At 45.0% G+C, this 57,671-nt stretch carries 58 protein-coding genes, 10 pseudogenes and 1 riboswitch (1 of these 69 running past the window's edge); of the genes and pseudogenes, 13 read left to right on the forward strand and 55 right to left on the reverse strand.

Translation table 11 applies throughout. From position 1 onward, the window contains the following. Positions 1–131 precede the first annotated feature (131 nt). Entirely contained in the window at positions 132–380 is a 249-nt protein-coding gene (locus tag MMY81_RS25940) for an MFS transporter (RefSeq protein ID WP_252315073.1), read from the forward strand. Between the two features lie 136 nt (positions 381–516). Here the strand turns inward: MMY81_RS25940 and MMY81_RS25945 are convergent, their stop codons facing one another. Beyond that, the gene (locus MMY81_RS25945) at positions 517–1,122 is read right to left on the reverse strand and encodes a DNA-3-methyladenine glycosylase (protein ID WP_252315074.1); all 606 of its coding nucleotides are present in this window, start codon (positions 1,120–1,122) and stop codon (positions 517–519) included. Positions 1,123–1,270: 148 nt separating this feature from the next. On the opposite strand from MMY81_RS25945, the gene MMY81_RS25950 reads away from it, so the two are divergent. After that, positions 1,271–1,516, forward strand: a complete 246-nt coding sequence (locus MMY81_RS25950; RefSeq protein WP_252315075.1) for a helix-turn-helix domain-containing protein — start codon at positions 1,271–1,273, stop codon at positions 1,514–1,516. Between the two features lie 250 nt (positions 1,517–1,766). Here the strand turns inward: MMY81_RS25950 and sinI are convergent, their stop codons facing one another. From sinI to MMY81_RS25980, 5 genes and pseudogenes are all read right to left on the reverse strand, one after another. Next, the gene (gene sinI / locus MMY81_RS25955) at positions 1,767–1,871 is read right to left on the reverse strand and encodes a DNA-binding anti-repressor SinI (RefSeq protein ID WP_252315076.1); all 105 of its coding nucleotides are present in this window, start codon (positions 1,869–1,871) and stop codon (positions 1,767–1,769) included. A 36-nt stretch (positions 1,872–1,907) separates the two neighbouring features. Then, a riboswitch (cyclic di-GMP riboswitch) is annotated at positions 1,908–1,993 on the reverse strand. A gap of 184 nt (positions 1,994–2,177) precedes the next feature. Further along, the gene (locus MMY81_RS25960) at positions 2,178–3,374 is read right to left on the reverse strand and encodes a class I SAM-dependent rRNA methyltransferase (protein WP_252315077.1); all 1,197 of its coding nucleotides are present in this window, start codon (positions 3,372–3,374) and stop codon (positions 2,178–2,180) included. Positions 3,375–3,379: 5 nt separating this feature from the next. Beyond that, positions 3,380–4,443, reverse strand: a pseudogene (locus MMY81_RS25965) (AbrB family transcriptional regulator). A 24-nt stretch (positions 4,444–4,467) separates the two neighbouring features. Next, complete coding sequence (locus MMY81_RS25975; protein WP_252315079.1) at positions 4,468–5,463, reverse strand: MFS transporter; 996 nt, start codon at positions 5,461–5,463, stop codon at positions 4,468–4,470. A 15-nt stretch (positions 5,464–5,478) separates the two neighbouring features. Then, positions 5,479–5,883, reverse strand: coding sequence for a hypothetical protein (locus MMY81_RS25980; protein WP_252315080.1), 405 nt, complete (start codon positions 5,881–5,883; stop codon positions 5,479–5,481). 145 nt (positions 5,884–6,028) lie between these two features. Between MMY81_RS25980 and MMY81_RS25985 the strand changes: the two are divergent. Continuing rightward, positions 6,029–6,489 (forward strand): annotated as a pseudogene (locus MMY81_RS25985) (hypothetical protein). Positions 6,490–6,597: 108 nt separating this feature from the next. Here MMY81_RS25985 and MMY81_RS25990 read toward each other — a convergent pair. From MMY81_RS25990 to nei, 19 genes and pseudogenes are all read right to left on the reverse strand, one after another. Further along, positions 6,598–7,110 (reverse strand): excalibur calcium-binding domain-containing protein, encoded by a 513-nt coding sequence (locus MMY81_RS25990; protein WP_252315081.1) that lies wholly within the window; start codon positions 7,108–7,110, stop codon positions 6,598–6,600. Between the two features lie 136 nt (positions 7,111–7,246). Continuing rightward, positions 7,247–7,771, reverse strand: coding sequence for a DsbA family oxidoreductase (locus MMY81_RS25995; RefSeq protein WP_308215492.1), 525 nt, complete (start codon positions 7,769–7,771; stop codon positions 7,247–7,249). 70 nt (positions 7,772–7,841) lie between these two features. After that, positions 7,842–8,315 carry a zinc-binding dehydrogenase gene (locus MMY81_RS34565; protein ID WP_308215486.1) on the reverse strand — a complete coding sequence of 158 codons (474 nt, stop codon included), beginning with the start codon at positions 8,313–8,315 and terminating at the stop codon, positions 7,842–7,844. 44 nt (positions 8,316–8,359) lie between these two features. Beyond that, positions 8,360–8,782, reverse strand: coding sequence for an NADP-dependent oxidoreductase (locus MMY81_RS34570; RefSeq protein WP_308215487.1), 423 nt, complete (start codon positions 8,780–8,782; stop codon positions 8,360–8,362). A 131-nt stretch (positions 8,783–8,913) separates the two neighbouring features. Beyond that, a complete protein-coding gene (locus tag MMY81_RS35885) occupies positions 8,914–9,066 on the reverse strand; it encodes a PfkB family carbohydrate kinase (protein WP_374562851.1) in 153 nt (50 codons plus the stop codon). 352 nt (positions 9,067–9,418) lie between these two features. After that, positions 9,419–9,553, reverse strand: coding sequence for a hypothetical protein (locus tag MMY81_RS33500; protein ID WP_256498005.1), 135 nt, complete (start codon positions 9,551–9,553; stop codon positions 9,419–9,421). After that, on the reverse strand, positions 9,550–9,723 hold the full coding sequence (locus tag MMY81_RS26005) for a PfkB family carbohydrate kinase (RefSeq protein ID WP_252315083.1): 174 nt from the start codon (positions 9,721–9,723) through the stop codon (positions 9,550–9,552). The genes MMY81_RS33500 and MMY81_RS26005 overlap by 4 nt, the downstream gene beginning before the upstream one ends. A gap of 370 nt (positions 9,724–10,093) precedes the next feature. Continuing rightward, on the reverse strand, positions 10,094–10,645 hold the full coding sequence (locus tag MMY81_RS26010) for an ATP-binding cassette domain-containing protein (RefSeq protein WP_308215488.1): 552 nt from the start codon (positions 10,643–10,645) through the stop codon (positions 10,094–10,096). A 17-nt stretch (positions 10,646–10,662) separates the two neighbouring features. Continuing rightward, a pseudogene (locus tag MMY81_RS26015) lies at positions 10,663–11,465 on the reverse strand (ABC transporter permease). A gap of 52 nt (positions 11,466–11,517) precedes the next feature. After that, positions 11,518–12,749 (reverse strand): annotated as a pseudogene (locus MMY81_RS35890) (CDP-glycerol glycerophosphotransferase family protein). A gap of 491 nt (positions 12,750–13,240) precedes the next feature. Further along, positions 13,241–13,639 (reverse strand): annotated as a pseudogene (tagD, locus tag MMY81_RS26050) (glycerol-3-phosphate cytidylyltransferase). Between the two features lie 262 nt (positions 13,640–13,901). Beyond that, complete coding sequence (locus tag MMY81_RS26055) at positions 13,902–14,363, reverse strand: CDP-glycerol glycerophosphotransferase family protein (protein ID WP_252315087.1); 462 nt, start codon at positions 14,361–14,363, stop codon at positions 13,902–13,904. Further along, positions 14,342–14,644, reverse strand: coding sequence for a hypothetical protein (locus MMY81_RS26060; protein WP_252315088.1), 303 nt, complete (start codon positions 14,642–14,644; stop codon positions 14,342–14,344). The genes MMY81_RS26055 and MMY81_RS26060 overlap by 22 nt, the downstream gene beginning before the upstream one ends. 4 nt (positions 14,645–14,648) lie before the next feature. Next, the gene (locus tag MMY81_RS26065) at positions 14,649–15,092 is read right to left on the reverse strand and encodes a hypothetical protein (RefSeq protein WP_252315089.1); all 444 of its coding nucleotides are present in this window, start codon (positions 15,090–15,092) and stop codon (positions 14,649–14,651) included. Between the two features lie 117 nt (positions 15,093–15,209). Beyond that, positions 15,210–15,956: a hypothetical protein gene (locus MMY81_RS26070; protein WP_252315090.1), complete on the reverse strand. Its 747-nt coding sequence runs from the start codon at positions 15,954–15,956 to the stop codon at positions 15,210–15,212. A gap of 38 nt (positions 15,957–15,994) precedes the next feature. Continuing rightward, positions 15,995–16,777 carry a hypothetical protein gene (locus tag MMY81_RS26075; RefSeq protein ID WP_252315091.1) on the reverse strand — a complete coding sequence of 261 codons (783 nt, stop codon included), beginning with the start codon at positions 16,775–16,777 and terminating at the stop codon, positions 15,995–15,997. Positions 16,778–16,818: 41 nt separating this feature from the next. Continuing rightward, a complete protein-coding gene (locus tag MMY81_RS26080; RefSeq protein ID WP_252315092.1) occupies positions 16,819–17,388 on the reverse strand; it encodes a GNAT family N-acetyltransferase in 570 nt (189 codons plus the stop codon). Between the two features lie 17 nt (positions 17,389–17,405). Continuing rightward, a pseudogene (locus MMY81_RS35895) lies at positions 17,406–18,013 on the reverse strand (histidine phosphatase family protein). 15 nt (positions 18,014–18,028) lie between these two features. Further along, entirely contained in the window at positions 18,029–18,850 is an 822-nt protein-coding gene (gene nei / locus MMY81_RS26095; RefSeq protein ID WP_252315095.1) for an endonuclease VIII, read from the reverse strand. Between the two features lie 118 nt (positions 18,851–18,968). On the opposite strand from nei, the gene MMY81_RS26100 reads away from it, so the two are divergent. Next, the gene (locus MMY81_RS26100) at positions 18,969–20,057 is read left to right on the forward strand and encodes an exonuclease domain-containing protein (RefSeq protein WP_252315096.1); all 1,089 of its coding nucleotides are present in this window, start codon (positions 18,969–18,971) and stop codon (positions 20,055–20,057) included. A 274-nt stretch (positions 20,058–20,331) separates the two neighbouring features. On the opposite strand, the gene MMY81_RS26105 is transcribed toward MMY81_RS26100, so the two are convergent. The 14 genes and pseudogenes from MMY81_RS26105 to MMY81_RS26170 all read right to left on the reverse strand — a co-directional run bounded on the left by MMY81_RS26105 (position 20,332) and on the right by MMY81_RS26170 (position 32,548). Next, positions 20,332–20,985 (reverse strand): 3'-5' exonuclease, encoded by a 654-nt coding sequence (locus tag MMY81_RS26105; RefSeq protein WP_252315097.1) that lies wholly within the window; start codon positions 20,983–20,985, stop codon positions 20,332–20,334. Between the two features lie 32 nt (positions 20,986–21,017). Continuing rightward, positions 21,018–22,964, reverse strand: coding sequence for a DUF294 nucleotidyltransferase-like domain-containing protein (locus MMY81_RS26110; RefSeq protein WP_252315098.1), 1,947 nt, complete (start codon positions 22,962–22,964; stop codon positions 21,018–21,020). Further along, complete coding sequence (locus MMY81_RS26115; protein ID WP_252315099.1) at positions 22,939–24,606, reverse strand: sodium:solute symporter family protein; 1,668 nt, start codon at positions 24,604–24,606, stop codon at positions 22,939–22,941. Before MMY81_RS26115 ends, MMY81_RS26110 begins: the two co-directional genes overlap by 26 nt. 65 nt (positions 24,607–24,671) lie before the next feature. Further along, on the reverse strand, positions 24,672–24,974 hold the full coding sequence (locus tag MMY81_RS26120) for a DUF4212 domain-containing protein (RefSeq protein ID WP_252315100.1): 303 nt from the start codon (positions 24,972–24,974) through the stop codon (positions 24,672–24,674). A 103-nt stretch (positions 24,975–25,077) separates the two neighbouring features. Continuing rightward, positions 25,078–25,344 carry a hypothetical protein gene (locus tag MMY81_RS26125; protein WP_252315101.1) on the reverse strand — a complete coding sequence of 89 codons (267 nt, stop codon included), beginning with the start codon at positions 25,342–25,344 and terminating at the stop codon, positions 25,078–25,080. A 25-nt stretch (positions 25,345–25,369) separates the two neighbouring features. Next, positions 25,370–25,552 (reverse strand): hypothetical protein, encoded by a 183-nt coding sequence (locus MMY81_RS26130; RefSeq protein ID WP_120193735.1) that lies wholly within the window; start codon positions 25,550–25,552, stop codon positions 25,370–25,372. Positions 25,553–25,782: 230 nt separating this feature from the next. Further along, the gene (gene motB, locus MMY81_RS26135) at positions 25,783–26,571 is read right to left on the reverse strand and encodes a flagellar motor protein MotB (protein WP_252315102.1); all 789 of its coding nucleotides are present in this window, start codon (positions 26,569–26,571) and stop codon (positions 25,783–25,785) included. 1 nt (position 26,572) lies between these two features. Continuing rightward, positions 26,573–27,382: a flagellar motor stator protein MotA gene (gene motA / locus MMY81_RS26140; protein ID WP_252315103.1), complete on the reverse strand. Its 810-nt coding sequence runs from the start codon at positions 27,380–27,382 to the stop codon at positions 26,573–26,575. A gap of 84 nt (positions 27,383–27,466) precedes the next feature. Continuing rightward, positions 27,467–27,664 (reverse strand): helix-turn-helix transcriptional regulator, encoded by a 198-nt coding sequence (locus tag MMY81_RS26145; protein WP_252315104.1) that lies wholly within the window; start codon positions 27,662–27,664, stop codon positions 27,467–27,469. Positions 27,665–27,685: 21 nt separating this feature from the next. Then, complete coding sequence (locus tag MMY81_RS26150) at positions 27,686–28,165, reverse strand: DUF6773 family protein (protein ID WP_252315105.1); 480 nt, start codon at positions 28,163–28,165, stop codon at positions 27,686–27,688. Between the two features lie 114 nt (positions 28,166–28,279). Next, positions 28,280–29,020 (reverse strand): SDR family oxidoreductase, encoded by a 741-nt coding sequence (locus MMY81_RS26155; RefSeq protein WP_308215489.1) that lies wholly within the window; start codon positions 29,018–29,020, stop codon positions 28,280–28,282. 120 nt (positions 29,021–29,140) lie between these two features. Further along, positions 29,141–30,625: an NAD(P)H-binding protein gene (locus MMY81_RS26160; protein WP_252315106.1), complete on the reverse strand. Its 1,485-nt coding sequence runs from the start codon at positions 30,623–30,625 to the stop codon at positions 29,141–29,143. Positions 30,626–30,708: 83 nt separating this feature from the next. Beyond that, positions 30,709–32,153: pseudogene (locus MMY81_RS26165) on the reverse strand (DEAD/DEAH box helicase). 146 nt (positions 32,154–32,299) lie between these two features. Beyond that, the gene (locus MMY81_RS26170) at positions 32,300–32,548 is read right to left on the reverse strand and encodes a hypothetical protein (protein ID WP_252315107.1); all 249 of its coding nucleotides are present in this window, start codon (positions 32,546–32,548) and stop codon (positions 32,300–32,302) included. A 210-nt stretch (positions 32,549–32,758) separates the two neighbouring features. Here MMY81_RS26170 and MMY81_RS26175 point away from each other — a divergent pair, with 210 nt between their 5' ends. From MMY81_RS26175 to MMY81_RS26185, 3 genes are all read left to right on the forward strand, one after another. After that, positions 32,759–34,321, forward strand: coding sequence for a BCCT family transporter (locus MMY81_RS26175; RefSeq protein WP_252315108.1), 1,563 nt, complete (start codon positions 32,759–32,761; stop codon positions 34,319–34,321). Positions 34,322–34,519: 198 nt separating this feature from the next. Continuing rightward, positions 34,520–35,221, forward strand: coding sequence for a C40 family peptidase (locus MMY81_RS26180; protein WP_252315109.1), 702 nt, complete (start codon positions 34,520–34,522; stop codon positions 35,219–35,221). A 169-nt stretch (positions 35,222–35,390) separates the two neighbouring features. Beyond that, entirely contained in the window at positions 35,391–36,566 is a 1,176-nt protein-coding gene (locus MMY81_RS26185) for a DUF4317 family protein (RefSeq protein WP_252315110.1), read from the forward strand. 162 nt (positions 36,567–36,728) lie between these two features. On the opposite strand, the gene MMY81_RS26190 is transcribed toward MMY81_RS26185, so the two are convergent. The 3 genes and pseudogenes from MMY81_RS26190 to rlmD all read right to left on the reverse strand — a co-directional run bounded on the left by MMY81_RS26190 (position 36,729) and on the right by rlmD (position 39,332). Then, entirely contained in the window at positions 36,729–37,205 is a 477-nt protein-coding gene (locus tag MMY81_RS26190) for a DUF4268 domain-containing protein (protein WP_308215494.1), read from the reverse strand. A gap of 22 nt (positions 37,206–37,227) precedes the next feature. Further along, positions 37,228–37,848: a hypothetical protein gene (locus MMY81_RS26195; RefSeq protein ID WP_252315112.1), complete on the reverse strand. Its 621-nt coding sequence runs from the start codon at positions 37,846–37,848 to the stop codon at positions 37,228–37,230. 99 nt (positions 37,849–37,947) lie between these two features. Beyond that, positions 37,948–39,332 (reverse strand): annotated as a pseudogene (rlmD, locus tag MMY81_RS26200) (23S rRNA (uracil(1939)-C(5))-methyltransferase RlmD). 175 nt (positions 39,333–39,507) lie between these two features. Between rlmD and MMY81_RS26205 the strand changes: the two are divergent. Beyond that, positions 39,508–40,050: pseudogene (locus MMY81_RS26205) on the forward strand (sugar O-acetyltransferase). Between the two features lie 18 nt (positions 40,051–40,068). On the opposite strand, the gene MMY81_RS26210 reads toward MMY81_RS26205, so the two are convergent. From MMY81_RS26210 to MMY81_RS34580, 3 genes are read right to left on the reverse strand one after another with little or no spacing between them, the layout of a single operon-like run. After that, positions 40,069–40,506: a hypothetical protein gene (locus tag MMY81_RS26210; protein ID WP_252315113.1), complete on the reverse strand. Its 438-nt coding sequence runs from the start codon at positions 40,504–40,506 to the stop codon at positions 40,069–40,071. A gap of 13 nt (positions 40,507–40,519) precedes the next feature. Then, positions 40,520–40,843, reverse strand: coding sequence for a GNAT family N-acetyltransferase (locus tag MMY81_RS34575; RefSeq protein WP_308215490.1), 324 nt, complete (start codon positions 40,841–40,843; stop codon positions 40,520–40,522). Between the two features lie 23 nt (positions 40,844–40,866). Continuing rightward, entirely contained in the window at positions 40,867–41,025 is a 159-nt protein-coding gene (locus MMY81_RS34580; RefSeq protein ID WP_308215491.1) for a hypothetical protein, read from the reverse strand. Between the two features lie 269 nt (positions 41,026–41,294). Here MMY81_RS34580 and exaC point away from each other — a divergent pair, with 269 nt between their 5' ends. Beyond that, on the forward strand, positions 41,295–42,818 hold the full coding sequence (gene exaC / locus MMY81_RS26220; protein ID WP_252315114.1) for an acetaldehyde dehydrogenase ExaC: 1,524 nt from the start codon (positions 41,295–41,297) through the stop codon (positions 42,816–42,818). Positions 42,819–43,040: 222 nt separating this feature from the next. Next, positions 43,041–43,225 (forward strand): annotated as a pseudogene (locus MMY81_RS35900) (DUF779 domain-containing protein); the annotation flags it as partial. 289 nt (positions 43,226–43,514) lie between these two features. Here the strand turns inward: MMY81_RS35900 and putP are convergent. Together putP and MMY81_RS33505 are read right to left on the reverse strand one after the other, a co-directional pair. Further along, positions 43,515–44,987: a sodium/proline symporter PutP gene (gene putP / locus MMY81_RS26230; RefSeq protein WP_252315115.1), complete on the reverse strand. Its 1,473-nt coding sequence runs from the start codon at positions 44,985–44,987 to the stop codon at positions 43,515–43,517. Then, positions 44,984–45,106 carry a hypothetical protein gene (locus MMY81_RS33505; protein ID WP_256498007.1) on the reverse strand — a complete coding sequence of 41 codons (123 nt, stop codon included), beginning with the start codon at positions 45,104–45,106 and terminating at the stop codon, positions 44,984–44,986. Before MMY81_RS33505 ends, putP begins: the two co-directional genes overlap by 4 nt. Before the next feature lie 245 nt (positions 45,107–45,351). Between MMY81_RS33505 and MMY81_RS26235 the strand changes: the two genes are divergently transcribed. Both MMY81_RS26235 and MMY81_RS26240 read left to right on the forward strand, forming a co-directional pair. Next, positions 45,352–45,873 (forward strand): hypothetical protein, encoded by a 522-nt coding sequence (locus MMY81_RS26235; RefSeq protein WP_252315116.1) that lies wholly within the window; start codon positions 45,352–45,354, stop codon positions 45,871–45,873. Between the two features lie 11 nt (positions 45,874–45,884). Beyond that, the gene (locus MMY81_RS26240; protein WP_252315117.1) at positions 45,885–46,469 is read left to right on the forward strand and encodes a GNAT family N-acetyltransferase; all 585 of its coding nucleotides are present in this window, start codon (positions 45,885–45,887) and stop codon (positions 46,467–46,469) included. 33 nt (positions 46,470–46,502) lie between these two features. Here the strand turns inward: MMY81_RS26240 and MMY81_RS26245 are convergent, their stop codons facing one another. Both MMY81_RS26245 and MMY81_RS26250 read right to left on the reverse strand, forming a co-directional pair. Beyond that, positions 46,503–47,396 carry a diacylglycerol kinase gene (locus MMY81_RS26245; protein ID WP_120193758.1) on the reverse strand — a complete coding sequence of 298 codons (894 nt, stop codon included), beginning with the start codon at positions 47,394–47,396 and terminating at the stop codon, positions 46,503–46,505. A 69-nt stretch (positions 47,397–47,465) separates the two neighbouring features. Next, positions 47,466–48,362, reverse strand: coding sequence for a helix-turn-helix domain-containing protein (locus tag MMY81_RS26250; RefSeq protein WP_170146928.1), 897 nt, complete (start codon positions 48,360–48,362; stop codon positions 47,466–47,468). Positions 48,363–48,756: 394 nt separating this feature from the next. Here MMY81_RS26250 and MMY81_RS26255 point away from each other — a divergent pair, with 394 nt between their 5' ends. Continuing rightward, complete coding sequence (locus tag MMY81_RS26255) at positions 48,757–49,053, forward strand: hypothetical protein (RefSeq protein ID WP_252315118.1); 297 nt, start codon at positions 48,757–48,759, stop codon at positions 49,051–49,053. 49 nt (positions 49,054–49,102) lie between these two features. On the opposite strand, the gene gatB is transcribed toward MMY81_RS26255, so the two are convergent. The 6 genes from gatB to pcrA form a co-directional block, all read right to left on the reverse strand. Further along, on the reverse strand, positions 49,103–50,536 hold the full coding sequence (gene gatB / locus MMY81_RS26260) for an Asp-tRNA(Asn)/Glu-tRNA(Gln) amidotransferase subunit GatB (protein WP_252315119.1): 1,434 nt from the start codon (positions 50,534–50,536) through the stop codon (positions 49,103–49,105). A 13-nt stretch (positions 50,537–50,549) separates the two neighbouring features. After that, entirely contained in the window at positions 50,550–52,007 is a 1,458-nt protein-coding gene (gene gatA, locus MMY81_RS26265) for an Asp-tRNA(Asn)/Glu-tRNA(Gln) amidotransferase subunit GatA (protein WP_252315120.1), read from the reverse strand. A 13-nt stretch (positions 52,008–52,020) separates the two neighbouring features. Beyond that, positions 52,021–52,311 (reverse strand): Asp-tRNA(Asn)/Glu-tRNA(Gln) amidotransferase subunit GatC, encoded by a 291-nt coding sequence (gene gatC, locus MMY81_RS26270; RefSeq protein WP_120193763.1) that lies wholly within the window; start codon positions 52,309–52,311, stop codon positions 52,021–52,023. A 186-nt stretch (positions 52,312–52,497) separates the two neighbouring features. Continuing rightward, positions 52,498–53,598, reverse strand: coding sequence for a CamS family sex pheromone protein (locus tag MMY81_RS26275; RefSeq protein ID WP_252315121.1), 1,101 nt, complete (start codon positions 53,596–53,598; stop codon positions 52,498–52,500). A 36-nt stretch (positions 53,599–53,634) separates the two neighbouring features. Further along, positions 53,635–55,641, reverse strand: a complete 2,007-nt coding sequence (ligA, locus tag MMY81_RS26280; RefSeq protein WP_252315122.1) for an NAD-dependent DNA ligase LigA — start codon at positions 55,639–55,641, stop codon at positions 53,635–53,637. A gap of 20 nt (positions 55,642–55,661) precedes the next feature. Beyond that, positions 55,662–57,671: the 3' portion of a DNA helicase PcrA gene (gene pcrA, locus MMY81_RS26285; protein ID WP_120193766.1), read on the reverse strand. The gene runs 216 nt beyond the window's last position; 2,010 of the gene's 2,226 nt are visible here — the last part of the coding sequence; its start codon lies off the right edge, out of view — the gene reads right to left on this strand; its stop codon occupies positions 55,662–55,664.

Consider the following 57,671-nt stretch of genomic DNA (forward strand, 5'->3'; position numbering starts at 1 on the left):
CTGGCTCGGCCTTATCGGCATGGCTTCGCTTGTAGGAGGAACTATTCCTTTCGTCTATTTTGACGGCATGACTTCGCTTACTGCGATTGCCACGCTGCATGCGTTTCGTATGCTAGGTATGGCCATGCGTAATGATGCCGATGACCACAGCTGGTCTTAATCGACTGTCAGAGGATTTAATTCCACACGGAACAGCCATGACGAATACAATGAGACAGGTGGCGGGATCAATCGGTACGGCGGTTCTCATCACTATTATGAGCAGTGTTGCTGCAGGTTCGGCAGCTGCACCATCTGATGCATTGATAGAAGGAGTTAACACGGCCTTTCTTGTTACAGCGGGAATTTCCCTTCTTGGACTGATTTTATCCTTCTTATAAAGGGTAAGAAAAAGCCAAGAGAATCATTCCAGCCCGCTTCCGAGAAAGGAAGCTAGTCTTCCCCCGGAATTAAAAAAAGCCTGCAGAAAATGCACGCCCGGCGGTGTAATAAAATAAATGTAAAGCCCGATACTCTTTACGGAGTACCGGGCTTTTTCCTGCTTTTCGATACATAGGGACTGGCCGGATCCCAAAACCGCCATGGGTAATCCACCGCTTCCCCGCTGTTATCAATGCCGACCCGCGGCCCCGATGCGATATCTTCCGGGGCGCTGCCTTCCAGCAGATAGATTGAGGCATCTTCGTAGCAGCATTTGGCGTAATCTCCCATAGTAATGCCCATTGCTTTCGTCAGTTTGCCGGGTCCGTTCGTCCATTCCAGCTCCTTCCGGCCGTTTCTGCGGATTTCCATTAAATCCCGGCCGGATACAGGTTCTACAGCTCTAATAAGTACAGCCTCCGGATTGTCTTCTGGAGCAGATACAATATTAAACAGGCAGTGGGTATGCATCGTATAGGTGTATACATGGCCCGGCGATGCAAACATGATCTCCGTTCGTTTCGTACGTCTGGCACCATAGCTGTGAGCCGCCCGGTCTTCAGGTCCTATGTAGGCTTCTGTTTCAACTATTCTGCCGGCCGTCCTCCCTTCGGAGGTTTCTTTTACGAGCGTTCTGCCAAGCAGTGCCCTGGATAATTCCAGAGTCGGCAGATGAAAAAATTCTTTTTTAAGACGTTTCATTGTATTTTCTCCTCTATATTCGGGATAAAATAGCCGAAAATAGTTACTTCGACTCATGATTGGAACAATATAAAGAACTATAATGTTCTATATAACGTATATTAATTTATTTATTCATTCATTTTCTTTTAGGGAGGGTAATCCGTACATGATTGGTGAAAACATACGAAGGTACCGAAAACAAAAAAGAATGACATTGTCAGATCTTGCTTCAACTACCGGTATCTCCAAATCGTATTTGAGCTACATTGAACGAGGAATTAAGCATAATCCCTCTATTGATGTTCTTGAAAAAATCACAGAAGCACTCGAAATTAATATTTCCAGTATTATTACTGATACACCAGCTCCTTCGTCAGAACATGGAGTCATCGACGAAGAGGGCAGGCCTTAATTCAGGAAGCAATTCAGGCCGGTATCAGCAAAAAGCAGTTCCGTGATTTTCAGAAATTTATACGCTATGAGAAGTGGACTTCATTTGAAAAAGATAAGAATGCCAATTAGTCTTTTCAGGACATACAAAGAGCATGTTAAAACAATACACTTGTTTTAACATGCTCTTTACGTGTAATAGATGGTAAAAAAGATAATAACACCCTTTTTCATCGTTGTATACTACCCTTCAATTCTAATGCTTTTACTTCTTAACTTTTTGAAAAAAAGGCAAGAACCTCGTCTTTAGACATCCCTGCTTCTTTAGCTTCTTGTATCAGCACGAGCCATTCATAATCCAATTCTTTTGTTTCCAATCTTTCCAACCTCCCAAGCCTTTATAGGATCTCTCCCCAGGCAGCCCAGCCATCTTAGCATATAGTGCCTTAGACCTGTAACTTTGCGTACACATTTTTCAATGAACTTGCCTTTATCTGGAGGTTGATTTTTATATCTTACCACCACCCTGGCAGCAAGTAAAATAATCAGATTTGAAAATCCTATTATCCCCTTCTAAAAAACCTCGTAAGCCTTGAAAAAGGAATACGAGGTTTTTCATGTATTTTCTTTTTATAAAAACGAAAAGCGGCCGCCAGCGTATTTTTCACCTGGCAGTCATTAGATTATTTGGTTATTTCTATAAATACTACTTTTAAATAATCTCCTTCTTTGTAAGAAGCCGTATATGGATGATCATCAGGCAGACGGACACGTTCGGTTACATTTTGATTTACTTCCGCTTTGATGCAGGCTTTATCAATCTGCTTCTGAAATGCCTTCATTCCAAAGCCGCCGAAATTTGTTGAGGCAATGATTGTTCCGCCGTCCTTTATGATGGAAATAGCGTCTACGAGCAGGGAAGTGTAATCTTTTGCTGCAGAAAATGTCCGTTTCTTTGTTCGTGCAAAGCTTGGGGGATCGAGGACGATCACATCATATGTGATATTTTTCTTTTTGGCATAATCAAAGTAGGCAAACACATCCATGATCCTTATTTCCTGATCTTCACTTATAACTCCGTTCAGCTCAAAGTTTTCCTGAACGCGTGACTTGCTTCTGTTCGCTACGTCAACATCCACTGTTTTTGCAGCTCCGCCGTGATGGGCGGCTACCGAAAAAGCACCGGTATAGGAAAAAGTGTTCAGAACGGTCTTACCTGCGGAATACTCATCGCGCAGGCGTTTTCTTGCTTCCCTCTGATCCAGAAATATTCCAACCATCGCTCCATCATTCAAATATACCGCAAACGTCATTCCATTTTCTTTAACGTGCAGCGGAGCAGGTGCCTCTTTTCCTTTTACAAAGTCATCGCCTTCGATATACTGTCCCTGCTGCTGAAAGCGCCGTTTCTCATACAGGCCTTCGTAGGCGGTCACTGCCTCCAGCGCGCGGATGATCAGGGAGCGAAACGCATAGATTCCCGCACTGTACCACTGCAGCATATAGTAGCCGTTAAAATAATCAATGGTCAATCCACCGATGCCGTCTCCTTCACCGTTAAATATGCGAAATGCAGTCGTTGATTCATCCTCGAAAAATGCCTTTCTTCTCTGCAGGGCAGCACTGAGTTTTCCAACAAAAAACTGCTGGTCAATGGCCTCCTCTTTTTTGTTTGTAAGAATCCAGCCGATGCCTTTATTCTGCAGCCCGTAATAGGCTTTCGCGATAAATTGGCCCTGCGGGGTCATTAAATCAAAAACAGTCCCTTCTTCTGAAAGCTTTTCCCTTTTATTGACCATATCTTCATGGATTAGAGGATACCCCTTTTGAAACGTTTCAACAGCTTGTTTGGAAGCGGAAATTTTCATTGTTTCAGTCATTTATCTCATCCTTCATTTTTTAATATCATGCGGTCGATCCATTTAACAAGAAAAGGAAGCAGTAAAAACAATACAATTACACGAATAATATGAAGAGCAGATACAAGCGTCGGTTCAAGCTGGAGGGCAAAAGCTGTAGAAGACATTTCCGCTGCACCGGCAGGAACTGTGCTGAGCAGACTTGTTATGTAAGGAAGCGGGGTCATTAACGTAAACAACCCTGCCAATAAGAGGCTGAGCAGCAGAAAACACTGTAGAATGCCCAGACTCGGCAGGCCGATACTTTTTACACGTACCAGCGTTTCCCTGTCAAAACGGATGCCTACCATAGCTCCAATAAGCGCCTGTCCAGCTCCCGCCGCATATCCAGGCGGGGCAAAGCCGGGCACGACCCAATTTCCAATTATAAATCCAAAAATAAGTGCATAAAGAAGAGCTCCACCCGGAATCTTAACATATTTATTTAAAATAATAACCAGTACGACAATAAATAACAGCATTGGAAAACCAATAAAAGGATTCCATACCCCCGTGTCTGCGGGAGTTCCTCCAGAAGCAGCCTCCGGATAAAATACCGCAGCAGACAATGGGATAAGAAACACAAAAAAAGTAATGCGGGCTGTGTGGAAAGCGGCAACAATCCGGTCATCAGCCCATAATCCCGGCTCACGCTGATTACTTCCGAAGCTCCTCCCGGTACGCAGCAGAAAAAAGCGGTCTTTACGTCCAGACTGGTCCATCTATACATCAGCATTCCAAATACGAGCCCCATCATTAACGTAATGGAGAGCGTAACGATCAGAGGCATAATATAAGCCGGCAGAACAGCAAAAAGCTCTGTATCCATTAAAAAACCAATATTTACTCCTACCAGAGCCAGGGCAGCCTGAAACGGCCACCCTTCAAAGGTAAAGCGTTTTATAAAAAGTCCTGTAAAAATGCCGGCCAGCAAGGCTCCAAAAAGCCAGCCGGCCGGTACGCCGGCTGCAGAAAATAGACCGCCGACTGCAATAGCTGCTGTGATGAATAAGCCTTTCTGCCACATAATGACGGCTCCTTCACTAAACATTTTAAATCAACTTTTTTTAGTATATCATGATTTTCCAGGCTGCTCTGTTTGTTCAGGAGAAGAAGTTGCCGCTTTGCGGAAGGATCGGGAAGAAAAATAAAATACAGCAGCGTTGATTACGGCCATAATAGCCATTCCCATAAAAATGTTGCTGTAAATGCCTGCATGCCCGGGAGAAAAATGAAGCGGATTATAAGCTTCTGCCCCTGTATATTGATTTAATAAGGCGCCTACTACCGCCCCTCCAAACGCACCGGCCATAAAATTAAATAAATTGTATACGCCCATTCCAACACCCGTTTCCTCTGCCGGAAGAACAGAAGAAATCAAGTTAGCCGTAGCTGTCTGCAGAAAAGGAAAAGCAACATAGCTTGCTACAAGAGCCAGGCTCACAAGTATGGGAGAAGCTCCGGCCGCGATAGATAGAGAAGTAAAACCAACCATCGTTAAGCCAAGAGCAAGAAATACCATCGGCCAGCTCCCAAACCGGTCCGTCCATAACCCCGCAATTCTTCCCATAAAAGCTGCAGCTATCGCTCCGGGAAATAACACGAGACCTATCGCTGTTGTACTGAGGTTATTTACATCATCCAAAAGTAGCGGCATCATAAACATCATGCTGAACATCGTAAGAATACCGAAAAAACTTGTTATCAATGTCGTCCGGTACGCATGGTTTAAAAAGAGGCCGGGCTTTACAAACGGCGTTTCTACATGGAAAATCCACCAGATGAATATCGATAAAAAGACAATGCTGATACCAAGGTATAACCAGCCGAATGTCGTAATAAATAAAATAAAGAAGCCAACTCCCACTGCCATAAAAAAAGCACCCGGCAGATCGACTTTCCCGGATTTTGCTTCTTCTTCCGGAAGCCATTTATGAAAAACGGAATAGTGATGACAACGAATATCGATACTAAAAACAAGTAGTTCCAGGCAAAAGCACCGGCGATCAAACCTCCTGCAATCGGGCCTACCCGAGGCAAAAGCCATCGTCGAAGACACAATGCCCAGCACCTTGCCCTGTTCTTCTTAAAAACCGGGAAGGAGCAATAAATACAAGAGCCGGCACCGTTGCAGCTCCGGCGGCCTGAACCATTCTTGCCGCTTACGACCATAATAAATGAGTAGAGAAAAAGCGATAATGGAACCAACTGCAAATAAAATCAGTCCTACCGTCAGCAGCCGCTTAAATGGATACAGGTCAGCAAGCTTTCCATATACAAGCGCTCCTACTGCATAAATAATAATATATCCGTCACTACCCAGCTTACCTCGGAAGGAGACAGGGAAAAAGCGTCGGCAATATCCGGCACGGCTATCATAAACATAGTGGAGTTCATAACGGAAAACATCAAAACCGCACACAATAAACGATAATTCTTCTTTAACAGATCTGCTGAGCGTTACAGCACTGTCTATATTTGAATCCGGCACGGGCAGCGCCCTCCTTTTTTCCTTTTTAACAACTAGCAGTGTACCATATATTTTCCCGTTTCGAAATAATTTCAGCTCTGGTATTTTTAATAGTTACGGTGAATATATGATATACTGTAACGATGAAAAAAAGATCGGAGGATTAATGCTTACTTTTGAAGAAAAAATAAAAATCGCAGAAGAATTTGTTGAGCTTGAGAAAAAAGAAGTGTCCATGGGACGCGTTAACTTTCACTTTGAAGAAAGTGACTACGATAAGAAAAATGTCGTTTATCATCTTCATCCGAACGGCAATGGATTTGTCTATGCTGACTGGTATCCGGCGTTAAGACAGACGACCGGGGCATGGTGAATATTCGTGAATACTCAGCTGAAGACTTCAGGAACCTGATTAAAGAAGCACTGGCTTCTCTTCAGACGGATGAGTCTACAGAAGAAGAATTTGAAATAGAGGAATGGGAAAATATAGAGGATCAGCTGCTCGTGTTGATGCCGGAAGAAGACGGCTGGAATGTCTATGCCGGTCTGCAGCTGGATGGAACATTCAATACGTATGGGGAAGCTATCGACTATTTGGAAAAAGAAGGATTCAAAAGGGTTTTATAATAAAATAAAACAGCAGCCTTTGACGAGGCTGCTGTTTTTTTATTAAGTGAGGGGAAAATAGTCCACGTTATTTTTATATTCGTTTTATTTTAGACAAAAAGCCCTGCATCATTTCGCAATGGGATTATTTGGGAATGGTCCATGCGGAAAAATTAATGACTGGGTTACTTTTCTACGGATAAACAGTACAGCTCCAGCTCCTGCAGTTAGGGCACCAAACAGCATCATCATTGGGTTCGCCGTGGCCGTTTCCGGAAGGGCTCCGCCTTCTTCTGTGACTTCCTCCTCAGCCGGTGCTTCAGAAGTAACGGCCTCTTCTTCAGGCATTTCCTCGTCTTCTGTTACTTCAGATATATTATCATCTGATTCTGACTGTTCTCCATCAGTTGAATCATAACCAGGCAGACTTTCACATGGAATGCCGTCGTTATCATTTCCATCCAGGCGCTCCGGATCGTTATCGACTGTATACCCATGCTCGTCCCAGTGTGCCAACGCTTCCTCATGTGTAGCAAAATCATCGCAATCGTAATCTTCCCCATGGCCGGCTTCCGCTGCTCCCGCACTTCCAAGACTGATAACAGCTACACTGCTCAGTCCTATTATCCATTTTTTCAACATGTGTTTGGTTCTCCTTTTTAGTTGCTATGTACCATTCCCTGTCTTTAATATGCCATAAAAAGAAAATATATACAATGAATATTTAGAAAATTCAGCAAATAAAAACCTCCCCCAGTGAATGGGAGAGGCTGTCTGCTTATTCCTTATTTAATAAATTCTGAAGCGATTCATAGGTCTGGGCACCCATAACTCCCTGCTGGTTCACAATAAAGCAGGGCACTCCTGTAATACCTATCTGTTCGGCAATCTGCCTGTCTTCCATAATTTCCTGTTCAAATTCTCTATTTTCCACGGATTGTCGGAATGCCTCTCCGTCAAGTCCTGCCTGTTCAGCAATTGCTGTCAGAGTGGAAATATCGTTAATGTTTCTGTCTTCCTGAAACTGGGCTTTGAACACCGCATCATGATAGGCATCTGCTTTTCCATGCTGTTCCGCAAATTTAGCTCCTTCATGAGCGTAATGGGAATGGCTGCTCTTGTCGTTCCATTTCATATCGAGCCCATACTGCTCGGACATCCGTTTTACGTTAGCTCTCGCCTGCTCCATGTAACCTTCCGGTTTAGGAGGAAGTTCTACGCCTTCCGGCTTTAATTCAAATGACCGCCATTCGATTTCTACTTTCTTTTCCTCAACCAACTGGTTAAGCGGGGCACTCCCGATAAAACAGAATGGTCATAAAAAGTCGCTGAATACTATCATTTTCTGTTTCTCTTCCATATCCGTTACCCTCCTATGATTTTACCTGAATGACAATCTTACCACGGGCTCTGCCTTTTTCGCTTGCTGCATGCGCTTCCTGTACGCCTTCTTCACTAAGTGGAAACGTGCTGTCAATGAGTACCTTCAGCTTGCCCTGCGCGTAAAGATCCGCCAGCTTCTGCAGGCGTTCCCCGCTTTCTTCGAGCCAGATGGATCCAGCCTTCACTCCGTATTTATCGGCTTTTTCCTGATCGGGCTGTCCGGCTATTGATGGAAGCTTTCCTCCTTTTTTCAGAACGGAATAGCTTTTTTCGAGTACATCACCGCCGATTGTATCCAGTACAATATCCGCATCCGTAACTATTTTCTCGAAATCCTCTGTTTTATAGTCAATTACTTCATCGACTCCCAGATCTTTTAACGTTTCAGCTTTTTCTGCACTTGCCGTAGCAATAACGTGGGCGCCGAAGCTTTTTTGCAATCTGCACAGCAAAGTGGCCGACACCGCCTCCCGCCTCCATGAATAAGCACTTTATCTCCTGCTTTCATTCAGCAAAATTCCACCAGGCACTGCCATGCTGTCTGTCCAGCAAGCGGCACCGCTGCTGCTTCATCAAAGCTCATATCTTCCGGCATAAAGGCTGTGCGATTTTCCGTTGTTTTTACATATTCAGCGTAAGTGCCGCGGTTGTTGTTTGCTGAGCGGGTAAATACTCTGTCGCCTTTTTTAAACTTATGGACATCGTCCCCTGTTTCCCGTACTATTCCTGCTGCATCCCAGCCTAAAATAATAGGAAAGTCATAAGGAAGCATATCTTTCAAATAACCTTCTCTTAATTTCCAATCAATTGGATTAACGGAGGTTGAATATATTTCAATAACGATTTCATCATTTTCCGGCTCCGGCCGGTCTATTTGTTCTTCGGTAAGCTGTTCTTTACCACCGTATTCATTTATTACAATTGCTTTCATTATTTTTTCCACATCCTTTTTTTATTCTCTCCTTTATCCCTTACTTTTAGTAATACAAACCTATCTGACATTCATCATTTTTTTCTGGACTTCTTCATAAGCAGGCATTCCTGTCTGCGCCCCCGTTTTTTCTACGGATATAGAGGCAGCCGCATTGGCAACGCTACGGCTTCTTCTATCGATTTTCCTTTCGCTGTCATTACGGCAAATGCTCCGTTAAATGTATCACCTGCTCCCGTTGTATCCTGTACCCGGCTGTTGAAACCCGGATGGGACTTTAGCAGATCCCCTTCCCGCCACTGGTGCTCCTTTGGCTCCGAGGGTTGTAATAAGTTTCTGCTGGAGTTTTCTCTTCCGCTGCGGTAAACAACTGGGCAGCCTCTTTTTCATTAGGCGTTATATAATCCGCCAATGTCCACAGCTCTTCCGGCATATCCAGTGCGGGAGCAGGATTAATTACGAGAGGCAGATCATATTCCCTGCATTTTGTGCTGTATGTATAATCGTTTCAGGGGTATTTCAAATGCCATCAGGACTACGTCGCTCCTTTTCAAAATGTCCAGATGGTGATCTATATAGTCAGGCGTCACATAAGCATTGGCTCCCGCCGCAACATAATACGGTTATCGTCATTTGTTAAAAGAATAGAAGCCGTTCCGTTGAGACGCCGGGCACAGTTTTTACATACAGGCCGGCTATACGGCTTTCTTCAAGATAAGCGAACAGCTCTCTGCCAATATAGTCTTCTCCTGTACAGCCTATAAAATTCACATCCGCCCGAGTCTCGCGGCAGCTATAGCTTGATTGGCCCCTTTTCCTCCAGGTGCTGTTTCAAACCGTTCCCCTATAATGGTCTCTCCCGTTCCGGAATTCTGCTGCAGGTTGTGATTAAGTCCATATTGATGCGTTCCTATAATGGTAACGACAGGTGTTTTTTTCATAATCGGCTCCTTTTGCGGCTGTTTTTCCGTATTCTTTTTTTATACGACTATTTAAAGCATCCGTCAATGCCAACAAAAAAAGCGGCCGCTGCCGGCCGCTCTGTTCTATCCTAGGAAGAAGCCGGTTCTGACGTTTTCCGGCTTTGGTTTTCTAAATCCTTCTTCCCTGAATTCTTTTTTCTTCTGTTGCTGAGAAGGTGTATTCTTCAAGAAATGCTTCATAATCTTTCAATACTTCTTCGAGGGGCCGTAATCTTTCTTTTCCCCGAATTCAAGCCATAGGGCTTTTGTGCAGAATTCTTTCATTTGGCTGATCGAATGGCTCACAAAAAACATCGTCTTTCCCTGTTCTTTGAATTCCCTCATTTTATCAAGGCTTTTTCTTGGCGAAGGCGCGGTCCCCGACGGAAAGAGCCTCATCAATAATAAGAATATCAGGATCGATACTTACATTGACGGCAAAACCGAGCCTGGCCTTCATTCCGCTAGAATACGATTTGACCGGCTGATCAATAAACGCCTCCAGCTCGGAAAATTCGATAATGTCGCTTTCCATTTCCTTGATCTGCTTTTTGGAAAAGCCGAGCATTAAGCATTTCAGCTCAATATTCTCCCGGCGGATAGTTTTCAGGTCAAGGCCTGAGGGACGGCAAAATGATGGCTGAGTCCCCGTTTTTATCAATTCTCCGTCAGAAGGCGGCACTACTCCTGCCAGAATACTGGACAATGTCGATTTACCTGAGCCGTTGACTCCGAGAAGACCGATAATGTCTCCCTTTTCTGCTTCAAAAGAAACGTTGCGGAGTGCGTAAAATTCTTCACCGTAGCCTTTAGGCAGGAGCATATCTTTCAGCCGCTCTGATTGGGATTCATAAATTTTATATTTTTTTGTTACGTTTTTAGCAATAACTGCTTTTTCCATAGATTGCCCCTTCTTCCTTAAAGGAAATCAACAAAATGGCGGCGGAAACGGACGTGAAGAGCCGCTCCAATAATAAAAAATACCGCAACCGTTCCCCAGAAATACAAGGTGTATTCCCACTGGTCAATAAAATACCAGCCGTCTCCGAAATAGGCAGCCCGGTATCCTTCCACGAGATAATACAGTGGATTCAGCTGCATGGCGGACTGAATGGCCGAGGCAGGGAATCGGTCGTCCACAAAAACGGCGTCAAGTAAAGCATGACGCGGATAGAGGACTGGATAAACATGAATATCGCGTATTAATACCGTAAGCGTAGATGAAATTAATACAAACGATACTACCAGTGCGATGGTGGCAAACAAAAAATAAGGAAACTGCACGTAATACATATTTACGGGATACCCCGTAAACTGCATATAAATTCCTACTATCACCATTAAAGCCAGATGGGGATAGAGCTTGGAAAAGATCACATACGTCGGTATAGCACTTGTTGGAAAATTCATCCTGGCTACCATTTTTATCTTCGTAAATATGGATTTAGACCCCTGGGTAACCGCCGGCTGCACAAAAAACCAGATCGTAATACCGGCCATCATCCAGTTCAGAAAGGGAACGCCTTCCACGCCTGTATTGCCGCGGATGCCGTATCCAAACACAAACCAGTAGATCGCTATAAAGATCAATGGATTTATTATTCCCAGGCGATGCCTAAATAGTTGTTTTTATTTTTGCTTTTAATTTCATACACGGACAGCCTTCGTATTAGATAAAAGCTTTGGTACAGTTCTTTACAAATGAGTACTGCAGATTTCATAAAGGTTCCCTCTTTTGCCGCTGCATTAGGAAAAAATAAATTCAGGCTGCTTTTATATTCCGGCAGCTTTTGGAATCATTCCGGCAGTGCAGGCACTATTTCTTTTATTCAAAAACACCCGCTCTACTACGCGCTTGGATGCATTGCCATCTTCAAGGACATTGTAGTTATTTTCGAATATCTCAAATTCTTTTCTGTAGCGTTCCATAATGGTATCCGCCTGCTTGATTTCTTTAATAATTTCGTCTGTAGTCCGGACAAGCGGTCCAGGTGGCCTCTTTTTCAAAATCAAAAATAGAAAACCTCTCAGCTGGTCACGGTAGCTTTCGATATCATAAACAAAGAAAATCATCGGGCGTTTTAACACGCCGTAATCGAACAGAAACAGACGGAATAGTCCGTCATGAGAATGTCGCTGATAATATACAAGTCACGGATATCTTCATAGTTGGACGCATCATAGGCAAATCCCTCATGCTCGGTTACGTCCACCTGGTCTGATACAAGATAATGCAGACGGAGAAGCACAACGTATTCACTCCGAGTTCTTTTTGCATCTGGTCGAGATCCATTTTCAAGCTGAATTTGTACCGTCCGATAAAGTGGTATTCATTGTCTCTCCACGTCGGGGCATACAGGACTACTTTTTATCGGCAGGAATACCAAGCCTGCGCTTAACTCTCTGCACATCTTCTTCTTTATGATGTACCAGGTAATCATTTCTCGGATAACCTGTTTCCAGCAGATTTTTATCATAGCTGAAAGCACGGCGGAAGATGTCTGTGGAATAACGGTTTGGGGATATTAGATAATCCCACCGGCTCGCTTCATTGACAAAATTCTTTTATACGTTTCTGTCGTAGTGCCGGGCATTAGCACCTCTTCCATATCCAATGCCAGCTTTTTCAAAGGCGTACCATGCCATGTCTGCAGATAGACCGTTTTTTCCGGCTTTGGGATCCATTTGGGAAGACGGCTGTTAAATACCCAGTATTTCGCTCTCATCATAACCATAAACCATTTAAGAGTAAACCGTGGAAGCATATTCACATTATGCTCTTCAAATTTTGCTTTTATAGCGGTGATCCACGCTCCAGTAATACGTACGCTTTGGATCCTGTTCTTTTAAGTACTCGTACACGGCGCGCGGATTACAGCTGTACTGCTTGCCGAAAAAGCTCTCAAATACGACATATCTTTTTTACCGGGAAGCCTGCCGATTAATGAAAGCAGCGAACGCTGCAGGCTTTTGCTTTTCTTGAATTTTTTAACGTTTGGATGTATTTTTTTTAATCTTTCTTACTTTTTTAAGGTAAGATTTTTATTTTATTTGAAGATTTTTTTATCTTCTTAACGGAAAGTTTTTTCATATCGCTGAATCCTCCACTGGCTCTATCTATTAGAAAGCAATGCCGGCTGTTTCTGTAACAGCAGCGGCGGTATATTCCTCATCAGGTATGTCTCAGGCGTGCTGCATTTTCCTGTTATTAAAGCCGTTCTTTCTCCGGCAGCTAAAAGGCCGACCTTATATAATATAGCAGGAATTCTTCTGATTTTGAACTGCTTAAATTGCTGTAGGGTATATGACCACCCGGCAGAGGAGGTTTTTTTCTTTTATATTTTTTTTGTAAAAACGTAAAGAAAAACCTGACACAAAGCCAGGTTTATTGGCACCGTCCTTCTATGCAGGCATAGAAATTCTTGTGACTTTTATGCAAAAAAAGAGAGAGCACTACGTTCCCCTCTCTTTATCGCGTTATATTCAGCTTTAATTTTTAGTAGTTGTTGACAAGAAGAAGTTCTTTTTTAATTTTAGTCGTTGAGATGTTTGCAGTTCTAGGCAGGTTAAACGACATCACAGTAAGGTTTAAGAAAGTCGAATTCGCCTTTCCAGTCATCTCCCATGACAAAGGTGTCAATCGAGCGGTCTACTACATCTTCAAGCTTCTGCTCCCATTCGTTTTCAGGAATAACTTCATCTACATAACGGACAGCTTCCAGGATCATTTTGCGCTGTTCGTACTGATAATAGGCTTTTTTGTTTTTCAGGGCGTTAAACTCGTCTGTTGAGATCGCAACAATTAAATGGCCCCAAGGTCTTTAGCGCGCTTGAGCAGGTTGATATGGCCCCAATGCAGCAAGTCAAATGTGCCGTACGTAATAACTTTTTTCATAACTAATGCCCTCCTTGTTAAGCTTTATGTGTTTTATTTGTATTTATTCTCAGATAAACATGTTAAGTTTTTTTAATTAAAATTAATATAAATTTACTTTCTACTGGTTGACTTTTATACTATAACACACATACATAGCCGCAATCATCGAGTAATCATGGAAATATTGCCCAATGATTTATAAAAATATGTAACAAATTCAACAAAAATTACATACTTTTACTTAATTCAAAAAAGAGCACCCGATTGAGCGCTCTTTTATTTAATTGGAATTATTCAACATATCGAGAGCTTCCTGATAAATGCGTTCTGCGTTATTCTGGTCAATATGGGTGAAAATGGATGATTTCTTTTCAGAAACAGACTTCTTTTCCTGAAAAGACTGTTCAATATGACCGCGGATGCTGTTAATCAGATTGTGCTCCGATTTAACAGTATCGCCGAGAAATGTTTCGGCGCGCGGCCGCAGGCTCCCTGTTTTAAAGAAGCTTTTTGCATCAAAATGATAAAAGATGACGGGTTTCCCCATATAGCTGAAATCAAATGATACGCTCGAATAATCGGTAATCATCAGGCTGCCTTCCTTCAAAAGTTCCTGAACCGATACTTCACCGAGCTTCACTACACGGATGTGAGATGAATTATCCACAGTAAAGTGTTCTACATAAGGCTGCATTCGGTAGTGGGGATAAAAATCAAGATCTACGTCATAATCGTCCAGCATTTGATGAAGCTCTTCGTTGTGGATAAGTGACCTGTATTTTTTATAATACGTAGACTCCAGAAATGTTTCTTCATTATGAAGCCATTCCTCCAGGTAGGCATCAATAAAATCTTTCTTTTCGGGGCGGGATTTTCAAGTAGTTCATCAAACCGGGATAGTCCGGTTACTTTCACTTCCCCTGGGCTGTAGCCCATCTTTTCTACTACCATCTGTTTTTCCATTTCTGAACTGACACAGAAAATATCAAATGGATAGTGATAGTACTTCTTATCATATTCCACCTTCTTACGGCCAAGAACGCCATGCTGCAGGAAAAACTTTTGCTGCTTTCTGGTACGAAACCATCAAAGCCCCTTTAAAAGGCAGCAGGTATTCAATGTCGTGGGAACCAAAAAACGCATCGGCTTCAAGCGTTTTAATCACATGTTCGTCGCTGCCTGCAGTTAATACGTTTCCAAGGGGAATAACCTTCTCATAATCTTGAGCGCCTTCCTCTATCACGTAGTAGGCGTTAATTTCCGGATGGTGCAGCCGGCAGTATTTAAAAAAGTGATAGCCTGTATCCTGTGCTGTGTCAGGCCTTTCACCAATAATCCACGTATAACTGTCCGTAGAACGCGTATACGCCTCATTTTTTTCTTTCAGCCAGGCGGCATGCTTTTTGGAAAGAAGGGCTGTTTCTATTTTGATATTGCCCCGCGGAGTGTAGACCGCGTAGTATTCAAGCACATTTTTTCTGTTTTTAAAGAATCGGAAGCAAGAATATGGTCTTTGTAGTAGGTGAAACTTTCCCGTCCAAGCTTTCTTTCCCGGGTATATCCGCCCAGCTCCACACGGATGTAAAGATCAATGGGTGTCTCTATCGTTATGAATGGTTTTGAGCTTATCGAGCGGCAGTTCCGCTTTGAAGGCATCACCCTTTTTTTCATATGGAACGAAGAGAGCTTCCTGCTCGGTTTCTCTGCTCCTCGCAATAATCGTAAGCGTCTGCTCAGCCGGATCAGATGCCTCCTTTGCATTAAAGGAAGCGGTTCCTTCTATATAAAAGCTGTTGTCATTTATGCTGAATTCCGCTATATCTCTTACAATGCCTGCTTCTTTGAGCATGTAGGCCAGACGGTTGTTGACCGTAGTGTAAAAAAACCCTTTGTACACATGATCACCCCGGCGCCATTCTTTTCTCGGTTCGGCTTCCAGAACTTTCGGCCTGATTTTAAAACGGTATTCCATCAGGCGCGCATCCACCTCCGCGCTTAAATATACTTCATAGCGCGAAGCCTCTTTATTTCCGCCGAAAAAAAGCGATTTTTCCGGGAGACTGCATGTGAATGTGTACTCTTTTTTCTGCAGATTTCCTTTTGCCGTATCCATCGGCGTACGAACGACTTCACCGGTATGTTTATCAAACAGGCAGAGATGAAACGCATCTACTTCGTATTTGCCCCATTGGAAGCTTCCGCTCATGTGCACTTTATTGTTTTGATATACAGAATTCCAGGCAAACACGTTTACCAGGTCTGTAAATACTTTAAAAAAAAAGCCTCCGTTGGAGGTTCGGTATGGACGAATCCGCCGTATGCCTCCGTCGACCACTGCACGGTGATAAGCCCCGCGCAGAAATTCCTTTGTATCTATACCGACCCGATAAAGCCTCCGCTTATCTGTTTTGATATAAAAGTGGACGTCCCAAAACCGCCGGAAAAAGACGGCTCCGAGGATACCCAGTCTGCCTGCCAGAAATAATCATTCAGCCAGTTGACCTTCAATGATTTGTTGAGCACTCTTCCCCTTTTTTTCAAAAGAATACCTGAGGAAAAAGGGGCCGGTACGTCTGATAGTATTTTTCTGTTTCCCATTCCGGTAAGGCGGTATATGTCTCCGGACCGCTCAATATCCACTACTTTTACAGGCATATCCTTTAAAGTATCTTCGTTCCAGGCTTCTCTTCTCGTAATATTTAAATACCCTTTTGGTGTTTTATAGGCTTTTAAAAAAGCCCGGTCACCGTAATACAGCTTTTCCATATAAAGTTTATCTGCTGCAGGGGCATACAGCCTTGCTTCTGCTTCTTCGTCTTCTTTACCGTCAGACAAAATCACATAGATTTCCCAGTTGTTGATATGCGGAGTTACTTTATGTAAATAAAGGGATTCAAGCGGTATTCTGCAGACAAATGATACTTTTCCAGCCTTTTCTTTTTTCGGCTTTACTACATTCCATTCTATTGTGTCCACTACAAACTGATGATCTGCATTTCCTGAATGAACCACTTTTGCAGTGGAATATTTTTTAATTTTTCTATATGTGATTTCAGCCGGCAGGGAGGTGCATGTGCCTTTAATCACCCATTCTGTTTCATTTACATTCACATTCGTTACTTTAGCCGATACGGCCTTTGTATTCAGTGTAGTCATTTGAAAAACCTCTTCCGTTCTTCTTCATTGATTTTACTCATTTACCCCATTCTCCATTTAAGCTGCATCTTAATTTTCGGCCACTCTTCTGCAATAATACTATACATTACAGCATTTCGGATTCTTCCGTCATAGAGCTGACGCTCGTTTCTCAATACTCCTTCTTTCACTGCCCCAAGTCGTTCCAATGCCCGCTGGGCGGGGACATTTTTTTCATCTGTTAGCACCTGCACCCGAATAGCATGGATTTCTTCAAACGCCTGCTGCAGGAGCAGGTATTTCGTTTCTGCGTTAATTCCGGTTCCCTGCAGGGAAGAAGTGAAATAAGTAGAGCCAAGTTCTAAGGTGCGACGGCTTTCCGAATAATTATACAGCCTGGTTGATCCTCTTATGCGTCCTGTTTTTCTTTCAATAACGGTGTAAGGAAAAGAAGTACCCTGCTCATATTCGCTGCATGCTGTTTCAATAATGCTTTCCATATCTTTCACCGAGGAAAGATACCTCACCATATACGTCCAGTTCGATGCTTCCGTTGCAATCTGGTATAAATCCTCTGCATCATCCGGCGTCATTAAACGAAGCTGATAATGCCTGCCTGTTCGTTTTTCCATAAACGGCTCCCCCTTTTTTACTCAAAATGACTGACGTTTCCTTCTTCTTTTACAACGATCTTTCCATTCTCTATTTCAACATGGCTCAGACTGCAGTTCGCCAGAGGAGGAGCTTCCCAAAAATATTCCAGTGATTCCTGCTTTAAATAAGCCAGCAGGCATTTCAGCGTCCCGGAATGGCTTACGAGTAGAATCCGTCCTTCATTGTGGGTCTCCACTATACTTTCCCAGGCGGAAGCGGCTCTTTTCTGCAGAGCCGCAAACGTATCGCCTCCCGGCGCCTCAAATAAATGAGGTTCAGTAAAGAAGGTCGTCACTTTTGCTTCTTCTTCTTTTGAATATCCGCTGCTCTCCGTCCGTCCCAACTGCCGTAATTGAGTTCCATCAGTCCTTCGTCTTTTCGTATGGAAGCCGCTGGAAGACCCGAGACAATTTCAGCTGTTTTTACCGCCCGCTCTGTAGGACTGGCATACACAGCATCAAGAGGAATTTCTTTTAAGCGCCTCCCAAGCAGTTCTGCTTTTTCCGCCCCGTCTTTTGTTAACGGGGAGTCTTTCCACCCCTGGACGATCCCCTGCGCATTCCATTCCGTCTGCGCGTGGCGCACTAAATAAACCGTCAGCATATTCTTTATCCCCTTTTATTCCGGCTGGCAGGTCGGACAAAAATAAAGCCGTCTCGATGCCGCCGAAATCTTTTGAATATCAGTGCCGTCAATGCGGCACTGCTCTCCGTCTCTGTTAAATACCCAGTGCCTTCGCTGGGCGTAGCTCTGTCCTCTCTTTTTTAAACGGGCGGCTGTTTCTTCATCTACCGTAATACCTCCGGTTTGATAAGAACGCTCTACCATCGTGACCAGGGCCTGCGCTGCCTTCTCAAGTTCTTCGTCGGTACAGTCAGCCGGCCTTTTTCCCGGATGAATACCTGCTTCAAAGAGAATCTCACTGCGCAGGTAATTGCCGATACCTGCTACAAAGGACTGATCCAGCAGGAGAGAAGACCACTTTCGATTCACAAACCTCCGGCTCGTTATCCGCTCATACAGTTCTTCAGGAGACGTTTCCTGGTTTAAAATATCCGGTCCGATTTTTGCTAAAAATGGATAATCCTCCACTTCTTCATCCCGCAGCACTTCAATTTCAGAAGCGCTGTATAAAAGAGCGGACTTTTTTTCATTATGAATGGCCAGGCGGAGCTGGCGCTTTGTAACGGGATACTCATAAGCAGAACGAACATACCATTTTCCGTACAGTTGATTATGGGAGTATATCGTATAACCATTATCAAAACGGATCAGCATTGCTTTTCCTCTTGTTTCCACTTTTATGACGTTAGCCTGTGCAAATGAGGCTTCATATGATTGAAGATGTGGAAACGCAAAATACATCTCTGCTACCGGGCCTGCTTTAACAGCTTGTTCGACTTGATCTGCGGCTCTTCTTATTTCCGGTCCTTCAGGCATGTTTATCGCTGCCTTTCCTATTTATTATTTTACCCTTTTTCTTTCCTCCTGTATCATATATAAAAAGGTGTATTTTTTAAAAACTAAACACACATATCGTCAATAAAGGAGTACAGTCATGAGTGCTATTTTTAATATATTTAATAAATTAAACAAAAATATTGAAGCAAACCGTCCCACTTCTGCCCAGGAGGGGGATATGGAACGGACGATTGAACTTTGTGAACAGGGAATCATCCTGCTTCCCATGTACATGAATGAAGTGGAAGAACCACCCGGACAACTCTTATGCCGGGACGTGCTGCTCCGCTGTTATCTTACCACTGATCAATTTGAACTTGCACGCGAAGCTGCTGATTCTGTATTTAAAGCAGGCGCCTACACTTCCGAACAGCATGAAAAAGCAGCCCGCGGTATTGATGATATAGAATCCGCCCGCAACGCTCTTGCCGAAGTATTAATAAAAACCCCGGGCATTTCCATAGAAGAAGCGGAGCAGCAGGTATCAGGAACCACCTCCTCTTCTCTCAAATGGTACCTTACCCACTCCCGCGTGCTTGAGAGAAAAACAGAAAACGGCGTGACCCGCATTTGGCTGCCGGAACAGATTATGGACCAATCGCATACAGACCCTTCATTAGTAAAAGTAGCTATTGTCGATGTGGAAACGACCGGCATGTCCAAAGATGAGGATGAAGTTGTTGAGTTCGGTTTAATTGTCTGCCTCGTTAATAACCAAACCGGCGAAGTTGAAAAAGTGCTTACCGAGCTGAATAACTTAAATGAACCAAGCTTTTCGATTCCGCCCGGCGTGACAAGAGTGCACGGCATTACCGATGAAGACGTTCGTGGAAAAAGCCTGGATCATCCTAAAATCGAGCTTCTGCTGGAACAGTCCGACTTGATTGTTGCTCACAATGCTTCATTTGACCGTGGTTTTGTAGCACGTTACTTTCCGTTTGTAAAAAATAAGCCGTGGCACTGTTCCGTTAAAGGAGTGGACTGGAAACAATATGGGTTTGCTTCCAAAAAACTCATCTCGCTCTGCCAGGCCCATGGGCTTGCCCAGACGCAGTCCCACCGGGCGCTTGATGACGTAAAGCTCACCCTCGGCCTGCTTCAGCAGAAAAACCCTGAAGGAACGCCTTACTTTCTGGAACTGCTGAATAAAGAAATTCAATTTGCCGACAAAAAACGGGTATACTAACGACAAAAAAAGACAAAATACGTATTTTTATACAAAACCTGGACAGGGGTGCTTTCCGCAGGCCGAGCCTTAAGCTAAAGAGGAAAAAACGCCTTTTTATCTTCTCCTATGGCTGTTCTGCAGGAGTCATCCCGGCTTATTTTTCTTCTTTTCTTTTCACAAAAGCCTTTAAAAATAGTCGAGATTGGGCATGGATATACAAGATGAAATAGTTTTAGACAGCTTGAAAAAGCGGAAGGCCCCGGCCTTCCGCTTTTTGCTGTCCATTTATTCATTAGTATCCGTTATCTTTTTTTGTTATTTCAATTAAATCGCCCAGGGTGAGCTTACCGCGGTCACCAATATGGTGGAGCAGTTCAACGAGCAGATGAGCGGTAGTCTGGGCATCTCCGAGCGCGCTGTGCCGTTCAAATATTTTGGAGCCGAATTGAATCGCATAGTGGGAAAGGTCCCTCATGTCCCAGGAGGGATTTAAATACCCGATAACGTCAAGCGTATCGATATATGTCGGTTCGTCAAAAGTAAGCTTGTGCCGGCCGAGCTCCTTTTTCAGCACCATAATATCAAAATCAAGGTAATGGCCCACCCAGCCGCCGCTGTCATACTGTTCAATAAACTGATAAAACGATTCAATCGCTTCCAGGGCAAAGGGTGCGCCTTCTACATCGGATGGCTTGATACCGGTCAGGGTCTGAATGGAGGCAGGAATGTCTCTTTCTGGATTTACGTACGTTTGAAACGTATGGTCTGTGACTTCCAGCCCTTCCACCTGCACCGCTCCAATTTCAATCATCCGGTCTCTGCTTCCTACTGCAAATCCTGTCGTTTCAGTATCAAACACGGTGAAACCGAGCTCCTTTAACGGTGTATTTAAAGGCAGTTCATTATTCAACTGGTAGTGCAGGCTTTTTTTCTTCCAAAATATCATAAGACTCCCCTCCTTTTCATCCCCTGATACGATTAAGCCATCCCGAATGCGGCAACTGCTTTTGTCTGAAGAGAGCGTATCGCTTTTAATGCTTGTATCAACGCTTCTTTATCTCTTGATTTCATCTGGCGGAACGATACCTCACTCGAGTTTTCCTCTTCGAGCTTATACCTGCTCCATGACTGGGTGACCCTGATATGCAGCACCACTTCATAAGCATAAAGCAGCTCATCGGCAAACGGTTCATCCAGCACTCGTTTATCTTTCAGTTGTTCGATCATTTCTTCCGGTGTTTCGCCTAAAATGCCGTGCTCGGCTGAAAGAATCTGCAGGGAGTGGTGAAACGGAAACAATGCCTGCTTTTTTATATCCATGCCTTCTTTTTTCACACGAAACAGCGCCCGAATCGGGTGATCGAGTACTGGAACCGGTACATTCTTCTCAAGCTCGGCGGCACGCCGCAGAAATATCTTTGATTTCCCCAGCTGCCGGGAAACCCCTTTTACGAACTCGTCTCTAACCTGTTCGCTCCCGTATATCCAGCGGAAGGCGAGAAAGTTCTGGCCGAGCAGAATATTTTCATTGGTCGCTCGCAGTCCCCAGGTCCGGATCCGGTCTTCCCAGTGAGCGATCGTTCCCCGCCAGCCGGGGGCGCTTGCCATCATGTTGCCGTCACATCGTTTGTAACCGGCCGTTTCCAGCCAATAAACAATCTGCTCGCCAAGTTTCTTAAAATATGCATCATTTGATTTGCGGTCTTCTTCTTTTTCCGGCTCTTCATAAACTAGAAAATGATCCTGATCCGTCATCATAAACTGTTCATGCCGGCCGCCGCTTCCCATCAGGAAGAACGCAAATCCGCAAGGTGGGGCCCCCAGCTCTTCTTTCACTTCTTCAACCGCAAGCTCCGTACAGTGCCGGATCAGACGGTCATACAGATTGGTAACTACTTTCATGATATGAAGAATAGGGATCCCGTCATCGATCAGGTGGCCGAGAACTTCATAAATAGCAAACTTCACTTCAGAGAGGCTTTCACTGGAAGACGCCTCAATTTCCCGCAATACGTCAAACTTGCCCCGGTTCTGTTTTTTAAGCAGATCCGATAACGTAATCATGCCGACGACCTGGCTGTTGCTGTCTTCATTTACGACGGGAAGGTGCTTGATCCCGTTCATTAAAAAACTCGACATCGCCTCATAGTAATAAGCACGCCTGGATATGGTAAAAGGAGAGGAAGACATGATGTCTCCTGCGGTGCCTGTCTGCCTGTCTGCCGCTATTACACGCTGTACTAAATCCTTTTCCGTAATAATTCCCTGCAGGCGCTGTTTTTCGTTTACCACGACAATCGAGCTTGCCTGCTGGTCCACCATCTTCTCTGCCGTATGCTGAATGCTTTCTTTTTCCTCTACCATTAGAGGCGGCGCATTCATTACGTCCTGCACCCGCTGAATAAATGGATCGCTCTCTCCCCACTTCTGAGCAAGATGAACCTGCTCAGCAAGGGAGGCATAAATATCCCTCAGCCTTACAGCTACATGGCGCATGACAAAATCACGAACTTCTTCACGGTGCCATACTTTCTCCATCACGTGATACGGGATATACAGGCAGACAGACTCTTCAATCGCCCGCACCTCAACGGTAAAATTGTTTTCCTCCGCTGCCGGTTCCCCCAGAAAATCAGCAAGACTTGATAACCCGATCACTTCTCCTTTTTCCAATACTTCCAGAACTTCCTGGTTTTTCTCTTTTGTTTTGGAAAAGCTTACATATACCTCTGTCAATCCTTCCAAAATCAGAAGCAGTCCGTCTCTCGGACTCTGCGAGTATAATATCCGCTGGTTTTTAGAAAATGACTGCAGACTGCATGCCTCCATTAATGCACCAAATTCAGCGGCTGGTGCGCCGCTGAATAAGGGATGGAGATGAACCTGCTCCAAATATTCTTTATTTGTCTTCTTCTGTTCCATCATTCATCCATACCTCACCGTTCTTATATGTCATTTGTTCCGGGTAGCGGAGATCCACTACATCATCCTGCAGATGCTGAGCAGGTGCCGGTGTTAATAACGTCACGATAATACACGTCAGGAAGTTGACCGGTACGGCGATAATGCCGGCACCTGTATCCTGGATGCCCAGGAACGTAATACCGCCAAGAGCCAGGAATATATACGTCAGCGTCGTAGCAAGACCTACGAGCATTCCGGCTATTGCGCCCTGTTTGTTCATGCGTTTCCACCATACGCCGAGGAACAGAACCGGGAAGAATGTTCCGCCGGCCAGTCCGAAGGCCCAGGCTACAATCTGTGTAATAACGCCGGGAGGATCGAGTGCAATAATACCGGCTACAACTGTAGAAGCAACAATCGCAATTCGTCCTGCATTCAAGCGCTTTTTATCTGTTGCTGTTGGATTCATCAGACGGTAATAAATATCATGGGCGAAAGAAGAGGAAATCGTAATAAGCAGGCCGCCCGCTGTTGAGAGGGCTGCGGCCATCGCACCAGCCGCTACGAGACCGATAACGAACATGCCCAGATTCGCAATTTCCGGAGTCGCCATAACTACCATGTCGTTTCCAACAGCGATTTCACTCCAATCCAAAATCCCATCTCCGTTGGTATCTGCAATTTCAAGCAGGCCCGTGTCCACCCAGCTGTTCGTCCATCCGGGAAGTTGGTCAATCGGCTGTCCGGCTACCTCCGTCATGAGAATAAAACGGGAAAATGCCGCATAAGCCGGAGCTGAAAGATAAAGAAAACCAATAAAGAGCAGGGCCCATGCGCCGCTCCAGCGGGCTGCTTTCATCGTTGTTACCGTATAAAAGCGGACGATAACGTGCGGCAGCGCTGCCGTTCCAACCATTAACGTAAACATAAGGGCAATAAACTGACTGCGGTCGCTTTCGGAAAAGGGAGCAAAATATTCGGTGAATCCAAGCTCTCTGTCCAATGCGCCAATCTCATTAACCACGTTTCCATAAGTAAGCCAAGGAAGCGGGTTTCCAGTAATCTGCAGGGACATAAAGACGATTGGCACAATATAGGCAATAATAAGTATGAGATACTGTGCAACCTGGGTCCAGGTAACACCTTTCATGCCTCCAAGGGAAGCATAAATCGCAATAATAACAACCCCGATAATTGTCCCGTAGGCTGCCGGTATACTGAACAGCCGGCCGATAACTACGCCGGAACCGGAAAGCTGTCCGATAACGTAAGTAAAACTGATAATGATCGTTGCAATGGCTGAAATCAGCCGGGCAGTATTACTATCAAACCGGTCCCCGATAAATTCCGGAACCGTAAATCTGCCGTATTTACGAAGCTGCGGTGCCAGCAGAAAGGTAAGGAGAAGATAACCGCCTGTCCAGCCCATAATGTAGGCAAGTCCGTCATATCCAAGCGCCATCAGCGTTCCTGCCATACCAATGAATGAAGCGGCACTCATCCAGTCTCCGCCTATTGCCATCCCGTTCCAGAATGCCGGAATACCGCGGCTTGCTACGTAAAATTCAGACGTCTGTTTAGCTCTGTTAAAATATGCAATTGCAATATACAGGGCAAATGTAGCTAGTATCAGACCTAACGATACGAATGTTTGCATGTCCAAGCTGGTGACCCCCCAGAATGTTTAGTTTGTCTGTTACGATTACTATGCTGCAGCGAATTGCTTTATTAATGATCGACCGTTTTGCCACCGCTGATCCGGACATTTTCATCGTTATCAATTCCGTATTTTTTGTCGACGCGGTCATTTAGAATCGCGTTCAGGAATAAAAGAATAATAAAGACAATAACTGCTCCCTGGGAAGCCATGTAGTAATGAAACTGTACGCCTAAAAATGTAAACTGTGAAAAGAATTCAGCAAAAAAGACGATACCGAACGACACAAGAAACCCGATAAACAAGAAGATCGCAATCATTGTCGTTCTTGTTTTGAAATAGGCATCTGCTACTTTTTTTTCTACTTTCTTCACTGATAAACACCCGCCTCTGTGAGTTAGTGGTTTTCTCTTCGACTTGTCTTTATGACCCTCCTTTTTAATTGTAATCGCTTTCAAAAAATGACTTCAAAATTCATCATGCACTGCGTGCGGCTCTTCCTGTTTCTTTCCTGCAGTCCATGCACATAATGACCGGAGGCTTTTTGGAAGCCAATATGCTATTTAACACAATAACAGCTGGAATGAAAATAAAGAAAAAAGAACTCATCCACCATCCCAGAAACACTGCCATTATGACAGGAAGCGTTGACATAAAAAATACGTAGCGCCATTTCGACATGACTGCTGTGCGTTCGCTGCTGCAATGAATACAGCGTTTGTTCTGTCCTGTCTGCTTAACCATATCCAGCCCTCTCCTTTGTACATAATTATTTCAGGCCGAAAATTAGTTGGACCGTTTCCCAGAATGGCAGCGGTACTTTAGCTATTTCCATTACCATATACGTTCCTATCGCTAAAAATGGCATCAGCAGAAGTACCGGCTTTTTCATTTTCCACGCTAAAGCCAGACTTCCAAGCATAACTACCCAGAATAAAATAAGTGCAGCCATAACCTTCCCCCTTATTGAACGCGCTTTCAAAATACAGACTGTTTAGTCTGATGAAAACAATCATACTGCTACTTTCTGTTTTTCACGCAGGGTGTTTTCTGCGTTTTGTTATACTACACATTATTCCAAAAATATCACCTGCCCGCAACTCTTATTTTAAAAATTCTAAAATATTAAAAAACATCTGCTAAAAAAAGAGCGCTGCCTCTTTTGGCTCCGCTCTATTTCTATTAAGGGGCTGCGTCTTCTGTTAAAGGCAGCACGAGTATTTCCACTCTCCGGTTCTGTGCCCGTCCTTCGGCTGTATCATTACTTGCTGCCGGTTTATGCTCGCCGTATCCTTTTGCACTGAAAATGGCGGGATCAAGATCCGGATTGTTCAGCAGCAGCTGCATAAAGTGCACCGCTCTTAGTACGCTTAGATCCCAGTTTGTTTCAAAATCGGCATTGGAGATAGGCACATTATCCGTGTGTCCGCTGATAACGATATTACGGGGTGGACTTAAGACAAGCAGCTCCGAGATATCATCAGACAATGCTTCTGCTTCCTCTCTCACTTCATCTTCCCCGGAGTCAAAAAGAATATTATCTTCAATAGACAGCATCAGGCCATCATCTGAAATACTAGTATTTAATTCTTCTTCCAGACCCCTGTCCTGAATAAACTGATCAATTTTTTCCTTAATTCCCTGCAGTTCTTCCTGATCAGCAAGAGCCGCAGCTTCCTCTTCTTCATCCGTGGGTGAGCTTTCTGCTGTTTCCGTCAGTTCTATACTCTCCTCACCCGCCAGCTGTTCCATTTCCGGCACCATCTCCGGCTGGTCCATAATGCCGGTTCCTCCGTCAAACGCCGAGTTAAAAGAATTGGAAATCTGTTCGAATTTTTTTGCGTCTACAGAGCTGGAGGCAAACAGCACAATAAATAGAGCGAGCAGCAGGGTGAGAATGTCAGCATACGGAAGGAGCCAGTCCTCTCCCATATGCTCTTCGTCATGATTCTTTTTCCTTCGCTTGGACATGCTAACCCTCTCTTCCCGCCGCCGGCTCTGCGTTTTGAATATCTTCCATTACCTTTTGACGTTTCTTTGCCGGAATATACATCAGCAGCTTTTTTTCAATTACTTTCGGCGGCTGGCCTTCCAGCACCGAAAGAATACCTTCTATCATCACTTCTCTAATCTCTATTTCTTTTTTTGATTTGCGTCTCAGCTTATTGGCAAATGGGTGCCATAACACATATCCGGTAAAAATACCGAGCAGGGTAGCAACAAAAGCCGCGCTGATCGCATATCCTAACTTTTCCGTATCACTCATGTCAGCAAGGGCTGCAATTAATCCTACTACCGCTCCAAGAACACCAAGCGTTGGGGCGTATGTACCTGCCTGGGAAAATATGCTCGCCCCCACTTTATGTCGTTCTTCCATGGCTTCTACTTCTTCTGTCATTAAATCCCTGATAAAATCCGAGCTCTGCCCGTCAACTACCATACTTAGCCCGTTACGCAGAAATTCGTCTTCAATTTCATCAACTTCCGGTTCGAGCGCAAGCAGCCCTTCTCTTCTCGCCGTCTGGGCCCATTCTGAAAACTTGGGAATCAGCCCTTCTACGCTCAGAGCGCCTTTATCGCTGAAGATAATTTTAAACAAATTGGGAATATTTTTGATTTCACTTGTTGGAAATCCAATAACAATCGTAGCGATCGTTCCGACGATTATAATCATGATGGCTGCAGGGTTCAGAAGGGCTCCTAATTGGACGCCCTTCATCACCATACCGCCCAAAAGTGCTGAAAGTGCCAGTACTAATCCAATAATGGTTGTTTTATCCATGCCTTATTCATTCCTTTACTCTGACGTCTCTACCGTTAGTATCGGCAGATCCGCACTGGAAATGAAGGAAGATAGGGAATTTTTTCATTCATCCTGCCAAAAAAGCTCATCCAGGGTTTTCGACAGCACATGGCAGACAGCAAGGCACAGCTGCAGACTCGGGTTGTATTTACCTGTTTCCATCAACCCGATCGTCTGCCGGGAGACTCCTATTTTTTCTGCAAGTTCTCCCTGGGATAAATCTTTTTCCGCGCGTGCTGCTTTCATTTTTAAATTTTTCATTTATTCACCTTCCCCCGCGTATTATTCCACATTCTTTTCTCTAGAAAAAATAAATGGAATAAAAGCCAGCAGAAACATAACTGGAATATATATCATCAGGCTTCCTGCGGAAGTGAGAAAAAAATAATACACGCTCTGCGACGTTCCTTCTCCGTAAACAACGGCGCTTCTAATTCCAAAATATAGAGACACTCCGATTCCAACAGCAACAGCATAAATAAAATTTTTTGCCGTCATCGGAATCCGGCTGCTGCGGTCATGTATTTCTTTTTCTGCGCTGAAAATACCGAACTGCCAGCCTCTTATCGTATAATATATTCCTGTTCCAGCCAGAATCAGTAATTCTGCTATAGGCAGATTGGATGGCTCCGGATTTACGATTTCTTTATAAACAATCGAAAAAATGCACAGCAGCACGACCAGCACATAAAGCTCTTTATAGATTTTATTTTTGGTCTGTTCAATCCATTCGTCCTTCACTTTTTGTTTAAACCAGCGCATGATAATGCCTCCTTTTTTAAAATTATATAGTATTTCATACATAATGCAATATATATATTGCATTATGTATATAAAAAAGCACTCTCCCGGAGTGCTGAGCTGTGCTTTATTTTTTTATTCGTGGGGCTTTGGACGAACGAGCATTTCGTTAACTGCTACATGTTCAGGCTGTTCGAGAACGTACGTAATTGCATTCGCTACATCTTCAGGGTATAGAGACGGACCGACAATATACGTATCCATCATGTTCAGCAGATCCTCATCTGTTAAGTGGTCGGTTAATTCTGTTGCTACCACTCCCGGTGAAATCGTCGTTGCTTTAATATTATCTTCCGGCTGCACTTCTTTACGAAGGCCGTCCATTACGACACGTACTGCTTTTTTCGTGGCAGAATATACTACGTTGGATGTCGCTGTTTCATGGCCTTCCTCTGAAGAAATAGAGATAATGTGGCCTTCTTTCTGCTTCAGCATTGGAGGCAGCGCGGCAGCGATACCGTATAAGACACCTTTTAGGTTAACATCAATCATACTGTCCCATTCGCTGACCTTTGCTTTGCTCATATTGGAAGCAAGCGAGATGCCTGCATTATTAATCATTACATCAATGCGGCCGTAAGCCTGAACCGCTTCGTTTACAAGAGCTTCCACGTCTTCGCGCTTCGTTACATCCGTCGTTTTGTAGATGGCTGTGCCGCCTTCATGTTCGATCGTCTGCTTGAGCAGTTCCAGGCGTTCTTCCCTGCGGGCTCCCAGAACCACATAGGCTCCCTTCGCCGCAAGTTCTCTTGCCGCAGCTTCCCCGATTCCGCTGCTTGCTCCTGTAATAACAATAACTTTTCCTTCCATAGCCATATAGCGACACCCTCCCAATTTGGTAACTGTGTTCTTATTCTACCTTTAAAAGACTCTATTTTACAAATACAAGATTTAATACCCGCACCCCCTCATAGGCAAAAATAAAAGCAAGAGCATTTACGCTCTTGCTTCGGATGAGGAAACAGTGGTTTTTTCTTTTTTACTTTCGCGCTTAATATAGCGCTCCAAATGCTTTTTGTAGCTGAACATGACCCATATGTGCATTCTTGCCTGAGTGTACTGATAAACAAACCATGGCAGGGAAGGCATATAATCATGAATAGCTACGATACATTCATTTGTTCCGGGAATGTGCCTGAATTCCAGACGGCCGCGGTTGCCGTCTTTTGTCTTCGCAAAAGCTCCGCCTGTAATATAATAAAGCGCTCTGTCTTTTGTGCTCCGCTCTTCGGAGAGCGATAAAATAAGAAGCGGTGTCTTTCCAAACTTTGGATAAAGCTCACAGCTGCTCGGGTCATCGCATTTTGCCCGCAGAAACGGATTAAACAATCCGGGAAGCCATTCTACATAATGCTGGGCCACCCACTGGGCTGTTTTTCCATCCGGCATCGGCACGCGCTGCACGGAACGGACGTTGGCCTCAACTTCCGGCTTTTGCGGCTTGGGAGGATTGGACCCCTGCTTTTTTTTCTTTTCTTCCTGTTCTTCCATTTTCTGCTCTTCTTCGCGGATCGAGTTCAGCGCAGCTTCTTTAAACGTAATTTTACCATCGCTGATACCTTCGATAACCCGCTCTTTACTGACAACCATCGGGTGAACAAGACTTTCAATCAGCGGATACACCATTTCCTTTGGCGTCTGTGTTGTTAAGCTGACCCAGAGCCGGGATAGTTTCACGGTGAAAAAAGGCACATTATAAAACTTACGCTCTTTATTGAGGACCTCTGCTGTCTGCTTCATCATAATTTTGTAAGTGAGAACTTCCGGCCCTCCCACATCAATGGCTTTTCCAAAGACAGACTCATTTCCTACACTTTTATCAAGCGCATTTAATACGTCCGGAAGCGCAATTGGCTGCGTTTTTGTATTCGTCCACTTCGGGAGAATCATATAAGGCAGACGTTTGACCAGACGCTGCAGAATCGGAAAAGAAGACCCCTGCGGCCCTACGATCAGCCCCGCGCGTATCGTTGTTACGGGAATACCGTAAGCGCTCAGCACCTTTTCTACTTCAAGCCGGCTCTTTAAATGCCTGGACAGCTGCTTTGCTTCCGGCATCAGTCCGCTCAAATAAACAATCTGCTTGACCCCGTTCTTCTTGGCTGCCTGGGCGAAGTTATCCGCGAGTATAATATCCATATCTTCAAACGTACCCTGTGTAAGTTTAGCGGAAGGCATCATGGAGTGAACCAGATAAAAAGCATAATCGGCTCCTTTTAATGCTTTTTCTGCATCAGCCATGGAGAACACGTCACAGGAACGCCATTCCACATGTTCTGTATTGTCGTATTTATCACCGTTACGCGATAAGGCGATAACATCGGCATGCTCGGTGAGTTTATTCATTAAATTTCTGCCAATGTAGCCGCTTGCTCCGGTTAAAGCAATTTTTGGACGCTTTGTTTGTTGAGTCTCAACCATTACCATTCACTCCAGTATACTAAATTTTATTATGTTATTTATTAAGTACCCTTTTTTGGAGCAGAACTAACTCATGGCTGACGCTACTTCTTGGCGATGTGGACTTTCAGGTTTTTGCCTTTGATTGTGGTCTGACGGAGAGCCTCCAGAACCAGCATGCCTTTTCCGTTTAAAATATCTACATAGGAAGACTGCTCCTGAATGGAAATAATGCCAATATCCTCTGCAGACACGCCTTCAATATTGGAAATGGTACCGACAAAATCAACGGCACGGATTTTCTTTTTCTTTCCTCCATTGATATACAGCTTCAGTATATCCTGGTTCATCTGTTCCCCTTTACCGGCTTTACGTTCAGGCTTCTGCTGCAGGCTCTTCTTGAAAGCAGGCAGGGCCCGGGTAACTTTCTGTTCGGCCGGCACCGCTCTTTTTTCAATAGAAAAGCCGATATAGTCTTCAATAAACTTGATATAGCGTTCATCCCTCGGCCCTGCAATGATTATGGCCGTACCGCTTCGTCCGGCCCGGCCGGTCCGTCCGGTCCGGTGCACGTAGCTTTCCTGTTCTTTTGGCACGTCAAAGCTTATTACATGAGTAACGTTCTCTACATCGATTCCTCTTGCAGCTACATCGGTAGCTACCAAATAACGGAAAAGACCCTTTTTAAAATCGTCCATCACGTCAAAGCGGTCTTCCTGAATCATACCGCCGTGCAGCTTATCGCACGGATAGCCTTTTTGCTTAATATAGGAAAATACACGCTCCACTTCAGCCTGAGTATTGCAGAAAATTACGCATGTTTCCGGATTTTCCACCACGGCCGCTTTGTGGAGCGTTTCCAGCTTTTTCTCTGGAATGCTGTCGAGCCGGTAATGAGTGATCGACTTCGCGGATTCGGGCTCCGGGGCTACTTCCAGATAATCCGGGTCGATCATATACTTACGTCCCAGTTTTTCAATATTTGCCGGCAGCGTAGCAGAAAAGAGCATCGTCTTCCGCTGTTTTGGCACCCGGTCGATAATCGATTCCACCTGCTCCAAAAAGCCCATATGGAGCATTTCATCAGCTTCATCAATAACAAGATACTTTACTTTTTCAAGAGACAGTGTGCCTTTTTCGATGTGGTCAAGCACGCGGCCGGGGGTGCCGACTACCATATGTGATTTTTGTTTTAGTTCATTTTTTTGTTTGGCAAAAGGCTGCTTGCCGTAGAGGGCTACCGCATTAATCCGTTTAAAACGGCCGATATGAATAATATCATCTTTTACCTGCGCGGCCAGTTCACGGGTCGGGTAAGCACAAGCGCCTGCGGTTTGTTTTCCTCCCAGTCCACCAGCTCACAGAGGGGAATGCCGAATGCTGCTGTTTTCCCGCTTCCGGTCCTGGCTTTCACAATGACATCCTGCCCTTCCAAAGCTTTCGGAATCACTTTCTGCTGGACATTGGTCGGCTCCTTGTAGCCAAGCATATCAAGGGCCCGGAGGATATCCTCCTGTAGTTCATACTGCGTAAATGAATTCATTTCCAACACAATCCTTTTTATTTATAAATTTCGTTTGGTTCTATCCTGCACTTAATCATACATGGTTCTATATATAATAGGGAAAAAATCAGCAAAAAAGACAGGAGCGGCTCCTGCCTTTTTGTTCTATACAACCAGTTTAAATAGAACGCTTATTCTTCCTCCTGCTCTTCTTCTTTATCGAGCCGGAACACGTTCTGGCCGTCTTCAACTACCGTACTTCCATTTTCAAACTTTATGGTATCCGCCTGAGGTACCATCCGGTCTTTCGTTTCATATTGAATAGTGTAGGCCGGCTCTTCTCTGTCATAAAGAATAGTTACGTCGTAATTTATTTTATGCCCCTGATCGCTTTTCGTTTCGTGACTTCCCTGAATAGAAGAAAAAATAATTTCTGCCATAGTATCCACTCCTTCTGCTTTTTATTTACGTTCCCTTTGTCCGGCTTTCTGAATCCTTATTGTGCTACCTTCTCCCTATTTCTTAATAAAAAGCATTTCATATGCATATTTTATTGCCGAGCAGGGTATGAGGTGAGGATGCACCTGTTCCAAATCAACTGGAAACAAACCGGGTCAGAATTAGTTAATAGTTAAAAGGGAGTGTATGATATGGAACCAAAAGTCGATCAGAAAAAAAGCAAACTGGCGTTGATCGATTACAAAATTTTTCTTCCCGCCCTGATTGTTATTATTGCGATCAGCGTTCTTTTCGCAGCAAACGGGGACGCGGCTTTAAACGTATTAAATCCTGTATTTGATTCAATTGTTAATGTATTCAGCTGGGGATATCTCTGGTATGCCGTCATTCTGGTAGCTGCCGGCCTTTATTTATCCTTTTCCAAATACGGCCAGGTCGTTCTTGGAGATCCGGCGGAAAAGCCCAGATTTTCACTATTTGAATATGCCTCTATCCTGATTGCTATGGGAGTCGGCTCTACATTAATGAGAACCGGTATGCTCGAATGGGCCTCCGTCGCCAACGACCCGCCGGCCGGCGTAGAAGCGCAGTCTTCGGCCTCTCTTTTATGGGGGAACTCGTATGCTATGTTTATGTGGAGCTTTCAGGTGTTTGCCATCTTCGTTATGATTGCTCCGGCGATGGCCTATGTCCTGCATGTTAGAAAGCGGCCGCTGATGAGAATTTCTGAAGCATTCCGCAGTATTTTCGGTGATGCTTTTACCGATGGCCCTAAAGGAAAGTTTTTGGATATTATTTTTCTTATCAGCATTTTGGCCGGCGCGGCCGTAACGCTTGGACTCGGTGCTCCGATTGTCACGTATAACTTCGCCGAGCTGTTTAACATGGAAGTAACATTCGGCCTTACGCTTGCCGTCACTATCGTCTGGGTGTTTATGTTCTCTGTCAGCGCGTATGTCGGTATCGACAAAGGGATCAAGCGTCTGAGTACCTTTAATATGTATTTAGCAGGAGCTTTCGGTATTTTTATTTTGATCGCCGGACCCGGCGTATTCATTCTTAATTTTTTCACCGAAACGTTTGGCTTTCTCTTAAACAACTATGTAGGAATGAGCTTTATGACCGAATCGCTAGCTGATGGAGGAGCCAGCCATATTCAGACGAATACAGTGTTCTGGTTTGCCTACAGCGCAACCTGGGCTATGCTCCACAGCGTATTTGCCGCAAAAATATCAAAAGGCCGCACGGTGAAAGAAATGATATTAACGTATCTGCTCGCGCCTACCCTCTTATCATGGGTAGCCACCGGTATCCTCGGAGGACTCGGCGTGCACCGTTATATTAACGGAGACGTTAACGTGTTGGAGATCGTAAACAACGGCGAGCCGATGGCAGCAATTCCGGCCATTTTATCATCTCTGCCGCTGCCCGCACTCTCTCTTATCGTCTTTATGATTGTCGCGATGGTTTTCTTAACCACTACGCTCGACTCGACGACGTATACAATCGCAGCCTATACAAGCACAGAAGATATGAGCAAAAATGAACCATCTAAATTTCTGCGAATTGTCGTTGCCTTCATTATTACGGCGCTTGCGCTTGTTTTAATGAGAGCCGGCGGCCTGGCACCACTTGAAGTGGTAGCCGGTTTAATGGGACTGCCGATTATTATTATACAGTTTATGCTGATCTATGCAGCCATTAAAATGATGAATCAGGATGAAGCCTGGATTAACAATGTGCGGAAAAAATAGAAGCAGCAGCCTCCTTTTATGAGGGGGCTTCTTTTTTTTAAACAAATTATTTTTCGCTTATCCGCTTAACCTTTTCTATTTCCTGCCGATACTATAGGAGAAATGAAACATTTTATGGCACACTTTTATTTTTCTAAAAGCCCATCCGCTTTACTTACATAGCTTCAATTCCGATACATAATGAAAGGCAGGAATTCCATGATAAACAATATAGCTATGAACGGATTCTCCCTACCGCAGCCGGGCAATGCCGTTTCTTCCATGAAAATAGGCAGCCGCAGCAGTTTCGTCGAACAGCTTCAGCAGACGCTGACTGATCAGGGATTCAATCCGGCTTCCAACATTGACGGCATCTTCGGTTCCAAAACGCTTCAGGCAGTTCGTGACTATCAGCTCTCCAATAGTATTTCAAACCCAAACGGGAATTTCTATGGAGTGGCCGGTCCGCAGACGCTTGGTTCTTTAGGCCTTGCCGGATCTTCTGTCGTTGCTGGCGCTTCAACCACTGTACCGGCGCAGGCAGCCCAGGCCTCTACCTCATCTTCCGATGATGCGGACAGCCTGATTTCGTCAGCTAAGCGCCACATGGGAGTGCCTTATCTATGGGGAGGCACGACCAGAAAAGGCTTTGACTGCAGCGGCCTGATGCAAAGCGTCTTTGCCGAACATGGCAAGGATCTTCCCCGCACTGCCGCACAGATGTGGAAGGCGGGTACGAGCGTGGACAAACCGGAAAAAGGTGACCTCGTCTTTTTTGAAACTAGAACCGGACCGTCTCACGTTGGTATTTATGCGGGTGATAATAAATTTGTTCATGCCGGTTCATCGACTGGAGTTACCGTAACGGACATGGACAACAGCTACTGGAAATCAAGGTACCTTGGAGCGAAAGAGATGTAATAAAGTGTTTGTAAAGAACCGGCGGGAGATAATTCTGATCGGTTCTTTTTTTATGGTTTTTTCAAAGCCCGGGCCGATATGCATATTCACAAACGCCCTCTCTCTGTGTCAAAATGGTATACTGACAGAGTTTCCAAACGTAAACTACATCACCCGGGAGTGGACAGCTATGGATAAAAAAGATATTGCCGCGATTCGCCGGCAGCTCAAAGTAGACAATGATCTATTAAAGATTTCCGATATATTTAACGTATACGTCATGAAAGAAACGACAGAAATTTATCATCAGCAGAGCCAGCCGTTTCACATGCTAGACAGCGACCAGCAGGAGCTGTTTATCGCCCATTTTAAAAAGCTGCTCGGCGGCCAGATGGATGAAAAGCTGTTCGACGTGAAATTTGACCGGGAAGCAGAAAACTCCAGCCAGCTGATTCTACATAAAGCCCTTCTCAGCAGCAATGTAGAGGATTGGAAGCAGGAAATGCTTGCGATCACAAACAAGATCCTGACTGATCATCCGTATGAAAAAGATATTGTCATTTCGTTTATCCGCGCCGAATATATGAAACCAACCCGGCGGGAAAGCGGAGAAAATGAAGAAAATATCCGTGATACTGTTTATTCCAATCCTTTATTATCTGCAGTATCAATAAAACCGAAGAGCCGAAGAAAGAGATTCATTTTGAACTACATTGAAAAGGAATTCAAATACAAAATCGAAACCGATCCCATTATTGATTTAAAACATCCAATGGCCGGCTTTCTGTTTCCGGCGATTACCGACGGTGTCTCCGACGTGAATCATGTTCTCTATGCAGCCGGCAAAGCACATGAGCCGGACTATCGTTTTATTGAGGAAGTACTGAACGGCCAGGATATTATGACCGCGCAGGAAGACAAAGCCGTGTTTGAAGAGGTTATTAAAGACGTGGTAGGCGACCAGCTTAATCCATCTACCCTTGCCGCGGTATATGAAGAAATCAACCGTGTGGTCGAAGAAAATGAAGAAGATACAGCGCCTATGCTCGACTATAAAGACGTCGGCCGCGTGCTCGCCCAAAGCGGCGAACAGGTCGAAGATGAGCAGATCAAATCATCCTTCGAGCGCTTCACAAACGAGGAATCCTATGAATTAAAAGCAACCAGCGTGATTCCAAAATACAAATCCAAGTCCATTAAGATTAATACGAAAGTCGCCAACATATCCATCAGCCCGCAGGACCTGCAGTTTGTGAAACAGGTAAACTATAAAGGCAAACGCTGCATTATGATTGAAATCGAAGAAGACGCCGAAATCGAAGGCTTTAAAATGCTGCCGGAGGCGTTTGGAGAAGATGAATTGTAAATAAAAAAAGAAGAGGCCCTGGAGGCTTCTTCTTTTTGTTTGGATGAGAATATTTCATTTTTTATTAAGACGGCGTCTTTCCGCAGGCCATGCCTCAGCTAAAAGAAAAGTGCGCTCTTTTATCTTCACCGATGGCTGTTCTGCAGGAGTCCGCCGTCTTATTTATAAACGTGACTGTTTAGTGATTACATCACTTAGAACTTCTTTTAAAGAATTTCTCAGTTTGACCATATTATTCGTCATAAAAGATATCATTTTATCCCAGTCTTCTTCGTTAAAGACATTCACATCTCTTAACCAGTAAGCGATCCGGCTGCCTTTCCCATTTTCCAGCCTCTGCCAGTCAAGCTGGTTTCCGAATGAAGACTCTATTTCATCTTTACGGTCTAAAATTCTATCAAAAAGTTCTTTATTTTCTTCCTGCAGTCCACGATTTATCAATAGTTCCACCCTTGCGAAATTTCCTGTAATAACAAATGTATAGGTTACCCCTCCATAACCGCTTCCGCAGTTAAGCCAGTTATCTTTTGAAGGGTTAACGTTTTTAAATAGATCCGACTTCTCATTCATTTCCTCCAGCAGGCGTGTCCAGAAATTAATTCGTATGGTATGTCTTGTTTGTTTCTTTTCTTTATTGATTACTTCTTCTTTTTTTTATTTGCTATTTTTTCAAATATTCTTCGGCATTCACTACTGGAATAATCTGTTCCGTCTCGAGAAGAATCTGGCCGTTTAATTCATAAGGTGTAACGGTAATACATTTGATTTTAATATGGTGATCCAAAAGCCACATCGCTGTAGAAGTTACTTCTTTTCTAAAATGTGCAGCAATCATAATAATCCTTTGGTCTTCATTGTTGAGCTCTACCTCACTGAAATCCTCAATTTCAAGAAATTCACCTAATACTTCCTCTGCCAGTTCGTTCCTGCCCTGCCCGTCCAGGTATCTTTGAAAAATATCTCTAATATCGTTTTTAGTCAGACCGGAACAATAGGAGGCATATTTTAAAGACTGCCATACGACATCTTTACCACTGTCGTCCAGCTTATTTTCAATAATAACAAGATTTCCCATCTTATCGATTGCCAATAGATCGAGTCTTTCTTTTGTATCATCAAAACCACTGAATTCCTTTTGAATAATAAGTAATTGTTCTCCAAGAATATCTGTATTCTTACATACCCATTCCTGCAGGTGCTGTCGTTCCTTGAATTCTAATTCCTGAAAAGTTTTTTTGTTGATGGATACAGCCTCATTTTTTTCTCTGTCTATTAGAAACATTGAACCTCTCCTTTTTCATTTCTACAAAAAAAGAATTTCCGCCATGCTCTCTTTAAAAATAATATCGAGAAATTAATGGGTGAAAATTCTTTGCTTTACCTACTTATCTATTCTTGAAATGGACGCCACACACTCTACATGCGTGGTCTGTGGGAACATATCCACAGGCTGTACTTCCTTAACTTCATACGCTCCGCTTTCTGTTAGATACTTCAGGTCCCGGGCCAGTGTGGCCGGGTTACAGGATACGTAGACGATCCGTTCGGGGCTCGTTTCGAGCATCATGTCAAGCAGCTTGTCGTCACAGCCTTTTCTAGGCGGATCAACAACCATGACGTCCGGACGCAGACCGTTTGCCTTCGCCCACCATGGAACGACTTCTTCGGCTTCTCCTACCGCAAACGTCACGTTTTCAAATTGGTTAATACGGGCATTGCGCTTCGCATCCGTAATCGCTTCCGGTACAATGTCCACGCCGTGCACGTGCTTCGCTTTCTGGGCAAGAAACAGCGAAATGGTTCCAATGCCGCAGTACGCGTCCACTACCGTTTCATGGCCTTTCAGATCGGCATATTCAAGCGCCTTGTCATACAGAACCTTCGTCTGAACCGGGTTTACCTGATAAAACGAGCGGGCGGAAATCGCAAACGAGATATCTCCTATATGATCGTAAATGTATTCCTCTCCCCACAGCACATTCGTTTGGTCTCCAAAAATCACATTCGTGCGCTTTGGGTTGATGTTGTGGATGATGGATACAGTTTCCGGTATCTCTGTCCGGATTTTTTCAATCAGCTTTTTCTTATGGGAGAGGGTTTCGTCTTTAGTAATGAGCACGATCATCAGCTGGCCGGTCGTTTGGGCATAACGGGCCACTACATGGCGGAGCATACCGCGGTGTTTGTCTTCGTTGTAAGACGTAATTCCGAGCTCATCGGCGATATTCTTCACTGTCTGCACGGCCTGATCGTTGCTTTCCTGTTGAATAATACAGGCGTCCATATCCATAATCCGGTGGGAGCGCTGCTGGTAAAAGCCGGCTTTTAAGTGGCCGTCCGGCTTTGTTCCAATCGGCACCTGCGCTTTGTTGCGGTAATGCCAGGGTTCTTCCATACCAAGCGTTGGGTGAACAGTTACGTAAGAAAGACCGCCAAGCCGGCTTAATGCTTCCACCACCTGTTTTGCTTATACTGCTTCTGGCCGCCGTAGCTCATGTGCTGCAGCTGGCATCCGCCGCAGAGTTTATAGATCGGACAGGGAGGTTCCACCCGGTCCGGACTTTCTTGAATAATATTAAGCAGACGGCCGAAGCCGTAGCCTTTTTTCGTTTTGATCACTTTGATTTCAGCGGTTTCGCCGGGCAGGCTGTTTGGCACAAATAATGTATATCCATCCACCTTTGCGACGCCTGCGCCTTCATGGGTCAGGTCTTCTATAGTTGCCGTAATTGTCTCGTTTTTCTGTACGGGCAGCTCGTTTGTCATGTGATGCCTCCACTCATTAGTCCTATATTCTTTACAGATTGTATCATATCTTTTTTCCGTTTGGATTTGTTTGTGTTCTTTATACCCGGCCTTCTCTTTTGAAACAAGCTGCGGTAGGATAAATAGAGAGATCTTTCTACAGAAAGGACGGTACATATGAAAACAGAAAAAAAAAATGCTGGCCGGAGAGCTTTTCCTTCCCCATGATCCAGAACTCGCCGAAGAACGTATGAATGCGAAGCTGGCACTGCGGATGTATAATAACATCGGCGTGGAATACCCGGAAAAACGTCTCGAAACGATCAAGCAGATCTTCGGTTCCACCGGGGAAACAGTCCGTGTAGAATCGCAATTCCGCTGCGATTACGGTTATAACATTCATGTCGGTGAATCCTTTTACGCCAACTTTGACTGTGTCATGCTCGATGAGGCGCCGATTCGATTTGGCCGCGGCGTAATGCTGGGACCCGGTGTTCACATCTATACCGTGAACCATCCGCTTGACGGAGAGGAACGGGCCACGCTTCACGAATACGGGGTCCCTGTCACTGTAGGCGACAACGTCTGGATCGGCGGCCGTGCCATCGTTAACCCCCGGTGTTACCATTGGAGATGGTGCGTTATCGCCCGGTGCAGTAGTTGTAAAGATGTTCCCTCATACCGTTGTCGGGGCAATCCGGCGCGCGTGATTAAACAAATAAAAAAGCAGGAAGGCTGAGGCCTTTCCTGCTTTTTGCTATTTATTCTGTTCGCTTTCTTTCCACTTCGTATAGCTTGTATCCTGCTCTAGCGGGAGGTCATGGTCGACCGCGAATTTCTCTACATCGCGGTACAGCCCGGTATCCTTGTACCGGCGCAGCCGGATCGTCGACAGGTTTTTCCGCTTAATCAATGGAAGAACTTTTCCGCCCGGCGCATTCTTAAGAAAAATGCCGGTGACGTTTTTCGGGTATACCACCCGGGTAAACACCCGTTTTTTCGCCAAATACGTATAGCACGTGATCGTGTTGTTTTTTACTTTCACGTGCTGGTGAAGAAGCATCGCCAGTACTGCAAAAATGCTGATCAGCACAGCAGGGATAATAAATGCCGGGTCGGTTAGCAATACGATGGCCCAAATCGCGATTAAAAGAATAATGGGCTTTACCAGATTATAACCAGAATGATACGTCATGCCTTTTATTCACCTACTCTATTCCTACAATTTTACTTCTGCGCTCATATAATAGCACATCTCGCCACGCGCCGTTAAGCTTTCCTACCTTTTCACGGCGGCCGACTTCCCGGAAGCCGGCGTTTTCATGGATACGGATGCTTTCAACATTCTCAGGCATAATCCCGGCTTGAAGCGTCCAGTAGCCTTCGCGCTCACTTATATAAATCAGTTCTTTCATCAGGCGGGTTCCTATGCGTTTTCCCCGCCCCTCATCATGTATATAAATGCTCGTTTCCCCAACGCCTTCATACACCGGTCTGTTTGATGTAGGAGCAAGTGCCACCCAGCCAAGCACTTTTCTCGTCTCCTCTTCAACTGCTACAAGCCGGCAGACAAGATCATGTGTCGCTGACCAGATTTCCCAGGAAGGCGTTTTTTTTCAAATGTTGCCTTTCCTGTCTGAATCCCCATTTCATAAATTTCCCTTACTTCCGGCCAATGCTCCTTATGGAGCCGTTCAATTTCAATGTTCACCATGCTCAGCCCCTTACGTGTCCCATTCTTTACTCTCCTATTATAGAAGAAATACGCTTCTGCGACAAATATCGCTGTTTTTCCTGCCTGAACCATTATTGTCACAATAAATATTCATTTATAACTTATTAATAACAGGCATGGAGAATATTGTTTTAAAAAGGAAATATATGTGATAAAATTCTAAATGTAATCGCTTCCATTATCCCTTTTCCACCGTTTTACAAGCTTGTGTTTTACTATCACATTTATGTAAAAGGAGAGGAATTCGTATGCGCTATGAAAGTCCGAATACAAAAGGAAGTCTTGTTCAATTTAAGGATCGCTATGACAACTTTATAAATGGGGAATTTAAGGCTCCCGTAAACGGGGAGTATTTTGATAATGTATCCCCTGTTACCGGTAAAGTTTTCTGCCAGGTGGCCCGCTCTTCCAAGGAAGATGTGGAACTGGCAGTTGACGCGGCGGAAGCAGCAAAAGAATCCTGGGGCAAAACCTCGGTTGCCGAGCGTTCCAGAATATTAAATAAAATCGCAGACCGGATTGAAGAAAATCTGGAGATGCTGGCAGTAGCAGAAACATGGGATAACGGAAAAGCCGTTCGTGAAACGCTTAATGCCGACATACCCCTCGCCGTGGATCATTTCCGCTATTTCGCAGGCGTTATCCGCGCCCAGGAAGGCCGTTTAAGCCAGATTAATGACGACACCGTTGCCTATCATTTCCACGAGCCGCTTGGCGTCGTCGGACAGATTATTCCATGGAACTTCCCTATTCTGATGGGAACATGGAAAGTTGCTCCTGCTCTTGCTGCCGGAAACACTATCGTGCTGAAGCCGGCCGAGCAGACACCAGCTTCCATCATGCTCGTTATTGAATTAATCCAGGATCTTCTTCCGCCGGGCGTCCTGAACATCGTTCAGGGATTTGGCGTGGAAGCCGGAAAGCCGCTTGCACAAAACAGCCGCATTTCCAAAGTAGCCTTTACCGGTGAAACAACGACCGGCCGTCTGATTATGCAGTATGCGTCTGAGAATATTATTCCGGTTACACTCGAACTGGGAGGAAAATCCCCGAATATTTTCTTTAAGGATATTATGCTCGAAGACGATAAGTTCCTGAATAAAGCCGTAGAAGGCATGGTATTGTTTGCCCTGAATCAGGGGGAAGTATGTACATGCCCATCCCGTGCGCTGATCCATGAAGATATTTACGATGAATTTATGAAACGGGCCCTCGAGCGCGTCAACGCGATTAAAGTCGGCCACCCGCTTGATACCGATACAATGATGGGTGCTCAGGCTTCCCAGGAGCAGATGGAAAAAATTCTATCGTACCTTGATATTGGTAAACAGGAAGAGGCAGAGCTTCTTACAGGCGGCGGCAGACAAAAGATGGATGACGAAGAACTTGCCGAAGGCTTCTATATTGAACCTACTGTCTTTAGAGGCCACAACAAACAGAGAATTTTCCAGGAAGAAATTTTCGGCCCGGTTCTTTCTGTTACTACCTTTAAAACCGATGAAGAGGCAATGGAAACAGCCAATGACACGCTTTACGGTCTTGGTGCCGGTATTTGGACAAGAAACATTACGACCGCCTACCGCTTCGGCCGAGGCCTTCAGGCAGGCCGTGTTTGGACCAACTGCTACCATGACTACCCTGCCCATGCTGCATTCGGCGGATACAAGAAGTCCGGTATCGGACGTGAGAACCACTTGATGATGCTTGATCACTACCAGCAGACCAAAAACATGCTGGTAAGCTACAGCGACGACGCATTAGGATTCTTTTAAACAACTGCAGCAGTGAATACAGGCCGCCTCCTGTAAACGGGGACGGCCTGTTTTTCTTTCTCGATGAAAACGTGTACAATAAGACTATATCCTTTACACTCACGTCCCGCGAATAGACCCTATTTTCAAGAGAGGATGGTTTATATGGCTGTGGATAAAGTAACCGCAACAGACGCAACACTTGAGCTGATGGAATCTCTAAAAAAACGGCACGGCGAATTGATGTTTCATCAATCCGGAGGCTGCTGTGACGGCAGTGCGCCGATGTGCTTTGCTGCGGATGAATTCAAGGTAGGCGAAAGTGATATACTACTTGGAGAAATCGGCGGTGCCCCTTTTTATATTCCAAGGATCAGTATGAGTACTGGAAGCATACCCAGCTGATTATCGACGTAGTGGACGGACGGGGCGGCATGTTTTCCCTGGAAGGTCCGGAAGGCAAGCGGTTTTTAACCCGTTCCCGCGTATTTACAGAAAACGAACGTGAAGAGTTGAAAAAAGAAGCATCCATCGTGTAAGAAGACAGAAAGAGCTTCCCTGCTCTTTCTTCTACATAAAAGAATACAGCTGAAGGAGGCCCCTCTATGCACTGGTTTGTTATTGTTACGATGATTACCGCACTTGGCACCGGCATTTTTGCTTTTGTTAATATTAACCGCGGCTACTAAAAAACCGACCCTCACAGGTCGGTTTTTTTTACATGGTATCTACTTTATCAAATTCCTCTGTTATTTCTTTATTCGGCGGTTTTTGCATAAGGCTTACAATAATGACGGCAATTCCGGCAAAGATGAATCCCGGCACAAGCTCATATAAAGCAAAGATCCCTTCGGAAGGAAGCGCCCACAGGATAACGGTAACGCCTCCTGTCAGCATCCCCGCAAGCGCGCCTCCCATCGTAGTCCGCCTCCAGAATAATGCCAGAAGCAGCACAGGACCGAATACAGCACCGAACCCGGCCCAGGCATACTGTACCAGTTCAAGCACCGTACTATCCGGGTTATAGGCGAGAACCGTGGCGATCAGGGCGATAGCTACCACTCCTATTCTTCCCACCCAAACCAGCTCGAGATCGCTTGCCTTCGGACGCAGATAGCCTTTGTAAAAATCCTCAGCCAGCGCGCTGGAAGAGACGAGCAGCTGGGAATCAATCGTACTCATAATAGCTGCCAGAATTGCGGCTAATAAAAAGCCGGAAATCCATTCGTTAAAAAGCAGCTGGGAAAACAGGATAAATACCGTCTCATGGGAACCGTCAGCAAGCGCTCCCCCCTCGCCGGCTGCCGAAAAATAAGCAATGCCGACAAACCCTGTGAAGATAGCTCCGAACAAGGAAAGAACCATCCACGTCATGCCAATCAGCCGAGCTTTCGGTATTTCTTCTTCCGAACGTATAGCCATAAACCTTGTAATAATATGCGGCTGGCCAAAATATCCAAGTCCCCAGGCAAGCAGTGAAATAATACCGATTGCTGACGTACCGGCAAACGCATCTAAATGCGAAGGATCAACTGTGCCGACAGCCGAGATCGTCTGCCTCCAGCCGCCAAGCTCTGAAATCGCAACAAACGGCACAATAACAAGAGCCAGAAACATAATAATTCCCTGGAAGAAGTCCGTCCAGCTGACCGCAAGAAATCCTCCCAGGAAAGTGTATGTGATAATGACTGCCACTCCTATCCAAAGAGCGGTTGTATAATCCCACCCAAAGGAATTCTGAAACAGCGTCGCTCCTCCGACCAGGCCGGAAGATGCATAGAATGCAAAGAAAATAAGTATAAATACGGCGGAGACCATCCGCAGCAGCTTGCTTTTATCCCGGAAACGATTTTCCAGAAAATCCGGAATCGTAATGGAATCACCCGCTGCCTCCGTATAGCGCCTCAGGCGACGGGCCATAAACTGCCAGTTTAAGTATGCACCAGTGGCAAGGCCGATCGGCAGCCAGATTTCACTCATTCCACCTAAGTACATCGCTCCCGGCAGCCCGAGCAAAAGCCAGCTGCTCATGTCCGAGGCACCGGCACTCAGCGCCGCAACAGCCCCGCCGAGCTTTCTTCCGCCCAGTACATAATCGGAGAGATTATTTGTCATTTTGTAGAAAATCACTCCGATTACAAACATGCCTACAAGATAAACTAAAAAGGTGACAAGCGTCGGTATCGTCACGACCGATTCCTCCTTTGCTTTCTGTTTTCCGTTACAAACGTAATACAGGAGAGAATAATAAGAATAGGCATCGGAACCAGAAGCCAAAACCAGGTTGCTGCTGTTAACGTTTCTGTCATAATATTTCCTCCTTTTATCATACTGCTTTAAAATGCAGAAAAAGCGCCGATAATAAAATAGTATAAGGGCAGGTTTTCCTTTATTCTATCACGTGTTAACACTGCAGTTTTTTGGCACTGCCTAATATTTTGCCCTATTTTGTCTAAGGCTGCAACTTTCTTCCGGATTAAATGGAAACATACATTTTCTTCCTAAATATATGGTAATATAATGATAAAACACAGGAAAGTAAGGGAATATACATATGAAATGGATGACAAGTGCTGCACTTATCTGCTTTCTCAGCCTGCCTCTCTCTGCTCAGGCCGCTCCTTCTGATCAGGGTGGATTCTTTTCTTCTTTTATGAATCAAATTCTGCCATCCAGTGAGCCGGAAACAGAAGCCGGGGAAACAGAAGATAAATGGGCAGAAGCCCAGCTTGAAGTAGAAGAAGAAGAAAATCAGACGGAAGAGGAACGATTACACGCCTTTGATGAGACATGGGCATCTTTTCCTTCCAGTGACGGGGCGCCGGCCTTAATGACACCGCTCAATCTTTTTACCGCAGCGTCTTCTTTTACTAACCGCTACGCAGAGCCGGAAGCACCGGAAGCTGCTGAAGCCGGGCTTCCTTCTCATGAAGAGGAAGAACAAACGAACAGCACCTGGGATTCGTTTGATGACCAATGGGATGATTTTGGTCGTTCGTTTGATGCCGCCCGTCAGGAAAAAGACACTGCTGAGAAAGAACCGGCTGTTTTTCAAGAAACCGAAGACATGAATTAGGAGGTACCTCTATGCTCCGCCGAACGCCGTCACTTTTCAAACCTTTTCCAATACTTGAAACCGACCGTCTTATCCTGAGGCGCCTGCAGCAGACAGACCTCCGGGATGTATTTGAATATGCTTCCAATGAAAACATCAGCCGCCAGGTCTTATGGGACGCCCATCAGTCTCTCCGGGAATCCCAGCGCTTTCTGGACTACACCTTCGAGCGCTACCGCAGGGGGGAAATGGCTCCTTTTGCTATTGAACATAAAACGGACCGGAAAATGATCGGCACGATTGACTTTGCCTGGTGGGAACGCGGAAATGGCACGGTTGAAATCGGATTCGCACTGTCTGAGAAATACTGGGGCCTCGGCCTTATACCCGAAGCAGCCCGTGCCATGCACCAGTTTGCTTTTGAAAAAATGGGAGTAATCCGCATCGAAGCCAGATGTTTTGCGGAAAACAGCCAGTCGATCCGCGTGCTTGAAAAAATGGGAATGACTTATGAAGGGACGCTTCGTCAGCGCCTTCTTGTGAAGGGGGAACGGAGAAACGTTCATATGTACAGCATCCTTCACCAGGAATGGAAACAGCAGGAACAGATCTATTAAAAAGGGAACTCTTTCACAGAGTCCCCTTTTTGCTTATTTTATTTTCGGGCTGAACATTTCAATGTGATGATGAAGGTTAATAAATTCGCATGGCAGTTCCCCACCGTGTTCTCCGTCCAGGTTAAGCTGCATGTCTCCCTCCACGTCAATTTTTACGCGGCTGGCTTTTACATACATAACGCGTTCATGATTTAAATGCTCTGCATTTAATGCCTGTGTTCCGATTCTCATTAACTCGGCCAGGTTTGTTTTTTTAATCAGGATGACGTCAAATTTACCGTCATTGTATTTGGCTTCCGGAAGCAGCTTTTCAAAGCCGCCCACCGAATTTGTATTTGCTACAAGAAACAGCATGATTTCTCCTTCAAATACGTTGTCATCATATTCGACTCTTACTTTCTGCGGATGCAGGTCGCGGAGTTTTTCAAATCCTTTTAAATAATAGGCAAACTGGCCCATCATTGTTTTCAGACGGCTCGGCGTGTCATACGTCAGCTCCGTCAGCTTGCCTCCGGCGGCTATGTTGATAAAATACTTATCTCCTACTTTGCCGATATCCACCGGCTGGCTGTAGTTGCCGCAGAGTACATCACAGACGCCTTCAATACCGACATCGCTGATGCCAAGCGCTCGTGCCATGTCGTTTGTTGTTCCGGAAGGAATCAGGCCGAGCTTTGGACGTGTCTCTAAATCAGCAATACCATTGATTACTTCAAAAATAGTTCCATCGCCTCCGGCCGCTACGATCACATCAAAGCCGGCCAGGGCAGCCCGCCTGGCTTCTGTTTTGGCGCATCCTTCCGCTTTTGTCATATGAGAAGATGTTTCATACCCATTTTGTTCCATGCGGTCCAATATATAAGGCAGGTCTTTTTTCATTTGTTCCCTGCCGGATGTAGGATTGTATATTACTCTTGCTCTTTTCATTGCAGTCTCCTCAGTATCTGATTTAATATTCCTTACCCTAAATAACGGTATTTTGAAACAGAAGCCTTTTCAATTCAAATGCCTTAATGATAGTCGCTGAAATCTCAAATAATGGGTTTCTACAAAGGAATGAAAGGCTTTTTGATCTCTTATATCGAAAAGGAAAAGGGAAGTTTCCATTGCTTTTAAAGCTTTTCTTCTATTTCCAGAGTAATACATAGCCAGCCCTTTTTGGTAATAAAGTTCGCCAAGCAGGTATATAGAATCTTTTTCATATATGAACTTAATACCTTCTTGAGCAATTTCTATAGCTTTGTTATATAGCTTCATACGAAAATACAATAGACTTAAATTATAGTATAATTTATTAACAGGAGGACTTGCTCTATAATCTGGAATTCTTTTACACATCTCTTTTGCAGTATTAAAGTAAGTTAACGCGTTTTCAAAATCACCAATATCAGAATACATATTACCCATACTTAAATATATTCCTATGTCATCATTTGTTATTGTTTTTTTGGAATGAGTAGACATATCAAGTGCTAATTGTAATAATTCTATTGCTTCTTCTTTTTCACTAGTTAAATTAAAGTGACAGACACTTCTTTTCCATAATAAATATTTGCGATGATTTTTCTTTCTAAATAACGGATTTTTTAATTCTTCACGAATAATACCCATTGCTTCTTTGTATTCCCATTTACTTATCAAACGACCAATTCGGTCTCTTGTTTCTTTTATATAATTAAACCTTGGTGCTTCTTGTTCTTCAAAAAAATAGCTGATATCCACTCCTAAACGAAGTCCAAGCTTTTGCAGAATTTCAGCGGTAGGCTGCATTTCGCCTCTTTCTACTTTAGATATCGTTTTTTGCGAACAAATCCCCAAAGCAAGCTCTCTTTGACTTACTTGATAGTATTCTCTTAAGTCTCTTAACTTTTCTCCTATCCCCCATTCCAGCATGTACATACCTTCTTTCATTTGAGTACTATAGTTCTCTGCCATTCCATTATACAGCGGATTTTCAATATAGGGAGAGATCACATCTTTTTAGGGCTTTTCTAACGATATGTGGCAATTGTCTATATATGTAATAATAAACTCATGTTAATGATTAATAATTTAGGAGGAAATATTGATGAAGTTGTTTATTAAAATAGGACTTCTTACAAGTGCTGCTCTTTTAGTTGCAGCTACTGGTGATGTAAGCACGTTAGGTGTTACCTTGCCACACGCTTATTAATCATTATCTCTCTTAATTTGTTTTCATACCACCAAGTTTTTTTACCCCCCTTTTTAATCCCCTGTGCTGCAGGGGATTCTTTTTTTCATTATGTCAGGCATGGAGCGTGGTTGGATGGTTTTGGATAAAGAAGGATTTATGGCATTGTTTTTTATGAAAGAACAAGCAGCTCACGACAGGGAAACCGTTCGGTCCCTGCTTGATTTTGTTTTCTATGAAACACCCAAATATGGACCGGATATGCCTTATATTGAATTGATGGCCTGTGTCTGGCTTAAAGATGACCAGATCGTGCGCAGGCTTGCGGAAGAAGAACCCGGCCTGGCCGGCTTTGTGGATATATTTGACCGAAGCGATGAAGCCGATTTCGCGTTTATGACAGACCGGGTGAAACAGGCTATTTTTTCCTGAAAACGATAAAAAAAGAAGCAGCCGCCGCAGCGGTTGCTTCTTTTTCGTATTAACGGGCTTCCATGCCCTCTTTAATTAATTTGTTAACGAGCTGTGGATTCGCTTTTCCCTTGGTTTCCTTCATCGTTTGTCCGACAAGGAAGCCAAGTGCTTTATCCTTCCCGTTTTTGAAGTCTTCGATAGACTGCTGGTTATTATCTAAAATCGTGTCAACGATTGACTTAAGCTCGCCTTCATCTGAAATCTGCACGAGGCCTTTGTCTTTCACGATCTGTTCCGGATCGCCGCCGTTTTCCATCAGCTCGGCAAATACGGTTTTGGCTATTTTGCTTGAGATGGTGCCTTCTTCAATCAGCTTAATTAATGATCCCAGTGCTTTCGGGGTCATTTGAATATCCTTAAGCTCCATGTTGTTGGCGTTCAGGTAGGCATTTACTTCTCCCATCAGCCAGTTGGACGTCTGTTTGGCGTTTACGCCCTGGTCTACGGCTTCCTGGAAAAAGTCCGACATTTCCTTGGACTGCGTAATCACACCGGCATCATAAGCCGGCAGATCGTATTCTTCTATATAGCGGATTTTTCTTGCATCCGGAAGCTCAGGAATCTGTGCTTTGATTTTATCAATCCAGCCCTGGTCAATCAGTAACGTTACCAGGTCAGGTTCCGGGAAGTACCGGTAATCATCGGATCCTTCTTTAATACGCATCAGAACGGTTTCTTTTTTGCTGTCATCCCATCTTCTCGTCTCCTGAAGAATTTCTCCTCCGGAAAGAAGCTCCTGCTCCTGACGGATTTCTTCAAAAGCAAGACCTTTCTGCACATTAGTAAAGGAATTCAGGTTTTTGAGCTCAGCTTTTGTTCCGAATTCCTCCTGGCCTGCAGGGCGGAGTGAAACGTTGGCGTCACAGCGAAGGGATCCTTCTTCCATTTTGCAGTCTGAGACTTCTGTATACTGCAGGACAGCCTTCAGCTTTTCCAGATAGGCATAGGCTTCTTCCGGCGTGCGGATATCCGGCTCCGATACGATCTCAATAAGCGGCGTTCCGACCCGGTTAAAGTCTACAAGGGAATGCTCGCCGAACTCATCGTGCGTCAGCTTTCCTGCGTCCTCTTCGAGATGGATACGGGTGATCCCGATTCTTTTTTTATAGCCTTCCACTTCAATCTCAATCCAGCCGTGCTCGCCGATTGGCTTGTCGAACTGGGAGATCTGGTAGGCTTTAGGGTTATCCGGGTAAAAATAGTTTTTGCGGTCAAACTTTGTTTCTTCTGCAATTTCGCAGTTGAGTGCAATAGCCGCTTTCATGGCATATTCCACCGCCCGTTCGTTCAGCACCGGCAGAACGCCGGGATGACCGAGGCAGACCGGGCAGGTCTGGGTGTTCGGCGGTGCGCCGAATTCGGTTGAACAATTACAAAAGATTTTTGTGTTCGTTTTCAGTTCTGAATGGACCTCAAGTCCAATGACCGTTTCAAATTTCACAATAGTTCCCCCCTTACAATTCCGCTTTCGCTTTATGGTGTTCCGTTGCCTGTTCATAGGAATGAGCCACTTGGTAAATCGTTTTTTCATCAAACGGACTTGCAATAATCTGCAGTCCTACCGGCATATTCTCAGAAAATCCGCATGGTATGGAAATAGCCGGTACCCCTGCAAGGTTTACTGGGATGGTTAAAATATCGTTGGCATACATTGTAAGCGGATCGTCTATCTGCTCGCCTACTTTAAACGCGACAGTCGGTGCTGTCGGGCCGATAATTACGTCGTATTTAGAAAGAACGTCATCAAAGTCATTTTTAATTAAATGACGTACCTGCTGCGCTTTTTTGTAATAGGCATCATAGTAGCCGGAGCTCAGGGCAAACGTTCCAAGCATGATGCGGCGCTTAACCTCATCCCCAAATCCTTTGCTCCTTGTTTCCTTGTACATTTCGATCAGGTTTTGGCTTGAGTCGTGACGGACTCCAAAGCGAACACCGTCAAAACGGGAAAGGTTAGCCGATGCTTCCGAAGAAGCCAGCAGATAATAAGCGGCTACCGCATACTTGGAATGAGGAAGAGACACTTCTTCCCACGTAGCGCCCTGACTTTCCAATACTTTTAAGGCATCCATTACTTTATCTTTAATTTCCGGCTTAACGCCTTCGCCGATATATTCTTTCGGCACAGCAATTTTCAGTCCCTTTACTCCTTTTTGGAGATCGGCACTGAAATCCGGAAGCTCGACATCCGCAGAAGTAGAGTCTTTTTCACAATGTCCGGCAATTTCCTGAAGAACTCTGGCGTTGTCTTCAACGGTACGGGTTAACGGCCCCACCTGATCCAACGAGGACGCGAATGCAACCAGACCGAAGCGGGATACACGTCCGTACGTAGGCTTCATGCCTACAACGCCGCAGTAGGCTGCCGGCTCACGGATCGAACCGCCCGTGTCGGAGCCAAGAGAAAACATAACTTCTCCTGCAGCAACTGAAGCAGCAGAACCGCCGCTTGAGCCGCCCGGTACGCGGTCAATATCCCATGGATTACGTGTTACTTTGTAGCTCGAGTTTTCATTCGAGGACCCCATCGCAAATTCGTCCATGTTCAGCTTGCCGATATTAATAGAAGATGCCTGCTGCAGCCCTTCAACAACTGTGGCATCATACACGGGTATAAAGTTATCCAACAGCTGACTCGCGCAGGTCGTGCGCAGGTTTTTGGTAACGATATTATCTTTAATACCGCCCGGCAGGCCAAACAGCATACCTTTTATACGGTCCTCCGCAATCGCTTCATCCAGCGTTTTTGCATGGGCTCTGGCCTGCTCTTCATTTAATGTGAGAAAGGCCTTTACTTTATCGTCCACTTCATTAATACGATTATAAGAAGCATCTACCAGTTCAGATACTTTTATTTCTTTATTTTCAAGCTTTTTATGTACGCTCGAAAAACTTTCTTCTAATATAGACATGGTCTTCCCCCCTTTACTCTAAAACTGATGGTACTTTCACCTGGCCGTCTTCCTGATCCGGCGCATTTCTTAATGCTTCTTCTCTATCTAAAGATGGTGCTGTTTTATCTTCACGAAGTACGTTATGAATATCAAGTACATGTGATGTCGGCGAAATATGATCTGTATCTACTTCATTAAGCTGCTCGGCAAACTCAATAATCTTATCAAGCTGCTCTGTAAATCTGTCCGCTTCTTCTTCTGATACCGACAGCCGCGCCAGATGTGCCACATGCTTTACCTGTTCTTTTGTAATTTTATCCATTCTTTGTCACCTCCGGCTTCTTATGCTTTCACAATATACTGATGATACCAAATTAGCTGTGGCTCAGCAACGCTGAGACAAGCGGCCCCCTCAAGAAGGGAGCCGGCTTTTTAGTAAATATGAGTGTATGGGTCTTCCCCTGATTCCCTTACAATTAATGCTTCCTGTCCCTGCGTGGAATTAATTTCAATTTTCAGATGGGAAACGGGCTTCCATTCGATCCACTACAAACTGGGTAAAGGCAATAACTTCTGTTTTGCTGTAGAAACGGATAGGGATTTCAATATGAAGCTCTCTCATTTCCCCATTCTGATAATAGCCTTCCCCTACCACCCCTGTAAAGTTCTCAAAGAAATTATTAATATCCGACTGAAAAGAATCAAACGCCTCCGAATCAGCGCGCTGGGCCTCCGTCGCTGTAGTGGAAGGGAATAAGTAATGATTTTCGTTAATTTCCGTCCAGTTTCCTACGTCATTTCCGGGCTGGGCGATGCCGGTGGCAATAAAATCACCCGGAACTGATGAATCACGGGGAGCCTCGCGGAATACTGAAAACATAATCGGCACCTCTTCGAGCACACCGTTTCTCCGGTCTTCACTGCGAAGGCGGTCGGTGATCTCCTGGGCAATGCGTCTTGCATCTTCCAGACTCGTCTCTTCATCAATGTTTTCCTGAAGCCACGGACCGTAGGAGCCATCGTCGAGTTCCTCCCGGAAGTAATACGTGCTGTTCATCGACAAGCCGATCATGACCCCGCCTGGCTCATAGTCACCACCGTCCTCCACCATATAATTGTGTTCAATGATGTTTGAGAGGGTCCGGGGAGCAGAGCTTTCTCTTGCTTCAAAATCATCCCCGCTTCCAAGAGCCGGATTCAAGCCTTCCGGATTTCCTTCTTCATCGTCTGTTGCTTCTTCTTCACGGCTCAGCCAGCTGTTTAATTCATTTCTCGCAATAAAGCGGCCTTCCCGGAAAAAATAATCATCCTGGCTGAATTCATCTACAGCAATTTCCTGCATTCCTGTTTCCAGGCGTTCCAGATCCAGCCGATTGTATGTCATCTGTGTACTGAATCCGCGTGACTGCCCATGCACATACTGTCCATCTACGAGAATGCTGCGGTAATATTCATCCAGGCCCGGAATATCAGGACTGACTTCTACTGTCGTTTCTTCTTCCTCCTGGTTTTCCTCCGAACTTTCTTCTTCATCTGAAGACATTCCCGGAAGGCACCCGGAGAGCAGCAGCACAGCAGATATTCCAAACAAGCCTGTTTTTCTCCACATATCTTTCATCTCCCTATCTGAATCGGCCGTGCTTTGTTAAACAGCATCCGTTTCCTTTTTAAAACGAGCTTCGTCCCACACTTCAACAGAGAGCTCTTCCGCTTTAGACAGCTTGGATCCCGCGTCTTCGCCGGCAATAAGAATATCTGTTTTTTTACTCACGCTGCCTGTAACGTTTCCGCCCAGTTCTTCTACAATTCCCTGAAGCTCTTTACGGGAATAGTTTTCCATTTTTCCGGTAAGTACGACGGTTTTATCTTTAAGCGGTGATTCTTTAACCGCCGTCTGCTTTTTCGGTCCTTTGTACTCCATATTGACGCCAAGGCGCTTTAATTCGGACAAAAGCTCTGCGGCTTCTTCATTATCAAAAAAGCTCACGACCGAATCCGCCATCTTTTCACCGATCTCATATACCGCCAGCAGTTCATCTTTAGAAGCATTCATCAGCGCGTCCATGGATTCAAATTCCACTGCCAGTGTTCTTGCTGCTTTTGCTCCGACAAAACGAATGCCCAGGCCGAACAACAGCTTTTCCATGGAATTACTTTTGGAGGCTTCAATAGCTTCCAGTAAATTCTGTACGGATTTTTCGCCCATACGTTCCAGTTCCAGCAGCTTTTCTTTTTCCAGTTTGTATAAATCAGCAATCCCGTGGATTAATTCATGCTGAAACAGCTGAATCACCACTTTTTCACCGAGGCCGTCGATGTTCATCGCTCCTCGGGAAACGAAATGGATAACCGCTTCTTTCAGTTGAGCCGGACACTGCGGATTAATACAGCGCAGAGCCACTTCCCCTTCGAGGCGGACGAGCTCACTTTCACAAGCCGGGCAGTGTGTCGGCATCACAAATTCTTTTTCTTCTCCGCTTCTAAGCTCTGTCAGAACCTTTACTACTTCCGGAATAATGTCCCCGGCTTTTTTGATGACCACTTTATCTCCCAGCTTCACGTCTTTTTCCCGGATCAGATCTTCGTTATGAAGCGATGCCCGTTTGACAGTCGTTCCTGCTACCTGTACAGGCTCGAGCAGGGCGGTCGGCGTCACTACGCCGGTACGTCCGACGGACAGGATAATATCCTCAAGCGTGGTTACTTTTTCTTCAGCCGGAAACTTGTAGGCCGTTGCCCAGCGCGGGCTTTTGGCCGTAAAGCCAAGCTTCTGCTGCTGTGCCAGCGAATTCACTTTTATAACAATACCGTCTGTTTCATACGCGAGGCCTGTACGGGTATCCGCCCATTCGTTTACGTAAGCAATGACTTCCTCAATAGAGCGGCAATACCGGCTTTCCGGATTTGTTTTGAACCCCAGTTCCTTCATATATTCAAGGGATTCCAGATGAGAAGGAAGCCCCCGCCCTTTGTCGTCGGCAATCGCATATAAAAAGATATCCAAATTGCGGTTGGCAGCAATTTTAGGGTCCAGCTGGCGGAGTGAGCCGGCAGCTGCATTTCTTGGATTGGCAAATGGCTCTTCGCCATTTTTTTCTTTTTCTTCATTCAGCCGTTCAAATGACTTTTCCGGCATGAATACTTCCCCGCGTACTTCAATATTGACCTGGTTTTCAAGACGGAGCGGAATCGAGCCGACCGTCCGGAGGTTTTTCGTTATATCTTCTCCGGTGGTGCCGTCACCTCTGGTTGCACCACGGACAAACCGGCCTTCTTCATATGTTAAAGAGACGGCAAGTCCGTCAATTTTCAATTCACAGATATACTCCGCGGGCTCATCCAGATTCTGCTGCACGCGCCGGTCAAAATCCCGGAGGTCCTGCTCATTAAAGGCGTTTCCCAGACTCATCATCGGAATCTCATGCTGGACTTTTTTAAACGAATCCAGCGGCACTCCTCCGATGCGGACCGTTGGGGAATCCTCTGTCTGCAGCTCCGGGTAGGCTTCTTCTATATCCACCAGTTCTTTTAGTTTCTCATCGTATTCCGAGTCGGGAACGATTGGATCATCAAGTACATAGTAATGGTAGCCGTATTTCTCGAGCAGCCTGCGCAGCTCGACGGCTTTTTCTTCTGCTTGTGCCTGCTGCATCTTGTACTTCCTTTCTTTGCTTATTCCTTCGTAATCGGAGCAAAACGGGCCAGAAGCCGCTTGATGCCGTCTTTAGGAAAAGCAATATCGAGCTCCATGTCCTCTGCGTCTCCTTTGACGCTTACAACGGTACCCGTTCCCCACTTTTTATGGGAGGCTTTGTCTCCCACTTTCCAGCCAATCTCGGACCCGCCGGTTTCGGCCTGCACTGAGTGTTTTCTGTCAGAGACAGCCGCCTGGCGCCGGCGTTCATACGGCGACAGCTTCTGCTGAAAAGAAGGAGAGAGTGGTTTTTCTTCCTCCATGCCTTCGAGCAGCTCTTTCGGAAGCTCCCCGATAAACCGGGATACAGGATTGGCCTGGGTTTTTCCGTACAGCTGTCTTACTCTGGCATGCGTAATGAACAACTCCTGCTCGGCCCTTGTAATTCCAACGTAAGCCAGACGGCGCTCTTCTTCCATTTCTTCTGCTTCAAACAATGAGCGGCTGTGCGGAAAGATTCCTTCTTCCATACCTGCAATAAACACTGTAGGAAACTCCAGCCCTTTAGCCGAATGGAGCGTCATCATGACAACCGCGCCTTTTTCTTTTTCTTCTTCATCCGGAGCATTTATGTCAGAGACGAGTGCGAGATCAGTCAGAAAGCCGATCAGCGACTTATCTTCAGCATTTTTCTCGAAATCTTTTGTTACAGATAAAAATTCATCGATGTTTTCCATCCGGCTCTGCGCTTCAATGGTCTGTTCTTCTTTAAGTGCCTGGCGGTATCCCGTTTTTTCCAGTATTTCTTCCACCAGTTCGGTAACGGAAAGATATTCCTGCATCTCTATCCAGCCCGCCATCTGCCGCGAAAAATCAATTAATTTTTTAGCTGCTCTGGCGCCGAGACCGATCTGGTCGGCATCCTGGATCGCGTCAAACATCGTAATATCGTTTCCGGCAGCAAAATGGGCGACTTTATCAATGGTAGTCGCACCAATGCCGCGTTTTGGTACATTAACGATCCGTCCCAGGCTGATATCATCATTTGGATTCGCAATCGTACGGAGATAGGCGAGCACATCTTTGATTTCTTTTCTGTCATAGAACTTGGTGCCGCCGATCATATTATAGGCAATATTGGATTTCACAAACATTTCCTCTATCATCCGCGACTGGGCGTTCGTGCGGTACAAAATAGCGACATCGGAGTAATTGCGGCGTCCGCTGTTTACTTCGTCTTTTATCTTTTCAATAATATAGGCGGCCTCATCGCGTTCGTCTGACGCATTGTAATAACGGATGTTCAGACCGTCGTCATTATCCGTCCAAAGATTTTTTGGCTTCCGTCCCGCGTTGTTTGTAATAACGGCGTTTGCCGCCTGCAGGATTTTCTTGGTGGAACGGTAATTCTGCTCGAGCAGAATCGTTCGTGCTTCTTCATAGTCGGATTCAAACGATAATATATTGGAAATATCGGCCCCGCGCCACTTATATATAGACTGATCCGAATCGCCCACCACACAGATGTTGTGGCGTTTTTCAGCGAGCATCTGCACGATAGTGTACTGTGCTTTATTCGTATCCTGATACTCATCTACATGGATGTACTGGAATTTGCGCTGGTAAAACTCGAGCACTTCCGGGACCTGACGGAATAAACGAATGGTCGTCATAATCAAATCGTCAAAATCAAGCGCGTGGTTGCGGCGCAGACGCTTTTGGTATTCACTGTAGACTTTGGCCGCCGTTTCTTCAAATGGCCCAAAAGCACGTTCCGTCAGTTTTTCCGGTGATTCAAGCACGTTTTTACTTGCTGAAATAACGCTCAGCATACTCCGGGCATCAAACTTTTTGGAATCAATGTTTTCGTCTTTGAGTATCTGCCGGATAACGGAAAGCTGATCCGTTCCGTCCAAAATAGAGAAATTGCGGTTATAGCCGACCCGGTCGATGTCTCTTCGCAGGATCCGGACACACATCGAATGAAACGTGGACATCCAGATATCTTCCGCTACCGGCCCGACGAGTTTTCCGACCCGGTTTTTCAT

The sequence above is a fragment of the Sinobaca sp. H24 genome, assembly GCF_023845525.1.

Coding starts and splice junctions, on each gene's coding strand:
- MMY81_RS26235 (WP_252315116.1), top strand. CDS start 45,352: ATGAAATGGATGACAAGTGCTGCACTTATCTGCTTTCTCAGCCTGCCT.
- ligA (WP_252315122.1), bottom strand. CDS start 55,641: ATGCAGCAGGCACAAGCAGAAGAAAAAGCCGTCGAGCTGCGCAGGCTG.
- MMY81_RS26130 (WP_120193735.1), bottom strand. CDS start 25,552: ATGGCTGCACTTATTTTATTCTGGGTAGTTATGCTTGGAAGTCTGGCT.
- MMY81_RS26175 (WP_252315108.1), top strand. CDS start 32,759: ATGGAACCAAAAGTCGATCAGAAAAAAAGCAAACTGGCGTTGATCGAT.
- nei (WP_252315095.1), bottom strand. CDS start 18,850: ATGCCTGAAGGACCGGAAATAAGAAGAGCCGCAGATCAAGTCGAACAA.
- MMY81_RS26275 (WP_252315121.1), bottom strand. CDS start 53,598: ATGTGGAGAAAAACAGGCTTGTTTGGAATATCTGCTGTGCTGCTGCTC.
- MMY81_RS26005 (WP_252315083.1), bottom strand. CDS start 9,723: ATGAAAAAAACACCTGTCGTTACCATTATAGGAACGCATCAATATGGA.
- MMY81_RS26055 (WP_252315087.1), bottom strand. CDS start 14,363: ATGCTGGACGATTATGACGTAGATCTTGATTTTTATCCCCACTACCGA.
- MMY81_RS26250 (WP_170146928.1), bottom strand. CDS start 48,362: ATGCTGGAATGGGGGATAGGAGAAAAGTTAAGAGACTTAAGAGAATAC.
- MMY81_RS25960 (WP_252315077.1), bottom strand. CDS start 3,374: ATGACTGAAACAATGAAAATTTCCGCTTCCAAACAAGCTGTTGAAACG.
- MMY81_RS26150 (WP_252315105.1), bottom strand. CDS start 28,165: ATGCGCTGGTTTAAACAAAAAGTGAAGGACGAATGGATTGAACAGACC.
- MMY81_RS26155 (WP_308215489.1), bottom strand. CDS start 29,020: ATGGCTATGGAAGGAAAAGTTATTGTTATTACAGGAGCAAGCAGCGGA.
- MMY81_RS26245 (WP_120193758.1), bottom strand. CDS start 47,396: ATGAAAAGAGCAAGAGTAATATACAATCCTACATCCGGCAGGGAACAA.
- MMY81_RS26170 (WP_252315107.1), bottom strand. CDS start 32,548: ATGGCAGAAATTATTTTTTCTTCTATTCAGGGAAGTCACGAAACGAAA.
- motA (WP_252315103.1), bottom strand. CDS start 27,382: ATGGATAAAACAACCATTATTGGATTAGTACTGGCACTTTCAGCACTT.
- MMY81_RS25945 (WP_252315074.1), bottom strand. CDS start 1,122: ATGAAACGTCTTAAAAAAGAATTTTTTCATCTGCCGACTCTGGAATTA.
- MMY81_RS26105 (WP_252315097.1), bottom strand. CDS start 20,985: ATGATATTTTGGAAGAAAAAAAGCCTGCACTACCAGTTGAATAATGAA.
- motB (WP_252315102.1), bottom strand. CDS start 26,571: ATGTCCAAGCGAAGGAAAAAGAATCATGACGAAGAGCATATGGGAGAG.
- MMY81_RS26125 (WP_252315101.1), bottom strand. CDS start 25,344: ATGGTTAAGCAGACAGGACAGAACAAACGCTGTATTCATTGCAGCAGC.
- MMY81_RS26010 (WP_308215488.1), bottom strand. CDS start 10,645: ATGGAAAAAGCAGTTATTGCTAAAAACGTAACAAAAAAATATAAAATT.
- MMY81_RS26145 (WP_252315104.1), bottom strand. CDS start 27,664: ATGAAAAATTTAAAAATGAAAGCAGCACGCGCGGAAAAAGATTTATCC.
- MMY81_RS34580 (WP_308215491.1), bottom strand. CDS start 41,025: ATGGTGAACATTGAAATTGAACGGCTCCATAAGGAGCATTGGCCGGAA.
- MMY81_RS26080 (WP_252315092.1), bottom strand. CDS start 17,388: ATGGAAAAACGAACAGGCAGGCATTATCAGCTTCGTTTAATGACGCCG.
- MMY81_RS26195 (WP_252315112.1), bottom strand. CDS start 37,848: ATGTTTCTAATAGACAGAGAAAAAAATGAGGCTGTATCCATCAACAAA.
- MMY81_RS25940 (WP_252315073.1), top strand. CDS start 132: ATGATGCCGATGACCACAGCTGGTCTTAATCGACTGTCAGAGGATTTA.
- MMY81_RS26185 (WP_252315110.1), top strand. CDS start 35,391: ATGGATAAAAAAGATATTGCCGCGATTCGCCGGCAGCTCAAAGTAGAC.
- MMY81_RS26160 (WP_252315106.1), bottom strand. CDS start 30,625: ATGGTTGAGACTCAACAAACAAAGCGTCCAAAAATTGCTTTAACCGGA.
- MMY81_RS26075 (WP_252315091.1), bottom strand. CDS start 16,777: ATGACTACACTGAATACAAAGGCCGTATCGGCTAAAGTAACGAATGTG.
- MMY81_RS26100 (WP_252315096.1), top strand. CDS start 18,969: ATGAGTGCTATTTTTAATATATTTAATAAATTAAACAAAAATATTGAA.
- MMY81_RS26255 (WP_252315118.1), top strand. CDS start 48,757: ATGGTTTTGGATAAAGAAGGATTTATGGCATTGTTTTTTATGAAAGAA.
- MMY81_RS26210 (WP_252315113.1), bottom strand. CDS start 40,506: ATGACGTATCATTCTGGTTATAATCTGGTAAAGCCCATTATTCTTTTA.
- exaC (WP_252315114.1), top strand. CDS start 41,295: ATGCGCTATGAAAGTCCGAATACAAAAGGAAGTCTTGTTCAATTTAAG.
- gatA (WP_252315120.1), bottom strand. CDS start 52,007: ATGTCTATATTAGAAGAAAGTTTTTCGAGCGTACATAAAAAGCTTGAA.
- MMY81_RS33505 (WP_256498007.1), bottom strand. CDS start 45,106: ATGACAGAAACGTTAACAGCAGCAACCTGGTTTTGGCTTCTGGTTCCG.
- MMY81_RS25990 (WP_252315081.1), bottom strand. CDS start 7,110: ATGTTGAAAAAATGGATAATAGGACTGAGCAGTGTAGCTGTTATCAGT.
- MMY81_RS26240 (WP_252315117.1), top strand. CDS start 45,885: ATGCTCCGCCGAACGCCGTCACTTTTCAAACCTTTTCCAATACTTGAA.
- MMY81_RS34570 (WP_308215487.1), bottom strand. CDS start 8,782: ATGAAAGCAATTGTAATAAATGAATACGGTGGTAAAGAACAGCTTACC.
- MMY81_RS26180 (WP_252315109.1), top strand. CDS start 34,520: ATGATAAACAATATAGCTATGAACGGATTCTCCCTACCGCAGCCGGGC.
- MMY81_RS26110 (WP_252315098.1), bottom strand. CDS start 22,964: ATGATGGAACAGAAGAAGACAAATAAAGAATATTTGGAGCAGGTTCAT.
- MMY81_RS25950 (WP_252315075.1), top strand. CDS start 1,271: ATGATTGGTGAAAACATACGAAGGTACCGAAAACAAAAAAGAATGACA.
- gatC (WP_120193763.1), bottom strand. CDS start 52,311: ATGGATAAAATTACAAAAGAACAGGTAAAGCATGTGGCACATCTGGCG.